The following is a 57,671-nucleotide window of genomic DNA, read 5'->3' as shown; positions in this document are numbered from 1 at the left end:
CTACACCGTCGGCCCGTACCTGTTCCCGCATTTGATTCCGCAACTGCACCGCGTCGCGCCGCAGATGCCGCTGTATATCGAAGAAAACTTCACCCACGTGCTGCGCGACAAACTGCGCAACGGCGAGCTGGACGCGATCATCATCGCCCTGCCGTTCAACGAGGCGGATGTGCTGACCCTGCCGCTCTACGATGAGCCGTTCTACGTGCTGATGCCGGCGTCCCACCCATGGACGCAGAAAGACACCATCGACGCGGGCCTGCTCAACGACAAGAGCCTGCTGTTGCTGGGCGAAGGCCATTGCTTCCGCGACCAGGTGCTGGAAGCCTGCCCGACCCTGACCAAGGGCAACGACGGCGCCAAGCACACCACCGTGGAGTCCAGCTCCCTGGAAACCATTCGCCATATGGTCGCCTCCGGCCTGGGTATCTCGATCCTGCCGCTGTCGGCGGTCGACAGCCATCACTACGCCCCCGGCGTAATCGCCGTGCGCCCACTGACGCCGCCGGTACCGTTCCGCACCGTGGCGATTGCCTGGCGTGCGAGCTTCCCGCGTCCGAAAGCGATTGAAATCCTCGCCGACTCGATCCGCCTGTGTTCGGTGGCCAAGCCGCCTGCTGCGAGCTAAGTAACGGTATGACTGAGCTGTCGCAGGTATCGGTGACGGCACTCAAGGGTGTCGGGGAGGCCATGGCCGAGAAGTTGGCCAAGGTCGGGCTGGAAAATCTCCAGGACGTGCTGTTCCACCTGCCCCTGCGTTACCAGGACCGCACCCGCGTGGTGCCCATCGGCCACTTGCGCCCTGGGCAGGACGCCGTAGTTGAAGGCACCGTCAGCGGCGCCGACGTGGTGATGGGCAAGCGCCGCAGCTTGGTGGTGCGCCTGCAAGACGGCACCGGCGGCCTGAGCCTGCGCTTCTACCACTTCAGCAACGCCCAGAAGGAAGGCCTCAAGCGTGGTACCCGCGTGCGCTGCTACGGCGAAGCCCGGCCCGGCGCTTCGGGGCTGGAAATCTATCACCCGGAATACCGCGCCATTACCGGCGACGAACCGCCGCCGGTAGACACCACCCTCACGCCAATTTACCCGCTCACCGAAGGTCTGACCCAGCAGCGCTTGCGCCAACTGTGCATGCAGACTCTGACGATGCTCGGGCCAAAAAGCCTGCCCGACTGGCTGCCCCAGGAACTGGCGCGCGACTATCAACTGGCGCCGCTGGATGATGCGATCCGCTACCTGCATCACCCACCCGCCGACGCCGACGTCGACGAGTTGGCTCTCGGTCATCACTGGGCCCAGCATCGCCTGGCGTTCGAAGAACTGCTGACCCATCAACTGTCCCAGCAGCGCCTGCGCGAGAGCATGCGTTCGCTGCGCGCGCCGGCCATGCCCAAGGCCAAGCGCCTGCCTGCGCAATACCTGGCCAACCTGGGGTTTGCACCGACGGGCGCCCAGCAACGGGTCGGCAACGAAATTGCCTACGACCTGAGCCAGAAAGAACCGATGCTGCGGCTGATCCAGGGCGACGTGGGCGCGGGTAAAACCGTGGTCGCCGCCCTCGCCGCGTTGCAGGCCCTCGAAGCCGGCTATCAGGTGGCGCTGATGGCGCCCACCGAGATTCTCGCCGAGCAGCACTTCATCACCTTCAAGCGCTGGCTCGAACCGCTGGGCCTGGAAGTCGCGTGGCTGGCCGGCAAGCTCAAGGGCAAGAACCGCGTAGCCGCCCTGGAGCAGATCGCCGCCGGCGCCCCGATGGTGGTGGGCACCCACGCGTTGTTCCAGGACGAAGTGAAGTTCAAGAATCTGGCGCTGGTGATCATCGACGAACAGCACCGCTTCGGTGTGCAGCAGCGCCTGGCCCTGCGCCAGAAAGGCGTGGGCGGCCGCATGAGCCCGCACCAGTTGATCATGACCGCCACACCGATCCCGCGCACCCTGGCCATGAGCGCCTACGCCGACCTCGACACTTCGATCCTCGACGAACTGCCGCCGGGCCGAACGCCGGTCAACACCGTGCTGGTCACCGACACCCGCCGCGTCGAAGTCATCGAACGGGTACGCGGCGCCTGCGCCGAAGGCCGTCAGGCGTATTGGGTGTGCACGCTGATCGAAGAATCCGAAGAGCTGACCTGCCAGGCCGCCGAAACCACCTATGAAGACCTCACCAGCGCCTTGGGTGAACTCAAGGTCGGGCTGATTCACGGTCGCATGAAGCCGGTGGAAAAGGCCGCGGTAATGGCCGAGTTCAAGGCCGGCAACCTGCAATTGCTGGTGGCGACCACGGTGATCGAAGTCGGCGTCGACGTCCCCAACGCCAGCCTGATGATCATCGAGAACCCCGAGCGCCTGGGCCTGGCGCAACTGCACCAATTGCGCGGCCGCGTCGGCCGGGGCAGCGCCGCCAGCCACTGTGTGCTGCTGTACCACCCGCCGCTGTCGCAGATCGGTCGCCAGCGCCTGGGGATCATGCGCGAAACCAACGACGGCTTCGTGATCGCCGAAAAAGACCTCGAACTGCGCGGCCCCGGCGAGATGCTCGGCACCCGCCAGACCGGCCTGCTGCAATTCAAGGTCGCCGACCTGATGCGCGATGCCGACTTGCTGCCCGCCGTGCGCGACGCGGCCCAGGCGTTACTGGAGCGTTGGCCGGAACACGTCAGCCCGCTGCTGGATCGCTGGCTGAGACATGGGCAGCAATACGGCCAAGTGTGACGGCTGACTCACTTAGACAACCCTCACTTGTATCAAGCTGGTTATACTCCAATGACTGTAGGAAATTGGATTCAGGCCATGTCAGAAGTTGCCCTCGCCACAGCTCCACCGACTGCACCCTCGGTGATTCGGACGCTGCTTGCAAAGCTCGCCATCAGCTACACGGAAGTTACCGAACGCCCCGGCCTGAACCCGGCGCAGAAGGTTCAAGCCGTACTGCTCGATGATGCCGTGGGTGCGCTCATGGTGCTGTTTCCACAGAACCAGTTGCTGGACCTTAATCGCCTCGCCGAGCTCACCGGTCGGCGCCTCAAGGCCGTGTCGCCGGAGCGCCTGGAGCGCATGCTCGGCAAGCACAGCCTGAGCCTGCTGCCCGGCCTGCCGCCGCTGACCAGTTCTCCCTGCCTGTACGAAGAAAGCCTGTTGCGTGAGCCGACCGTGCTGGTGCACTCGGGCGAAGCCGGGCTGCTGCTGGAGATTTCCAGCGACGCGTTCAAGAGCATGCTGACCAAGGCCAGCGCCGCGCATTTCGGCGAGCCGCTGAGCAACATCCGGCCAAACCTGGATCGCCCCAATGACGACCGCGAGGAAATCACCCAGGCGATGCAGGCGTTCACCGCCCGCCGTATCCAGCAACGCCTGGAAGCGACCATCGAAATTCCACCGCTGGCCGATACCGCGCAAAAGATCATCAAGCTGCGGGTCGACCCCAACGCCACCATCGACGACATCACCGGCGTGGTCGAAACCGACCCGGCCCTGGCCGCCCAGGTGGTGAGTTGGGCCGCGTCGCCCTACTACGCCTCGCCGGGCAAGATCCGCTCGGTGGAAGACGCCATCGTGCGCGTGCTGGGCTTTGACCTGGTGATCAACCTCGCACTCGGCCTGGCCCTGGGCAAGACCTTGAGCCTGCCCAAGGACCACCCGCAACAGGCCACGCCGTACTGGCACCAGTCGATCTACACCGCCGCCGTCATCGAAGGCCTGACGCGCGCCATGCCCCGCGCCCAGCGCCCGGAAGCCGGCCTGACGTACCTCGCCGGCCTGCTGCACAATTTCGGCTACCTGTTGCTGGCCCACGTCTTCCCGCCGCACTTCTCACTGATCTGCCGGCACCTGGAGGTCAACCCGCACCTGTGCCACAGCTACATCGAGCAGCATCTGCTGGGCATCAGCCGCGAGCAGATTGGTGCGTGGTTGATGCGCTACTGGGACATGCCGGACGAACTGTCCACCGCCCTGCGCTTCCAGCACGACCCGACCTACGACGGCCAATATGCGGAATACCCGAACCTGGTGTGCCTGGCCGTGCGCTTGCTGCGCAGCCGCGGCATCGGCTCGGGGCCGGATGAATCCATCCCGGACGAACTGCTTGAGCGCCTGGGGCTGACCAGGGACAAGGCAGAGGATGTGGTGAGCAAGGTGCTGGACGCGGAAACGTTGTTGCGCGAGTTGGCGTCGCAGTTCAGCCAGGGATAAATCGGGCGCCTGTTACACCGTATTCGCGAGCAAGCCCGCTCCCACATTCGACCGAGTTCCAACTTTGGAATGGGATTGAATGTGGGAGCGGGCTTGCTCGCGAATGCAGGCGACGCAGTATTGCTGAAGAACCCCCTAGCCTTTGGGCTTTTTCTTCGGCTTCAAATACTTGGTCAACCCCTGGAACCAGATCACCAGCGCCGGGTTGCCCTTGATCTGGATCGACTTGTCCTGAATCCCCGTCATGAACGCCAGTTGCTTGTTCTTCGCCTGCATCGTGGCGAAGCCGTAGGCGGCGTCTTTGAAGGCGATGGCAAACGCAGGCGCGGGATGAACACCCGAGCGGCTGGTAATGCGCTGGTCTTTGACGATGAAGTGACGGGCAACCTTGCCGTCGAGGGTCTGCAACTGGAACGCCAGGTCCTTGTCACCCAACTGCTGCTGGAACGCAGGGTTGGTGCGGCTGGCTTTGCCCATCAACAGGCCAAGCATCCAGAGAAGAAAACGAAATTTCATGCACACGGCCTCAGTGTAATTATTGGGTGGCCGCAGCAGTTTAACGATTTGTGCAAATAACGCTACCGATCTCCCGTTTTAGCAGGAGATCGGCTGGCGTTTAACGCTTATAGCAACAACTTTCCTCAGACGTTAGGGCAAGGAACCGGTGCCCAATCCGCCAGGTTCGGATCACGGCAAGTGCCTTCGATCTGCGCTTTACCGGCGCTGGCAACCTGCTTGCTTTCAGCTTGTTTGGTCTGGGCGGTCTGGATGGTTTTCTCGGTGGCTACGGCTTCTTTCGGCACGGTTGGCAGTACCGGCTTTTTCGCGACTTTTACCGGCTTCTTGCCTTTGGCTGGCGTCACCACCGGCGTCGTATCGGCAGTCGCAACAGTGACCACGTCGGCGCGTTGTACGCCCACTTGTTGCAGATCCTGCTCGTACGCCTGGGTGTAGTTGTTCAGGTCTTCGCTGGCCTTGCCGTTCACCGCGACGATCAGGTCGTTGGACTCTTTCAGGCCCGAGACGATTTCTGCCAGGCGCTTGCGGCCTTCAACGTCGTTGACGGTCTTGGCCTTGCGGTCGGCCACCAGCTTGGTGAACGCGCTCTGGTAGCACTGCTGGGACGCCTTGGCGTACGCGGTGCTGCGGTCGATGTCGGAGGCACGCTTGTTGACGTCGGTGGCGTAGGAGGCGATGCGCTGGTTGTCATCGGTGATCTGCTTCTGGCGCTCGGTGTAGTAACCCGCAGCACCACCGGCCAGGGCGCCGCCCGCTGCACCGATGGCAGCGTTGCGGCCGCGCTTGTCGGAGTCGCCGGTCAAGGCGCCCAGCAATGCACCACCGGCCGCACCCAGGGCGGCACCGGTGACCACCGACTTGGTCAGGTCCGAATCGGTAGCACGCAGGTGCTGCACCGGCTCGTAGCAGTTCGGGTAGTACTCGACCTTGGTGGTCGAGGCGACCTTGTTGGTCGGCGACGTTGCGCAACCGGTCAGCACCGTGCTGAAGCCTGCGGCAATCAGCAGCAGATGACGCTTGGAAACTGCCTTACGGGAAAAAATCATCGTTGTGTTCTCTTTTAAGTTTGACTTGCCCAGCACGGCCCACCGCCGCCTGAGTCCCTTCCAAGCTCGCCGTACAACCAGCGGTCAAGACCGCTGACCGCTCGCTGCGAGCAATTCCTTCAAAATCGTTGCCGGGTCGGCCCGCTGTTGCTTGCGGTAGTTGCCCACATGGCGAACGAATAACGTCGCACGCGTCACCAGGCTCTTGCCCAGTACCGGCTTGCGATCCAACTCTTCCTTGATCCGTTGAAACTGCGCCTGGATCACCGCATCGGTGTAGCGCGTGCCGGTGGCCAGGTTGTCGATGTAGATCGCCACCGCGCCGTCCAGCGCACTGCGCCCATTGGTGATCGCCGTGGCGAACAGCTGCGCGCTGGCCTCGTCCTTGGCGTCGATGGCCTGCTGGCGGCTCTTCTGCAAATTGATCAGGCGGATGTTGTAGTTGTTGATGGTCTCGGCCACCAGGGCCGCGGACTGAATCAGGTTGCCGGCCGCTTCTTCGCGCTGCTGGGCGATCAGCGAGACGTTGCGCTTGAGCTCTTCGTTGACCAGGCCGAGCTCCGCTTGCAGGCGCGGGTCGACGCTGGCGGCGATGATGCTGTCCAGGCGCTTGGTCGGGTCCTGGGCGTCGTCGATGGCATCGGTCAGCGAGGCCAGGCGACCTTCCTTCTGCCACTGGGCGAACAGTTCCTTGTAGCGCGAACGCGGTGCCGACAAGGCGCCAATCGCCACGCGAAAGCCGGTGGTCTCGTTGCTTTGTTCGGTACCGTCTGCGGCGAACAACGGGTACTCGCGGCGCATGCCGGTGAACAGCGTGCCCTCGCCTTCCAGGTAGTTGCCGCCCTTGACCACGAACCCACCATAGGTGCCCTGGCGACGCCCGGCGTGCACCAGTTGAAAGGACTCCTGGACCATTTCCGCTGCGTTGCCGATCACATCGAACATGCCGATCGGGTTGGGCAGCTTGGTGCCGATGGGCATCAGCCGTGCGGCCTGGCCGGTGCCACCCGCGACCTGATTGAACACCGCGTAATCGGCAAGGGGACCATCGCTTTCGCTGCCCTCGGTACGCCGTGGAAACAGTCGGCCTTCAAGGTCCTGACGGCTGACCGCCTGGCCACCGCGCGCGGCAAACTCCCACTCCACTTCGGTAGGCAGGCGCACAAAGCCCAGGCCGCCGTCGTCCGCCGAAGCACCGCGACCACTCACCGGCAGCAGCTCGCGGTGATATTTCATCAACCAGGCGCTGTACACCGCCGAGAAACGTTCGGCTTCAAAGCGCGACAGCTTGACCTTCGGCAAGCGCGCCGCCATCCCGGTAGGTACATCGCACGCCGGGGCGGGTTCGCCACTGGCCAGGGATTGCGCCTGGGACATGACCTGCGCATATTGCCGCGCAGTGACTTCGTACTTGCCGATGAAGTACAGCATCGGCTTGAGCGGGGTCTTGGCGTCGGTCTTCGGCATCAGCGGCGCAATGACCTTGTTCCAGTCCTTGGGCAGGTCCTTGAGGGTGAACTGGCCGTTGATGAAGTCGCGGCGATAACCGGAAATGAACGACTGCTGATAGCCCGCTTCACCTTCGCTGAACGGGTAGCCGAGGCTGATCTCGCGGTCATCCAGGGTGCCCTGGGCCAGCACGTAGGCATAGCGGAACACCATGTTGCCTTCGCAGGGCAGCGGCAGGCTGACGTCATCCGGCAACGGCTTGGGGTTGTCCAGCTTGTCGCTCGCCTCATCGGCCCAGGCCACACAGGACAGGATCAGCGCCATGGCGGCGCCCAGTAACTTATACATCTCTGATTCCTTCAGAAGCCTGGATACGCGCCACACGCCAACCGCCACACGCCGCCGCCACGGCGCTGACGCCGAGGACAGCTGCCAGGGCCAGGCCGTAGTGACGCGCCAGCAGGTGACTGGCGTATTCGCCCGGCACCTGCACGAATAATTGGTTCAGGCCGGACTCTGCCAAGCCATATAAAAGCCCACTCAATACAGCGGCAAACCCCGCGCTGTAGAGCGCCTGCAACACCACAAACAGCAACAACCCGGCGGTGGAAAACCCCAACAGCCGCAATACCGACAGGTCCCGGCGCTTGCGTGCAACCGACGCCAGCGCCGCGGCAAAGATCGCGGCAAACGCGCCCGCCAACGCCAGCCCGGCGATGATCCAGAACACGATCGACAGGTTGCGGCTCAACGACTGCACCTGGGCGATGGTCTGGGCCTGGGTCGACACCAACAGATTCTGCCCGGCGAAATACACCCGCAGCGGCTCCACATCCACCAGGCGCCGCGCATACAAGCGGAACGCCGGGTATACCCGCTGCTCGCTGACGCCCACCGCATCGCCGTCCCAGCCAAACGCCGGCACCGCGCGGCCATCGCGATAATCTTCCGCTGCTTCCAGCAAGCCCAAGGGCGCAAACAATCCATCCCGGGCGAAGGCTTCCAGCGGCGCTACCTGCAGCACTTGAACCCGCAGGCGTTGCGACTCGACGCGCCCCGCCACCTGGCGCCCAAAACTCGCCTCCAGCCAATCCCCGGCCTTTGCCCCGAGCTTTTCGGCAGCGGTGTGGCTCAGCACGATCTGATCCAGGCCCTTGGGCATCAGCAGGCCGGCCAGCAATGGGTCGTTGGCGGCGGTCGGCAGCATCTCCAACGTCACCGTCCCCAACTGCGCCGTCGCCGCAATCTGCCGGGTGCGCGGCAAAGCGAACGCCACGTCGCTGCGCTTGCGGAGCTGCTCGACAAATTCACTGCTGAATCGACCACCGCCCAACGGAATAATTTCCCGAGTGGCCGGGTCGTTCTCCAAACGTTCGGTCAAACTGCTAACCAGTCCAAATTTCAGGCCGAACAACACCAGCAACGGCGCGATCACCGCCACCAGCGCCAGCACCGAACACACCGACAGCCACGCATCGTTGCGGTAATCCTGCCAGGCCAGGGAAGCCACCAGGGCGATACGCATCAGCACGCCTCCCCGAGGGTGGCGGTGACGCCGCCGTCGGCGTCGCGACGGCAACTGATGCGCCGCACCTGCAAGCCGCTGGCCCGGGCCAGGGGTTCATCATGGGTGGCGATCACGCAGCACGCGCCGTTATGCCGGGCCTGGGCCAACAGCGCCTGCATCACCCGCTCGGCGTTCAACGGGTCGAGCGCAGCGGTGGGCTCATCCGCCAGCAACAGCTGCGGACCGTGGGCCAGGGCTCTTGCGCAACTGACCCGCTGACGCTGGCCGACGGACAACGCCGCCGGCTTCTTGTCCAACTGATCAGTGATTTCCAACTGCTCGGCCAACCGCGCCACGCTGCCGTCGTCTTTCAAACCCAGGAGTTGCCGCGACAACGCGATGTTGCCGCGCACATCGAGAAAGCCCAGCAGGCCGCCGGTTTGCAGCACGTAACCCAGGTGCCGACTGCGTAGCTCCGCCAGCGCGCTTTGCTGGTCACCACGCCAAAGCCCGGCAATGTCGACGCGGTTGAAATCGAACTGCCCCACCTGATCCGGCGCCAACACCAGCGCGAGCAAATCCAGCAAGGTGCTCTTGCCACAGCCACTCGGCCCGACCACCGCCAACTGTTCACCCGCACGCAGTTGCAAGCCCGGTATCACCAGGCTGTAGCGCTGGGCACCAACGCCCCGGCTCTTGTGCACTGCGCTCAAGTTCAGCATTACGGCAGCGTCGACAGCGGCACGCGGTACAACGCATCACCCGGCTCGGCATCGCCGAAACGGACCCAGTTGGCCACATCGTTATGGAAGGTTTCGTAGAGGCGGATCTTCGAATCCAGCTCGTCGATAAAGTCTTCCTGCTCGGCCACGCTCAACGACAGCCACAAATCCTGGGTCATGTTCAGCGACTTGCTGCGGTACGGCAGGCCTTCCAGGTATTCGCCAAGGATGCCGCCGTCCGCCAGGTTGCCGCCCTTTTTCAAGGCCTGTGGATCACGGCTCATATAGGCCGAGGCGCTGGCGATTTCCTGGAAGAAATCCTTCGGTGAGGTCTGGGTTTTGCGCGCGGCGTCGACGATCAGTTTCAAGGACTGCTGCAAATCGTTGAGCTGCAATTTGGTCAGCATCACGCACACCTGAAAGGCCGGCAGCGCGGTGTTGGTCAGGTCGCGATCGGCGGTCCAGGCACTCACCAGTTGCGGCGCCTGGCTCGCGGTTTTGCGGCCGAGGAAATCCATGTGCATCGCGTAACCGACGGCGGCGGATTTGTCCGCCAGGGTCGGCGCGGCACTGAGCAGCGGCACCGGCTGCGGCGTGTTGCTGCGCACCTGATGCACCAGGTTGGCGAACACCGTGCCGATCTCGTCGACCCGCTCGCCGAACTTGCGCACATCGCCACCGGGCACCGGCGTGTACAGGTCGCCGATCTGCGGGTTGGCGTCGGCGGTCAGGGTGCGGTACTGGGTTTCGGCGCCGCTGTGGGTTTTCTTCCCGGCGTCGGTGCGCAGGTGCAAGGCGTAGATCTTGATCTGCTTGCCCAATGCAGCCTGGCGTACTTCGGCTTCGTTCATCTGGGTGGTGGCGAACGGGTCGTTCTTGCGCAACGCACCGGCGTCGGTCACCAGCAGGATCAAGCGCCCGCCGTAGCCGGACCAGTCCATGCCTTCCACCGCCTGCATGACACCGGCGAACGCGTCTTCATTGAACGAGTGGCTGGACACCGTCGACGCTTTGACCTGCCGCGCCATGTCGAGGAAGCGCTGCGGGTCGCGCCCTTGGTCGAGGGTGATCAGGGTCTTGGCCACATACTCCAGGCCGGGGGTTTTCTTGATGCTGTTGCGAAAACCCACCAGGCCAAAGCTCACGCTGTCCAGTTCGCCACGCTCGGCGATGCGGGTTTGCAGCTCGTGGACCACGTCGCGAACCTGGTCGATGTAGGGCTGCATCGACACCGTGGTGTCGACCACCAGCACCACCGCAGTGCGGAAGGCGTCGGCGCTGGCATCGATCGCCGGCGTTCGGCCGACAGCCTTGGCGATGACATTAGGCGTGTTGCCCGGGTCGATGGAGGCGACGTTGAGCAACTGCACCGGCTGGCCGTTTTCGTCGAAGCTCTCTTTGGAGTCGAAGATCGGCAGCAGGTAAAACTGGTTCTGCGGCACAGCACTGGCGGCCGGTTCCAAGGCCAGCACTTGCTGGTTGTCCTCGCTGTTTTTCTGCACCTTGAGCAGCAGGTTTTTCGCTGCGGCAGGATCGGCCAGCAGCTTTTCCACTTCCGCAGATTGGCGCAGGAACATCACCGGCGCCCGGCCCGAACGCTCGGTGAACTTGAGCACCAGGCTCTGCTTCCAGTCGCTGGCTTGCGCCGCCGGCAGCCAGCCGTCGCTGCGCCCGTCGGTGGCGGCGCCAACCCGTAGCCAGGGGCTGCCGTCGACGTCCTTGCGTTGGTAGACATAGAGCACGGAAAACGCCGGCAAACCTTCGCCAGGCGCCCCGCCCGCTTCGTGGGAAAGCTTGGCGCCAGGCTTGCTCAGTACCCGCTGGAACAGGGTTTTCTTGCCGGCCATCAGCAACGGGCGTTGGCCGCCGTCGGCCTGCGCCGCGACCGGTTGCGCGGCAGGCGGCGCGATGGTCTTGGCCGCCTCGGCAACCGGCGACGCGGCGGCTGGCGCGTCATCTTTCAACCACCAGTAACTTGCGCCCGCAATCGCCAGCGCGACTGCCACGGCAACTGCCGCCAACGCCAGCACCGGCCCACGGTTTTGTCCGGACACGGCCGAGTGTTGCGTCGGCGTCACCACCGGTTGCCGCACGGGTTGTGGCTGCGGCTTTTCGGTCGGGATTTCGATGGAAACCGGCGTGAGTCCGGCCAGGTCATTGGAGACCGCAACCGGAATCGGCAGGGGCCGAATCAACGTCGCCTCTACCTGCTCCTCCTTCGGCAACTGATCCAGCGCCCGCAACAACGCCGCCGCATCCGGGAAGCGTTCCGCCGGGTCTTTGGCCAGCAGCTTGCGCAGCACCTCCTGATAACGCCCATGGTGCACCGGCAACTCCGGCAGCGGTTCAGTCAGGTGCGCCAGCGCAGTGGAAAGCGCATCGGTGCCGTTATAAGGCAGCTTGCCCACCAGGATTTCGTAGAGCACCACGCCCAACGCATACAGGTCGGCGCGCCCATCAATCTCCTGGCCCCGGGCCTGCTCCGGGCTCATGTAGCTCGGCGTGCCGACGGCAAATCCGGCCTGGGTGAACTGCGTGCGGTCATCCAGGGACTTGGCGATACCAAAGTCCGACAACACCGCCGTGCCATCCGCGCGGAACAGAATGTTCGCCGGCTTCACATCGCGATGCACCAGACCCTGAGCGTGGGCGTAGCCCAGCGCCGACGCGATCTGGCGGATATACGTCAGCCCCTGCTCCGGCGTCAGTCCCGCGGCGATCCGCTCCTTGAGCGTGCCATTGGGCAGGTATTCCATGGCCATGTAGTACAGCTCACCGACATTGCCGATGTCATGGATGGTCACGGTGTGCGGGTGGGACAGGCGCGCCAGGGTCTTGCCTTCGCGCAGGAAGCGCTCGCAGAAGCTCGGGTCGGCCGCCAGCGCCGCCGCCATGATCTTCAGCGCCACCTTGCGCTCCAGGGAACGCTGGGTCGCAAGGTACACGCTGGCCATGGCGCCAACGCCGATTTCGCCTTCGATGTCGTAGCCGGGAATGATGATGTTCATGTCGACACCTTCACAACGATGGCGGTGATGTTGTCCGGCGCGCCGCGATTGAGCCCCAGGTGCACCAGGCTGCGGACGATTTCGTCCGGCTCGGCATGGCTCAGTACTTCGCGGATCTCGTGGTCTTCGACGGTCTTGTTCAGGCCGTCGCTGCACAGCAGGTAACTGTCGCCGGGGGCGATCAACAGGTCGACCGACGACAACGCCAACTGTGCTTCCACGCCAATCGCGCGGGTGACGATATTCGCCCGTGGATGCACCCGCGCATCGGCTTCGCTGAGCAGGCCGCTGTCCTGCAAGTCCTGCACGTAGCTGTGGTCGCGGGAAATGCTTTCCAGCAGGCCGTCGCGCAGGCGATACAGGCGGCTGTCGCCGGCCCACAGGCACACGCCGCGCAAGCCTCGGGTGGCGAGCAACACCACGGTGCTGCCCATCATGGTCACGCCACGGTGGGCGGTTTCTTCGCGCACCGCGCCGTTGACTCGCAGCAGGTCGCTGCGCAACGCCGCCGTGTATTCCTCAAGGGAACGGCCCACGGGAATGCTGCGCAGGCTGTCGACGATCAGGCTGCTGACGTAATCCCCCGCCGCGTGCCCGCCCATGCCGTCGGCCACCACCCACAGGCCGTTTTCCGGCAGGTCGAGGCAAGCGTCTTCATTGACTTGGCGAACCATGCCGACGTGGCTTTTGCTGGCGGATTTGAACGTGGACCGCATCTACACAACACCTTCTTGGCCGAGCAAAAATTGCGCAAAATCGTCGGCAGCAGGCAAGCCCTGACACCGCATTAAACCGGGAGAAATCTGTTGCGAACCACGGCCCCACCACAGGCTCGCGCCTTCGCAGGCCTGTTCGGCAAGCGCAGTCATCCGCGCCTGCGGGTCTGTGGCGTTGACACGCTGCAAGCCCGCAAAGCGACTACCCAAGGTGCGAGGTTGGCAGGCTGGAGCGCCGAGGGATTCGATCCCGCCGCTGAAACCTTCGAAGCTGGCGCTGGCGTCCAGCGTGCTCAGCAACAACTCTTCCACCTGTTCAAACCAGGTGTCCGGGCCGCCAACGACGGAGGCCGGGTCGGTGTCGTGATCCAACAGCGCAGCCACCGTCAGCGGGAAATAGCGCCCCACCCGGTCGATGCTCGGCATCACCACGCCCACCGCCGCGTCCGGCCCGCACACACCCGGCGCCAACACGAAGCGCCACAATGGGCTGACCAGGTAAGCATTCAGCCAGTCAGCCCCGAGGCGGGTCTGGCTGGCGAGCAATCCGGACGCCAGCCAACTGTCCCAAGGGCCGATAAAACTCTGGGGCAGCGCGCGGCTGACAAAGTCGCCGCGGCACGCCAACTTGCCGTAGAAACCCAGCGTGGTCATAGCCGCTCCGGCAGGCTGAAGCCGTTAAGCACGCGGCTCTTGAACGGGTTGAAGGCACTGTTGGCCCGCAACTCGTAGGAGATGCTCGCGCCGTCGACCCGCAGACGCAGGTTGAAGCGGTCCGGCGAATTGCCGGCGGTCAGGTCCGATTGCTCCAGCAGACGAAACCAGGCCCACGGGCCGTCCAGCGTCACGCCGGAGCGCCCGCTGGCTGACGGCGGCATGATGGAAATGCGCACCACGCCAATGCTGCCGGGATTCGGCCACTGCATCGCGACCGGCCGGCTCGGGCCGTGGTCATAGCTCAGTTGCTGGCCGTCCAGGTCCAGCAGGAACTGGGTGATGGTCGCATCCATCGCCACCGGTTTGAGTTCAAAGCGCACGATCGGCTGAGTGCCACCGGCACGGAAAAACGCATCCCGAATGGTCGCCGCACGCTGGAAGGTTTGCAGCACGCCCGGCGCGATGCCGAGCTTCTGCGCCGCGCCCGGCTGCCAGCGCCAGGTTTGCGTGGAGGTGTCGACGTAAGGTTGCAGGTACTTGCGGAAGTAATTGTCCATCACCCCGCCCACCCCGAAGAACTGGCCGAAGTCATCCAGGGTCGCGTCCCGCGCACTGCCGGGCGACATCGGATAACGCCCGGCCAGGGACTGGCGATACACGTTCACCACTTCGCTGACCCACGCCGCATTCAGCTGGTTACGCACCCCGCCCATCATGCTGTTGGTGGTGGAGTTGACCACTGACTTGACCATGCCCTGCACCAGCGGCGGCTGGCGTTCGGCATTCAGGCTGACCCGCGTGGCCGCAGCCGCCGCCTGGTTTTTTGCTTCGCCGAGCAACGCATCGCCGCTGGCGCCAACCATGGCGCTGACCTGCACATACAACGCATTCATGTCCGCCAGCAGGCCATCAATGGCCGCCGGTTCACCTTCGTTCTTGCTAACGATGCTGTTGAGTTCAGCGAAGTGCGCCGTCACCGGATCTTCACTGGCCGCTGGTGCATTCGCAGTTGGCTGGTCCTGGCCAAGCAGGCTGCCGAGGCGTTCCTTGAGCTTGTCCACGCCACCTTCCACCGGCGCGCCCTTGGCGGCCAGCAAGCGTTCTTCCGCTTGCAAGTCGGTCTCTTTGGAGACCGCCACCAGCAGCTTCTTCAGCGGCGAGGTCGGCCCGGAAATCACCCGCAAGACGTCGGCCGCCTGGGCCACGCTGGTGATCGGCACAAAGTCGATATCCGCCAGCAACGCATCCCACTGGCGTTGATAGTCCTGGAAGTACAGGCGGCGCACATCGGCGGCGAGGCTGACGACGTTTTGTTGGTCGGCCTGCTCGTGGCCCAGTACCCATTGCTCTTCAGCGAGGGTGCCAGTCTGGTTCAGGCTGGCCAGCAGGAAGCCCTGGCGATAACCCTTGGCGGTGAAGAAACCGCTCAACGGTTCGCCCAACGGCTTGCCGCTTTTGCGACTGAACACCAGCGCCGCATCACGGCCCGCCGCTTCGTTGATGCGAAAGTCCGGCACGCCTTCCGGCAGTTTCTGGCGCTTGATGCGGTCGTAGACGCGCTGGGCCACCGGCAGTTGCTGCAGTTGCCGACGCAGGTCGTCGATCAAGCGCGGGTCGAGACGGGCGCTGGGCGGATGCCGCTCGAACAGGGCCTGCAAGTGCCCGATCAATGCCTGGCGTTGGTCCGCCGGCAGATCGCGCGGCAGGTTGCGGTCCCAGTCCAGGGCGATCCAGGCCTTGATGAAGTCCGGGTCGTAATGCTCGCTGTCGGCGAGCATCAGGTAGGCCTTCAAGCCTTCATAGAGGAAGTCGGAATTGCCGCCACCGTGCAGTTGCTCTTCGATGCGCGTCACCAAACGGGGCGCGAACACGGCGATCAACAGCTTGCGGTAGACGCTGGCGGATTCGGCTTCGAGCATGTCGCCCTGATACAGGCCCAAGCCTTCGGACCAGCTCGGCGAGTCGCCCGCGAGGTTCTTCACGGCGTTAAGCAGGGGCAGCACCGCGAGTACTTCGCGCTGTGCCGGGCTGAGGTTCTGCACGGTCTGGCCCAACGGCGCGACCTTCTGGTCAACCTGGGCGATGTAGGCCTGGTTGGCGCGATAACTCACCCACCACAACGTGCTGACGACCAGTACCAGCGCCACGGTTGCGGCCAGCACACCCCGGGCAATCCACTTGCGACGGCGCTCGACCTTCGGGTTGACGCCCACCAGGCCACGCTCGGCAAACGCCACGGCGGTGAACAGTTTTTCGATGAAGTAACTGCGCCCGGTGCCGGTCTGGCGCGCCAGGTGCTGGCGGTCCAGGTTCATGCTCTGGGCCATGGCGCCGATCAAGCGGTCAATCGGGCTGCCTTCCTGGGTGCCGCTGGTGAAGTACACACCGCGCAGCAAGACGCGCTCTTCAAAGGCGTTGGGTTTGAACACGCCTTCGAGGAAGCCTTGCAGGCAATCCTTCAACGCGCCGAACTGCTGCGGGAAACCGTAGATCAGGTCGCGCCGCGCCGGGTCGCGTTCCTGTTGCAGGCGCTCCACCAGGCGCTCGTTGAGGCGCTGTTCCAGGCCGGCGAACTCGCTTTGCAGATGGGCCAGCGGGCTGTCGCTGTTCTTGCCGTCGTCCAGGGCGAAGGTCATGCCCCACACTTGGGCGCGCTCTTCCTTGCTCAGGTTGTCGAAGAACTCCATGAAGCCCGGCACCAGGTCGAGCTTGGTGAGCATCAGGTAGATCGGGAAGCGCACGCCCAGTTGGGTGTACAGCTCCTGGATACGCAGGCGGATCGCGGCGGCATGGGCGGCACGCTCGGCGTCGCTGCCCAGCAGCAGGTCCGAGAGGCTGATGGCGATAAACGCACCATCAATCGGGCGCCGGGAACGCTGCTTTTTCAGCAGGTCGAGAAAGCCCAGCCAGGCGGCTTTATCCACCGTGGAGTTGCTGTCCTGGGTGGTGTAGCGGCCAGCGGTGTCGAGCAATACGGCCTGGTCGGTAAACCACCAATCGCAATTGCGCGTACCGCCCACGCCCCGTACCGCACCGGCACCCAACTGCGCCGCCAAGGGAAAGTGCAGCCCGGAATTGACCAGCGCGGTGGTCTTGCCCGAGCCCGGTGGGCCGATGATCACATACCACGGCAGCTCATACAGGTTGCGGCGCTCGTCACCGCCCAGCTTGGCCTTTTTCAACAGGGCCAGGGCTTCGTCCATGCGCTGGCGCAGGGTCGCCAGCTCTTCGGCGGTGGCGACGCTGGCGGGGTCTGGCGGGGTTTCCGCCGCGAGGCTGCGCATCACTTCGGCAGCCTGGCGCCGGGCCTGGATAATCCGGAACACGCGGTAGGCAATCCACACCGCGAACACCAGGATGATCAGCGCCCAGCGGCGCCCTTCCGGCACCAGCACATCGAGCAACGGGCCCACAAACCAGATGATCAGGCTCAAGGCGATCAGGCCCAGCAGCGGGATCACCCAGCGAATCACAAAACTGAAAAACGCCTTCACTCGACGCCCTCCGCCAATACGGTGATTTCTACCCGGCGATTGCGCGCACGGCCTTCGGCTGTGGCGTTGGTCGCCACCGGCTCGGTGTCGCTGCGGCCTTCGGCGCTGAAGCGTTCCGGCTGGCCGGTCTTGGCCGCGAGAATCTCCAGCACCGACTTGGCCCGCGCCTCGGACAGCGCCCAGTTGGACGGAAAGCGCAGGGTCGCAATCGGACGGTTATCGCTGTGGCCGGTGACCCGCACCTGGCCCTTGACCTTGCGGATGGCGTCGGCAATACGCAGCATCAGCGGCTGGAAGTCATCGACGATGCTGGAGCTGGCCGAGGCGAACAGTTCATCGCCACGGATGGTCACCACGGAGCGGTCGACGGCATCTTCCACGGCTACACGACCGGCCTTGATGTCTTCCACCAGGAAGCCCGCCAGACGCGGTCGCTCAATGATTTTCGGCTGGGCCACCGGACGGTCGATGGCCTGCACCGGGATCTCGCCCAGGGCATGAATATTCTTGAACACCGGCTCGGCATCCGACGCCAGTTTCATCCGCAACCCGAACAGCAATGCCAACAGCAGTGCCACGCCGATGGCCACCGCGATCCACGGCGGCATGAACTGCGCCAGGCGATCACGGGCCACGGTCACGCCGCGCCAATGGGGTGACAGCTCGCGCTCATGCTCGCCACGGGCACTGCGAATCGCCGCCGCGGTACGCTCGCGCAAGGCTTCCAGCTGGCTGCGGCCGTCGTTCATCACGCGGTAGCGACCTTCGAAACCCAGGCACAGGCACAGGTACAGCAGTTCCAGCAGGTACAGGCGTTCCCGCGGGCTTTGCAGGCAGTGATCCAGCAATTGGAAGACCTTTTCGCCGCCCCAGGCTTCGTTGTGCACGGTGATCAGCAGGCTCTGCTTGCCCCAGTCACTGGCACTGCCCCACGGCGTACTCAGCACGGCTTCATCGAGGGCGGTGCACAGCGCGTAACGCGCCAGCAGCACATCGTTGCGGGCCACGCCGGCCGCCTCGGCACGTTCTTCGAACTGGCGCAGGTAAGCCAGCAACTGCGCACGCAGGCTCGCTGGCGCAGGGTGCGAGATCGTGTTGCGCAGGCGCGTCAGCAGCGACAACAACGGGCCGGCAGCGCTTTCCAGCGGGTTCAGGCCCTGGGCCTTGCCGGTCAGGATCGGCGCAGCGGGCATCGACAGCGGCGCCGGCTCTGCGCGAACAGGCTCCGGCGCGCGGCCACCGGGACGCGGCATGAACTGGGTGCGGTCATCGTCATTCGGATGCATCGCGGATTACCCTCGGATGGCCCAGAAAGCCAGGTTCAACCCCGGGAACTGGCCGGCGATGTGGAACGCAAAGCCACCGGAATTACCCAGTTGCTGCCAGTGCTCGCTGCCCCGGTCCAGCTCGTAGTAGGTGGAGCCTGCGTGGTACGGAATCTGCCGTGGCGCCACCGGCAGCGGCAGCAGGCCGATGCCCGGCAGTTGCAGGTTGACCAGGTCGCGGATGTGTTCCACCGAGCCAACTTTGCTTTGCTGGCCGAAGCGCGCGCGCAGGGTTTCGCCCGGCACATCGGCGCGCACCACCAGGATGAAACTGGCGCTGTCGATCAGGGTTTTGTCGGCCAGCATCGCCACGTGCACGCCGTAGGCTTTCTCGACAATCGGGATCGGCGTGGCCTTGCTGTCGATCAGCATCGACAGCGCCTCGCGCAGGGCCTGCATCACCGGGGTGAAGCTCAGGGCCAGGTCGTCATGCTGGTACTGCGGATATTCGTGGGGGCGGCGGCCAGTGGTGGAGAAGGTCGAGAACTCGCCGGCCAGGCTCACCAGCTCACTGAAGAAACGCTCCGGGTGCAGCGGGCTCAACTGGCTCAGGTGCTGGATCAGCGGCTGGGCGCGGTTGACCAGTTGCAGCAGCATGAAGTCGGCAATCTCCGAAGCACCACCGGCGCCCGAAGCCACCACGCGCCCGGCCAACGCTTCGCCGCGCTGGTGCAGCAGGCCCAGCAGTTCGCTGCGAAACGCGGTCAGCGGTTTGCTGGCCGTCACGTCGAGGACCGGCGGGATGTAGCTCTCGTCCAGCACCAGGGCGCGATCGGCGCGTTTTTCCTTGATGCGCACCAGGCCGATGGCCGCGTAATCGCTGATGCCATCCTGGGCGGTCAACAGGCGCAAGGCGCGGGAGCCGACCGCCACCGGCGCACGGTTTTCGAAGGGCGCGTTGTCGTCGCGCACTTCACGCACCTGGCTGACATAGCGCGCGGCTTCCAGGGGCTCGCCTTCGTCGACGGTGTCGCGGGCGCCGGCACGCTTGAGGGGCAACGCCAGGTACACCAGGCCATCGCGCAAGTTGTCGTCGATATTCAGCGGGCTCGGCGCCAGGTCGTCCTGGGGGATATTGAACGGCGTGCCATCCGGTAACAGGCCACGTGCCGAGACGATCGCCAGCTTGCCCTGGGCCAGCAGGCCCTGGTCGATCAACAGTTCGGAAAAGCCCCAGGCCCCCGCCGACAACGGGCGGCTGCGCGCATCGATCAGGTTTTCCAGGTAACGGTCATGCTGCTGGAAGTGCTGCGTTCCGATGAACATGCCTTCCGACCAGACCACGCGATTGTTCCAGGACATGGGGGCTCCGATTCTTATTGGGCAGGGCTGGATGGGGGGACCACGACGTCGGCACGCACGGCATGCACATCGAGGCTGATCTGGTATTCGGTGTATTGGCGTGCCGGCACGTTGAGCACCGTGCGCCACTCGGCACGGTCCAGTTCGCGATAGCCCACCAGCAGGCCGATCTGGCGGGTGGACGGGTCGAGGTCGCGCTGGATGCTCAATTGCTGGCCGGGCAGGATCACCACTTCGTCCTGGTCGAGCAGGTCGAGGCCGAGGGTCGACTGTGCGCGATCGGCCAGGGCGAAGTAGTCGGAACGGCTGAAGGTGGCGGCGTTTTTCAGTTCGAAAATCCGCACCCGTACCGGGGCTGCCTGGCCATTGGCGCCGGGGTTGAGCCCGGCGATGGCATGGAAATGCAGCTCGACGGCGGCGGTGTCTGCCTCAGCTTCGGCGGCCTCGGGCTTGGCCGCATCCTTGGCACACGCCGTCAGCAGAAGCGCGGTGGCGACTGCGAGTAAAAACCTGGGAATCATCCTGCGTCCTCAATGACGTACTTAGCTATCCGTTGTTCCATGTACTGCGTTGTTAGTGACGCTGTCGGCTGCTGTGCGCTTCGTAGGCACGGCTGAATTCACGCCCGAACAGGTCCTGGAAATCTTCCTGGGCCTCGAGGGAAATATTGCTGTAGAGCTCGGTGAACTGCTGCCAGTACTGGGCCTGGCGCGAGCCGTTGAAAATGCTCGACAGCCCGCCGGGCTTGCCCATGCGTTCTTCGAGCTGCGCCGGTTCAAAGCGCGTCAGCAGGTGCTTGATGGCGGCTTCGACCCCGGCCATGACGGCCAGTTGGTGGGCGCGCAGATCGTCGAAACTGTCGCGCACGGCCAAGTCCGGTGCCATAAACGCCTGATTGCTGTGGCGTAGGAGCAGCAGTAGCGCTTCATCGGCATTCGGGGCGAATTTCAACGGATTGTTTTCCACCGGTTGAATCACCGTCTGCTGCATGCGGAACTCGCCCTTGAGGCTGCTGCGGGCACGCAACACGTCGATCAGGCCTTCGACCATCAGCCGGTAACTGCGGCCGATGCTTTCCATCTGGGCTTCGGCCTGGGCCTTGTCCAGGCGCAACTGATCGAGGCCCGCACCGCGCAGGAAGGCTTGCAACAGGTCGGGCTGGCTGGCATCAGCCCCCGGGAGCGGGCGCTCGACCTTGGGCGGCTCGATGACCGGCGGCTGTGGCGGTGTTGGCGGCGGCGGTGCAACAGGCCTGGGTGCCGGGGCATCGCCGAACAGATCCCAGTCTTCGGGGATTACTGAGCCCGAGACCACCGGCGCAGGCGGCTCAGCCACGGGCAGCGGTGTCGGCGGGCGGAAGTCGTGCTGCTCGGCCGGCACGTGATCGTGCACGGTGGCCGGCGGTACGCTGGTGGGCGCGAGGAAGTCGAACAGGTCCGGCAGGGTGTCCATCGACGAGGCGCCCTGGAACTGCGGCGCGATCACCGGAGGTGGCGTCGGGGCCTTCACGGCGGCGCCCATCAGGGCTTCGAAACTGTTGGACGCGTCACCGGTGAAAGACGGGGTATCTGTCACTTTCAGGTTGAAATCGATACGCGCCTGGATCTCGTAATCGCCGATGCGGATCAGTTCGCCGTCCTGCAATGGCTCGCTGCTTCCCCGCCGCAAACGAATACCGGCATGCACTAACTCAACTCCATTAGTGCTGTTATCAGTTAAGTAGTAACGACCATCTTTGTACTGAATAACGCAATGTTGCGTGGAAACAAGACGTTCTGGATCAGGCAGTACCCAGTCATTTTCGGAACCGCGGCCAATAGCCATCACTCCCTGGTCCAGGGACTTTTCAGAACACTGGCCAGGGGTAATCTTGTGATAACTAGTGATAGTCAAGCACAGCGACATCTTGCCTCCTTGCTGATACTTCGCGCGCGGCCGTTCCCTGGGAGAAACGCTCCGAGAGATCCACGACAGATCCTTTCAAAACCTTGAAAGCCTGCTTCAACCCGCGTAATTGCTGATCTTAACCGGCCTGTATGACAAAAATCCTGCCTCGGCACCTGCTTCGACTGATCAGTCGCACAAGATGTTAAGCACCGCACATCTGTCATAGAGGGCGAATAGCTTACCTTGACAAGGCCTAAGTACTACACCAAAAATGCACAACTTCTTGAACACCAATGATGGCACTTTGAAATCAGCATGATGTCAAAGCGCTAAATAAGACCAAGAAAACATGCAAAGTTCCTCGCGCAACTAATGCATGAGTTGCCCGTCATCTAACGGGCTGATAGGGAGATCGAATTTAGTGGATGTGCCTCTGCTGCTCGCCGCCGTTTCCGCGACTTCGCCCTGTGGCGAAGACTTGGAATATGACGCCGATTACTTGCATCTTGAGCGTGCCGCACAGGGTCAACCCGAGCGCAGCATGGGCGACTCGATCCTGCCTGCCGAACCTCCGGAATGGCGCAGCATCCAGCAGCAAAGTCTCGACCTCCTGCAACGCAGCAAAGACCTGCGCATCACCCATTTCCTGTTGCAAGCCGCCCTCGCCCTCCAGGGCATTGCAGGGCTTGCCGACGCACTCGCGCTGATCAACGCGCTGCTGCGCGAATACTGGGCCGACCTGCATCCGCGCCTGGATGCCGATGACGACAACGACCCCACCGTGCGCATCAACGCCCTCAGCGGCGTGGCCAGCGACGCGAACATCCGCCTGCTGCGTGAGGCCATTCTCACCCGTTCGCGCACCTTCGGGCCCGTCAGCCTGCGCGCCGCGCTGAATGCCAGCGGGCTGCAGAGTTTCCCCGGCGAAAACCTCGGTGCCGAACAGCTTAACGGCGCATTCCTCGACAGCGATGCCGAGCAATTGCAAGCCACCCGCGACGCGCTGAACGCCGCCCGCGACGCCTGTGAGGCCATCGAACAATACGTCAGCGACCAGGTAGGTTCCGCCCAGGGCGTGGACCTCGGCCCCTTGAAGCAACTGCTCAAGCAGGCCGTGCAGATACTTAACCAATACGCCCCGCACAGCGGCGCCGCCAGCGAGCCCGAGGTTGTCAGTGACGACAATGCCCCCTCGGTTGAATACGCCGCCGCGCCCGTTGCAGCACGCCCGACCGGCGACATCGCAAGCCGCGATGAAGTGCTGCGCAGCCTCGACAAGATCCTTGCGTACTACACCCGGCACGAGCCTTCGAGCCCGCTGCCGGTGCTGTTGAACCGAGCAAAGAATCTGGTGCACGCCGACTTTGCGGCCATCGTGCGCAACCTGATTCCCGACGGCATGTCCCAATTTGAAAATCTGCGCGGGCCGGACAGCGAATAAGCGTACGGATCGCGCAGTTACAACACCGTCGCTCAAGCGACCAGGAGCAGCAACGTGGCGAAGCAAAGTTCTCAGAAATTCATCGCGCGCAACCGTGCGCCTCGGGTGCAGATCGAGTACGACGTCGAGCTCTACGGCGCCGAGAAAAAGGTCCAGCTGCCCTTCGTCATGGGCGTGATGGCCGATCTCGCCGGCAAGCCCGCCGAGCCTCTGGCGCCTGTGGCCGACCGCAAGTTCCTTGAAGTGGACGTCGACAACTTCGACTCGCGCCTCAAGGCCATGCAGCCACGCGTCGCGTTCCACGTGCCCAACGAGCTGACCGGCGAAGGCAACCTGAGCCTGGACATCACCTTCGAAAGCATGGACGACTTCAGCCCCGCCGCTGTGGCGCGCAAGGTCGATTCGCTCAAGCAACTGCTCGAAGCCCGCACCCAACTGGCCAACCTGCTGACCTACATGGACGGCAAGACCGGCGCTGAAGAAATCATCATGAAGGCGATCAAGGACCCGGCACTGCTTCAGGCACTTGCCAGCGCGCCCAAGCCTGCAGGGGAGCAGTAATCATGACTGACAATACCGCCCGCGAAGGCACCCAGATCCTGGGTACCACCGAAGAAGCCAGCGAGTTCGCGAACCTGCTGCTGCAAGAATTCAAACCCAAGACCGAGCGTGCCCGCGAAGCCGTGGAAACCGCTGTGCGCACCCTGGCCGAGCAGGCTCTGGCCCAGACCGACCTGGTGTCCAACGACGCGATCAAGTCGATCGAATCGATCATCGCCGCCATCGACGCCAAGCTCACCGCCCAGGTCAACCAGATCATCCATCACCAGGATTTTCAGCAGCTGGAAAGCGCCTGGCGTGGCCTGCACTACCTGGTGAACAACACCGAGAGCGATGAGCAGCTGAAGATTCGCGTGCTCAACATCTCCAAGCCGGACCTGCACAAGACCCTGAAGAAATTCAAGGGCACCGCGTGGGATCAGAGCCCGATCTTCAAGAAGATGTACGAAGAAGAATACGGCCAGTTCGGCGGCGAACCTTACGGTTGCCTGGTGGGCGACTACTACTTCGACCAGTCGCCTCCCGACGTAGAGCTGCTGGGTGAGCTGTCGAAAGTCTGCGCCGCCATGCACGCACCGTTCATTGCCGCCGCTTCGCCAACCGTGATGGGCATGGGCTCGTGGCAGGAACTGTCGAACCCGCGCGACCTGACCAAGATCTTCACCACCCCGGAATACGCCGGCTGGCGCTCGCTGCGTGAATCGGAAGACTCGCGCTACATCGGCCTGACCATGCCGCGCTTCCTGGCGCGCCTGCCGTACGGTGCCAAGACCGATCCGGTGGAAGCCTTCGCCTTCGAAGAAAACACCGACGGTGCCGACAGCTCCAAGTACACCTGGGCCAACGCCGCTTACGCGATGGCGGTGAACATCAACCGTTCGTTCAAACACTTCGGCTGGTGCTCGCGCATCCGTGGCGTGGAGTCGGGCGGTGAAGTCGAGAACCTGCCGGCCCACACCTTCCCGACGGATGACGGTGGGGTGGACATGAAGTGCCCGACCGAAATCGCTATCAGCGACCGCCGCGAAGCGGAACTGGCGAAGAACGGTTTCATGCCGCTGCTGCACAAGAAAAACACCGACTTCGCTGCCTTCATCGGCGCCCAGTCGCTGCAGAAACCGGCCGAATACGATGACCCGGATGCCACCGCCAACGCCAACCTGGCCGCGCGCCTGCCGTACCTGTTCGCCACCTGCCGTTTCGCCCACTACTTGAAATGCATCGTGCGCGACAAGATCGGTTCCTTCAAAGAGAAGGACGAGATGCAACGCTGGTTGCAGGACTGGATCCTCAACTACGTCGACGGTGACCCGGCGCACTCCACCGAAACCACCAAGGCCCAGCATCCATTGGCTGCCGCCGAAGTGATCGTGGAAGACGTCGAAGGCAACCCGGGGTACTACAACTCCCGGTTCTACCTGCGCCCGCACTACCAGCTCGAAGGGCTGACCGTGTCGCTGCGCCTGGTATCGAAGCTGCCTTCGGCGAAAGGCGCGTAACACCGTCGCTCGTTCCCACGCTCCGCGTGGGAATGCCGCCCGGGACGCTCCGCGTCCCAGTGACGCAGAGCGTCACAAGATGCGTTACCACGCAGAGCGTGGGAACGATCAGCGTTAACAAATTCTGTGGCTGAGACCACACAGGGAGAAAACATGGCTGTTGATATTTTCATCAAGATCGGCGACATCAAGGGCGAGTCCATGGACAAGGCCCACAAGGACGAAATCGACGTGTTGAACTGGAGCTGGGGCATGGCCCAGTCCGGCAACATGCACGTGGGCGGTGGCGGCGGTGCGGGCAAGGTGAACATCCAGGACCTGTCGCTGACCAAGTACGTCGACAAGGCCTCGCCCAACCTGATGATGCACTGCGCGAGCGGCAAGCACATCGACAAGGTCACGCTGACCGTGCGCAAGGCCGGCGGTGAAAGCCAGGTCGAGTACATGATCATCAACCTGGAAGAAGTGCTGGTCACCTCCCTGAGCACCGGCGGTTCGGGCAGCGATGACCGCCTGACCGAAAACGTGACCCTGAACTTTGCCCAGGTGATGGTGGACTACCAGCCACAGAAAGCCGACGGCACCAAAGACGGCGGCGCGATCAAGTTTGGCTGGAACATTCGCTCCAACACCAAACGCTGATTGCCCCTGTAGCCGCCACCCCAAGTGGCGGCTGCAAGCCCCCTGTTCCTCTCGCAACCCGTCCGTGGAGCTGCTTTGGTGGTAACTGAAATTGCTTCCCGCGATCGCCTGCAACCGTCCCTGCTGGACCGGTTGACCGACGATGACCCGACCAATCCCAAGGAAAGCGCCGACAAACGCGTGCTGTCCCTGAGCCAATTGAAAGCCTCGGTGCTGCGTGACCTGACGTGGCTGCTCAACACCACTTCACTGCTCAACGCCGATGCCACGCTGCACACGCCTGCCGGTACGTCGGTGGTCAATTACGGGCTGCCGGCGCTGGCGGGCAACAGTGTCTCCAGTGTCGACATCAGCGCCCTGGAAGCCTTGATTAGACAAGCCATCGCCACCTTCGAGCCGCGCATCCTGCGCCACACCTTGCGGGTCAAGGCACGCGTCGGCCACGGTGAGATGAACCACAACGCCCTGAGTTTCGAGATCGAAGGCGACCTGTGGGCGCAGCCGGTGCCGTTGCGCCTGTTGCTGCAAACCGACCTGGACCTGGAGTCCGGCCATGTGCGTGTGGTCAACGCCGACCAGCGGAGACGCCCATGAACCCGCGCCTGCTGGAGCTGTACAACCAGGAACTGCACCACGTGCGCGAAAGCGCCGCCGAGTTCGCCAAGGAATACCCGAAGATCGCCAGTCGGCTGACCCTGTCCGGCATGGACTGCGCCGACCCGTACGTCGAACGCTTGCTCGAAGGCTTTGCGTATCTCACGGCCCGGGTCCAGCTCAAGCTCGACGCCGAGTACCCGACCTTCACCAACAACCTGCTGGAGATCGCCTACCCGCACTACCTGGCGCCGACCCCGTCGATGACCGTGGTGCAGTTGCAGGCCGATCCCGATGAAGGCTCCCTGGCCAGTGGTTTTCCACTGCCCCGCGACACCGTCCTGCGCGCCGCCTTGGGCCGCGAAACCCAGACCTGCTGCGAATACCGCACCGCGCACCCGGTGACGCTGTGGCCGTTGCAGGTCGCCCAGGCCGAGTACTTCGGCAACCCGTCCGCCGTGCTCGGGCGTTTGGCTGCCAGCGAACCCAAGGCCAAGGCCGGCCTGCGCCTGACCTTGCGTACCGGCGCCGAGCTGCCGTTCAACAGCCTGGCGCTGGATAATTTGCCGCTGTACCTCAGCGGTGCAGACGAACAACCGTTCCGCCTTTACGAACAACTGCTGGGCAATGCCTGCGCGGTGTTCGCGCGCAAGCCCGGCGGTGACTGGGTTGAACGCCTGCCGCCGGATGCCTTGCGCTCCCGGGGTTTCGACGACGCCGATGCGGCAATGCCGGTGGTGCCTCGGGCATTCCAGGGTTATCGCTTGCTTCAGGAATACTTCGCCCTGCCCCACCGTTTTCTGTTCGTCGAATTCGCTGAACTGAGCCGTGCAGTCAAACGCTGTGACGGCCAGGAACTGGAACTGATCGTGCTGTTCGACCGTCACGATCCAAGCCTGGAAGGCAGCGTCGGCAAGGCGCAGTTCGTGCCGTTCTGCACCCCGGCAATCAACCTGTTCCCCAAGCGCGTGGACCGGATTCACTTGTCCGAGCGGGTCAACGAACACCATGTGATCGCCGACCGCACGCGACCGATGGATTTCGAGATTCACTCCTTGAGCGGCATCACGGGCCACGGCACCGGACCGGAGCAGCCGTTCCTGCCGTTCTATGCAGTACGCGACCCATCGCGCTATGGCCGTGACCAGGCTTACTACACGGTGCGCCGCGAACCCCGCGTGTTGTCCAGCGACCAGCGCCGCAACGGGCCGCGCTCCACCTATGTGGGAAGCGAAACCTTCGTCAGCCTGGTGGACACCCAGCAAGCCCCGTACCGCCATGACCTGCGCCAACTGGGCGTGACCGCACTGTGCACTAACCGCGACTTGCCGCTGTTCATGAGCGTGGGCAACGGCAAGACCGACTTCACCCTGGCCGACAGTGCGCCGGTCTTGGCCGTGCGCTGCGTCGCCGGGCCAAGCCGCCCGCGCGCCAGCCATGCCCATGACGCCAAGGCCTGGCGCCTGATCAGCCAGTTGTCGTTGAACTACCTGTCGCTGAGCGAGCAAGGCCAGGGCGCCGCCGCGCTGCGTGAACTGCTGCGCCTGTATGGCGACAGCAACGACGCCGCCCTGCAACTGCAGATCGAAGGCCTGCGGGAAGTCAGCAGCAAGGCGGTGACCCGGCGCCTGCCGATGCCCGGCCCGATCGTGTTTGGCCGCGGCCTGGAGATCACCCTGGAATTTGATGAAAACGCGTTCCGCGGCACCGGCGTGTTCCTGCTCGGTGCGGTGTTTGAACGGTTCCTGGCACGCTATGTGTCGATCAACAGTTTTACCGAGACGGTGATCCGTACCACCGAACGCGGCGAGATCATGCGATGGAAAGCCAAGCCCGGACGCCGTCCGACCCTGTGAGTACCCTGGATGCAATGCATCAGGAGCCCTGGGAATATGACTTCTTCCAGGCGCTGCGGCGTATCGAGTGCGAATCGCCGAACTTGCCACGCCTGGGGCATTCCCTGCGCCTGGCGGATGACCCGCTGCGTCTCGGGCAGCAGGCCGATTGCACCTTTGCGCCGGCCACATTGGCCTCGGTCGAACCTGGGGCTGAAGGCCAGCCGGCACGGCTGGAGCAGTTCTTCTTCGGCCTCGGCGGCCCCAACGGCCCGCTGCCGCTGCACATCACCGAGTACGTGCGTGAGCGCCAGCGCAACAACGCCGACAGCACCAGCAAGCGCTTCCTGGATGTGTTCCACCACCGCCTGCTGACCCTGTTTTATCGCGCCTGGGCCGAGGCGCGGCCTACCGTCAGCCATGATCGCCCGGACGATGACTACTGGTCGGCGCGCCTCGCCGCATTGAGCGGTCGCGGCACCCCGAGCCTGCTCAACCAGGGCCTGATCCCCGACACGGCGAAGCTGCATTACAGCGGCCACCTGTCGGCACAAACCCGCTATCCGGACGGCCTGAAGGCGATTCTCGGCGAGTACTTCGGCCTGCCGGTGGAGATCGAAGAGTACGTCGGCCAATGGCTGGAGCTGCCCGAACGCAGCCGCGTGAGTGTCAGCGCCAACCAGCTGGGCGTGGACTTTTGCCTGGGCAGCCACGTGTGGGACCGCCAGCATAAATTCCGCATTCGCCTGGGCCCGCTGAAGCTCGATGACTACATGGGCATGCTGCCCGGCAGCCAGCCGTTCAACGAGCTGGTGGCGTGGGTCGCCGAGTACCTGGGCCACGAACTGGACTGGGACCTGAACCTGATCCTGCAACAACCGGAAGTGCCGGCCCTGCAACTCAACGGCCAGTTCCGCCTGGGCTTCAACACCTGGCTCGGCCAACCCGAGCATGACGCCAACGACCTAATCCTGGCCCGGCATTACGCCGAACACGCCAACACCTCAAGGAATCCAGAGCATGGGTGAAATCAGTCGCGCCGCACTGTTCGGCAAACTCAACAGCGTGGCCTACAAGGCCATCGAAGCCGCCACCGTGTTCTGCAAGCTGCGGGGCAACCCGTACGTGGAACTGGCCCACTGGTTTCACCAGTTGCTGCAACTGCAGGACTCTGACCTGCACCGTATCATCCGACAGTTCAACGTCGAGCCGGCGCGTCTGGCCCGCGACCTGACCGAAGCCCTGGACCGCCTGCCCCGTGGCTCGACGTCGATCACTGACTTGTCGTCCCATGTGGAAGAAGCGGTCGAGCGTGGCTGGGTCTACGGCAGCCTGATGTTTGGTGAAAGCCAGGTGCGCACCGGTTACCTGGTGCTGGGAATTCTCAAGACGCCCAGCCTGCGCCATGCGCTGTTGGGCTTGTCCGGTGAGTTCGACAAGATCAAGGCCGAAGCCCTGAGCGAACGCTTTGATGAATACGTCGGCGACTCGCCCGAAAATGCATTGAGTGCCAGCGACGGTTTCAATGCCGGTGCAGTACCGGGCGAAGCCAGCGGCGCCATGGCCCCGAGCGCGATGGGCAAGCAGGAAGCCCTCAAGCGCTTCACCGTCGACCTGACCGAACAGGCCCGCAGCGGCAAGCTCGACCCGATCGTCGGGCGTGACGAAGAGATCCGCCAACTGGTGGACATCCTCATGCGTCGCCGCCAGAACAACCCGATCCTTACCGGTGAAGCCGGCGTCGGCAAGACCGCCGTGGTCGAAGGCTTCGCCCTGCGCATCGTCGCCGGCGACGTACCACCCGCGCTGAAAGATGTGGAACTGCGCAGCCTCGATGTCGGCCTGCTGCAAGCCGGCGCCAGCATGAAAGGCGAGTTCGAACAGCGCCTGCGCCAGGTCATCGAAGACGTCCAGGCCTCGCCGAAACCAATCATCCTGTTTATCGACGAAGCCCACACCCTGGTAGGTGCCGGTGGCGCCGCCGGGACCGGTGACGCGGCCAACCTGCTTAAACCCGCCCTCGCCCGCGGCACCTTGCGTACCGTGGCCGCCACCACCTGGGCCGAGTACAAGAAGCACATCGAAAAAGACCCGGCCCTGACCCGTCGCTTCCAGGTGGTGCAAGTGGCCGAGCCGTCGGAAGACAAGGCGTTGCTGATGATGCGCGGCGTGGCCTCGACCATGGAAAAACACCATCAGGTGCAGATTCTCGATGAGGCCTTGGAAGCTTCGGTGAAGCTGTCCCACCGCTACATTCCGGCGCGCCAGTTGCCGGACAAATCCGTGAGCCTGCTGGACACCGCCTGCGCCCGCGTCGCCATCAGCCTGCACGCGGTGCCGGCAGAAGTCGACGACAGCCGCCGCCGTATCGAGGCACTGGAAACCGAGCTGCAAATCATCGCCCGCGAGCACGCGATCGGCATCGCCATCGGTGCGCGCCAGACCAACAGCGAAGCGCTGCTGAGCGCCGAACGCGAGCGCCTGGCCACCCTGGAAGCCCGTTGGGCCGAAGAGAAAACCCTGGTGGATGAGTTGCTCGCCACCCGTGCGACGTTGCGTGAAAAATCCGGTGTCGTGGACAGCGGCGATGACCAATTGCGTGCCCAATTGGTAGACCTGCAACAACGCCTCAGCACCCTGCAAGGCGAAACCCCGCTGATCCTGCCGACCGTGGACTACCAAGCGGTGGCCTCGGTGGTCGCCGACTGGACCGGCATCCCGGTGGGCCGCATGGCCCGCAACGAACTGGAGACGGTGCTCAACCTCGACCAGCACCTGAAGAAACGCATCATCGGCCAGGACCACGCCTTGCAGATGATCGCCAAGCGCATCCAGACCTCCCGCGCCGGCCTCGACAACCCGAGCAAGCCGATTGGCGTGTTCATGCTCGCCGGCACCTCCGGCGTGGGCAAGACCGAAACCGCCCTGGCCCTGGCCGAAGCCATGTACGGCGGCGAGCAGAACGTGATCACCATCAACATGAGCGAGTTCCAGGAAGCCCACACCGTGTCCACCCTCAAGGGTGCGCCACCGGGCTACATCGGCTATGGCGAAGGTGGCGTGCTGACCGAAGCCGTGCGGCGCAAACCCTACAGCGTGGTGCTGCTGGACGAGGTGGAAAAAGCCCACCCGGACGTGCATGAAATCTTCTTCCAGGTGTTCGACAAGGGCGTGATGGAAGACGGCGAAGGCCGGGTGATCGACTTCAAGAACACCTTGATCCTGCTGACCACCAACGCCGGTACCGAGCTGATTTCCCAGGTCTGCAAAGACCCGGCGAACATCCCCGAGCCCGAGGAAATCGCCAAGGCCCTGCGCCAGCCGCTGCTGGAGATTTTCCCGCCGGCGCTGCTCGGCCGCCTGGTGACCATTCCGTACTACCCGCTGAGCGACGAGATGCTGAAAGCGATCACCCGCCTGCAACTCAACCGCATCAAGAAGCGCGTGGAGAACACCCACAAAGTCGCCTTCGATTACGACGACGACGTGGTCGACCTGATCGTGTCCCGCTGCACCGAAACCGAAAGCGGCGGGCGGATGATCGACACCATCCTCACCAACAGCCTGCTGCCGGACATGAGCCGCGAATTCCTCACCCGCATGCTCGAAGGCAAGGCGCTGGCGGGGGTGCGGATCAGCACGCGGGATAACGAATTGCACTACGACTTCAACGATTGACCTGACGGAATGCGATCAAAACTGTGGGAGCGGGCGTGCTCGCGAAGGCGGTGCATCAGTTGATGCATCCAGTGGCTGATTCACCGCATTCGCGAGCACGCCCGCTCCCACAGTTGGAGCCGGTTCCTACAGTTATTACGCTATTTACGGGTTAACCGATGTTATTCAACCAAGCCTCACGCCTGGCCAAGATCACCAGCCCCCTGGGGCCGGATGTGCTGCTGCTCAATGAAATGGGTGGCGGCGAAGAGCTGGGTCGGCTGTTCAATTTCGAACTGCAGCTGACCTCGCTGGACGCCAACATCGACCTCAACCAGTTGCTGGGCAAGCCCATGAGCCTGAACCTGCAACTGGCGGACGGTGGCGAGCGACACTTCCACGGCATCGTCGCCCGCTGCAGCCAGAACATCGACCAGGGCCAGTTCGCCAGCTATCAGGTGACTTTGCGCCCGTGGTTGTGGCTGCTGAGCCGCACCTCCGACTGCCGGATTTTCCAGAACCTGAGCATCCCGCAGATCATCAAGCAGGTGTTTCGCGACCTGGGTTTTTCCGACTTCGAGGACGCCCTGAGCCGCCCGTACCGCGAGTGGGAATACTGCGTGCAGTACCGCGAGACCAGCTTCGATTTCGTCAGCCGCCTGATGGAACAGGAAGGCATCTACTACTTCTTTCGCCACGAGCAGGACCGCCACGTGCTGGTGCTGGCCGATGCCTACGGTGCCCACGCCAACGTGCCCGGCTACGCCTCGGTGCCTTACTACCCCAAGGACGAGCAGCAGCGCGAACGCGACCATATGCACAACTGGCACCTGGCACAGGAAGTACAGCCCGGCTCCCTTGAGCTCAACGACTACGACTTCCAGCGCCCCAGCGCGAGCATCGACGTGCGCTCGGCCATGCCGCGCCCGCATACCGCCGGCGACTACCCGCTGTACGACTACCCCGGCACCTACGTCAAAAGCGAAGACGGCGAACACTACGCCCGCACCCGCATCGAAGCCCTGCAAACCCTGCACGAACAAGTGGAGTTCAGCGGCAATGCGCGCGGCCTGGGTTCCGGCCACCTGTTCAGCCTCACCGGCTTCAGTCGCCGCGACCAGAACCGCGAATACCTGATCGTCGGCGCCCGCTACTACATCTCCCAGGAAAGCCTCGAAAGCGGCGGTGGCGCGCCTTCGGCCCAGTTCGAAAGCACCCTCACCTGCATCGACGCACAACAGAGTTTCCGCCCGCTGGCCAACACCTACCGGCCCATCGTCAAAGGCCCGCAGACCGCGCTGGTGGTGGGCCCCAAGGGCGAAGAAATCTGGACCGACCAATATGGCCGGGTCAAGGTGCATTTCTATTGGGACCGCCACGACCAGTCCAACGAAAACAGCTCATGCTGGATTCGCGTATCGCAGTCCTGGGCCGGAAAAAACTGGGGCTCGATGCAGATCCCACGGATCGGCCAGGAAGTGATTGTGAGCTTCCTGGAAGGCGATCCCGACCGGCCGATCATCACCGGCCGCGTGTACAACGCCGAGCAGACCGTGCCTTACGATCTGCCGGAAAACGCCACCCAAAGCGGGATGAAAAGCCGCTCCAGCAAAGGCGGCACGCCGGCCAACTTCAATGAAATCCGCATGGAGGACAAGAAGGGGTTGGAGCAGTTGTACATCCATGCCGAGCGTAATCAGGACATCGTGGTGGAGGTGGATGAAAGTCATTCGGTGGGGCATGACCGGAACAAGAGTATTGGGCATAACGAGACGGTGACGATTGGGAACAATCGAGTGCGCATCGTCAAGCATCAAGACATCCTCTCGGTGGGCCAGAGAAAGACCGACAGCATCAGCCAGAGCTACGTGATTGAAGTGGGCGAAAACCTGCGATTGGTCTGCGGTAAAAGCATCCTGGAGTTGAACGCCAGCGGGCAGATCAACCTGAGTGGCGTAAATATCAGCTTCCACGCCAGCGGCGATGCCGAATTCAATACCGGCGGCGTCCTGCACCTGAACAACGGCGGCGGCCCCGGCGCAACACCCGATGGTCAGGGCATGAAAGCCAGCATCGACGCCAATATCAAAGCCGCGTTCCCCGCGCCTAAAAGCTCCTGACGAGACCTGTTTTCCATGACGTACCGAATTAACGAATTTCAGTTCCAACTGCCGGCCGGCGAGCTGCAGGACGCTACGATCAATATCCTCAAGTTCCCCGAGCTGGGCACTTCCTTGATCATCAGCCGCAGCTTCCTCACCGATGGCGAAACCCTGCACAGCAACTTCGACGAACAGCTCAAACGCCTGGAAAAACAGGTGCAGGATTTGCGCTATCAACCGGGCGTCGGTGTCCGTCTAGGTGCAACAAAGGAAGTAGAAGGCATAGAGCTCCGCAGCCAGTTCAGCAAGGGCAGTGACAAGGTGTTCCAGTACCAACTGGCTCTGGTAATCCCGGGCACACGCAAGATGCTCGCCTTGAGTTATGTGAAGGCAGACAAGCTGGGCGATGCCGAGGCGGCGCACTGGGCGACGATCAAAAACTCATTGTCGTTCGACGCGATTTCCTGATGGGCACCATGCATGTCTGATGCTCTATGGGCCGCTCGCATGGGCGACGCGCTCTCCCACACCTCAATGATGGCCGACATCCTCGGCGGTGTGTTGGAGGTGGCGGCCAATATCGCGATCACTGCAGTAGCGACTGCTGCCGTGGTGGCTGCTACCGGTATCACCGTCGCTACCGGCGGACTCGGATGCGTCCTGCTCGGCGCAGTGGTGGGCACAGTTGTCGGCCTTCTCATGAGCAAGAGCGGGGCGGACAAAGGCCTCACCAATTTATGCGACAGCTTCAGCAACGCCCTGTTTCCGCCCACGGTACAGGCGAATATTCTCACCGGTGCCACCGATACCCTGACCAACAACCTTCCCGCCGCACGTGCCGCGGGGGCGATCAGCTCGCATGTCGCGCCAGCCGGAACCGAACTGGAAGAACCCGCACCCGAACCAGAAGCCAGTTATCTGGATATGGCCGAGAGCTTCTTCTCCCAAATGTGGCGCCCCACGGTGGCTACTCCCACACCAGGAGCCGTGCCCAAGCCTCTGGACTTGGTCACCTGCATGAAGCATCCACCGATGCCTCCGCAGTTCCTGGCCGAGGGTTCGGATAAGGTCACGATCAATGGCCAGCCTGCGGTGCGCAGTGGTGATCGTAGTACCTGCGATGCAACAGTGGTGTCGTCCGGGTTGATTTCATCGAACGTGACCATTGGCGGCGGGTCAGTGGTGGTGCGGGAAATACGCAGTGGCAAGACGCCGGGCGTGGGGTTGGCGGTCACCGCGTTACTGATGCTCAAGGGCGGCAAGGGCAAGTTCTTCAGCAAGTTGCCGTGCATGCTGATTGGCGGGGCTACTTCGATGGCCGTCAGCAGCGCGATGGACGCGATGACCAACGCTGCCATGGGCTCGTCGAATCCGGTGCATGCTGCAACGGGAGCGAAGGTGCTGGGCGGCACCGATGAACTGGATTTTGTACTGCCCGCCATCCTGCCGATTGACTGGCAACGCTTCTACAACAGCCGCGACGAACGCCCAGGCACACTGTTCGGTACAGGCTGGAGTGTGGCTTATGAAGTATGCGTCGAAATCCAACCTCATCCAGAAGGCGGTGAAGCGCTGGTCTACACCGACGAGCAGGGGCGCCCTATCGACATGGGCTCGATCCCGTTGGGGGGGGCGGTGTTCAGCCCCGGCGAAGGGCTCTCTGTGCGTCGGCACCTCAACGGGCAGTTGCTGATTGAAAGTGACGACGGCCTATATCGTTTGTTTGAGCCCACAGCCAACCCGTCGCTGCTGCGCCTGATTCAACTTGGCGACCGCAACGACAACCGCATTCATCTCGACTACGACCAGGCCGGACGCCTGGTACGCCTGCGCGATACCTTCGACTTGGTGCAGGTCGAGTTGATACGCGAACATGAGCACGTCACTCGCGTCGAACGCCTATTCCCAGATCAACGTCGCGAAGTGCTCGTCAGCTACGGCTATGACGCCAGGGCCAATCTGGCAGAGGTGCGCGATGCCTCTGGCCAGGTGCAGCGGCGCTTCACGTACGATGCCGGGCACCGAATGGTGGAGCATCAGTTACCCACCGGGTTGCGGTGCTTCTATGAATGGGCACTGATTGAAAACTCAGAGTGGCGAGTCGTCCGACACTGGACCGATGAAGGTGACTCCTACCAGTTCGACTATGACTTGAAGGCGGGCCTCACCCGTATCATCGACGGCTTACAGCGCGTCAGCACCCGACATTGGAATACTCAGCACCAGATCATTCAATACAGCGATAAGCTGGGGCAAACCTGGCTGTTCGAGTGGAATGACGAACGCCAACTTCTCAGCGCCACCGACCCGCAAGGTGGACGCTATGAATACAAGCATGATGACGCCGGCAACCTGATCGGCGAAACGGACCCGTTGGGCCGCAGCGATTCAACGTTGTGGCTTGAGCACTGGGCGTTACCCCTGGTGGAGACCGACGCCGCCGGCAACAGTTGGCAGTATCGCTATGATCCTCGCGGCAATTGCGTTGCCGAAACCGACCCGCTGGGCCACATCACCCGCTATCGCTATGACGCCCACGGCCAGGTCGTGGAAATCATCGACGCCTCCGGTAAAAGCAAAAAACTGCGTTGGAATCCGTTCGGGCAATTGGTCGAACACATTGATTGCTCGGGTTATCCCACGCGTTTCAGCTACGACGAGCGCGGCTATCTGCAGGTGATCACCGACGCGCTTGGCGAGCGCACTCAATTCAGCTACGACCTCCAGGGGCGCTTACTCAGCAACCAACTGCCGGACGGTCGCATCGAGCTGTTTCAACGCGATGTCAGCGGCCAACTCGTGGGGTATACCGACCCTGCCGGACATACCACGCTCTACCAGCACAATCGACGTGGCCAGATAAGCCTGCGCACCGACGCTCATGGCCGGCAGGTGAAGTTCGGCTATGACAGCTATGGGCGCCTGCAAGCACTGACCAACGAGAACGGCGAACGTTATCTCTTTGCCTGGGACGCCGGGGATCGGCTGACTGAGCAGCAAGACCTCGATGGCAGTGCCAAAAGCTACACCTACAATCCACTGGACCATATCACCACGGTGACCGCCACTCCGGCCCCCTACGGCAACGGGCTAGGCCTGGTTCCCGAGACGCCGCCAGCGCCCATTGTCCATCAAATGGAACGTGACGCAGTAGGTCGGCTGATCGCCAAAACCACCGACGATGGGCGCACCGACTACGCCTACGACCCGCTGGACCAGCTCACCGCCGTCACCTTCACCGACCTGCTGGGCAATACCCAAGCCCTTGGTTTCGCTTACGACGCCCTCGGCCAAATGCTTGCCGAACAGAGTTCTATGGGCACCCTGCAGCACCACTACGACGAACTCGGTAATCTTATCCAGACCCAGATACCCGACGGACGCTGGCTCAATCGCCTGTACTACGGCAGCGGTCACTTGCATCAGGTCAATCTCGACGGCCAGGTCATCAGCGACTTTGAACGCGACCGCCTGCACCGCGAAGTACTGCGCACCCAAGGCCGACTCAGCACCCGCAGTGAGTATGACCGCAGCGGCCGTCTACGCTCACGCCAACACCGCCTTACAGGCCTGCCATCGTTGATGCCAGCGACAGCGCAAAAGCAGTTCGAGTATGACCCTGCCGACAACTTGGTCGGCAAGTTCGACCAGCAATCTGCCATACAACATCGCCAACTGCTGCACTACGATGCCACTGGCCGCATCATCGCCAGCCAGGACAGCCTGCACGGCCAGCGCGAAACGTTTGCCTACGATGCCGCCGCCAACCTGCTGGATGGCCCGCAGTCAGGCGCTGGGCTGGTCGTGCATAACAAACTGCTGACCTATCAGGACAAGCGTTATCGCTATGACGCGTTCGGTCGGATGATCGAAAAACGCAGCGCAGCGCGTGGCTTGCAACGCTTCGCCTACGATGCAGAAAGCCGGCTGATTGAAGTGCGCAATGAAAACGGCAGCGTAGTCAGGATGATCTACGACCCGTTGGGCCGACGCATTGAGAAAACCGAACATGGCAACGACGGCTATCCCCTGGGGAAAACCCGGTTTACCTGGGATGGGCTGCGGTTATTGCAGGAGCATAAACACAGCCAGACCAGTCTTTACATCTATGAAGATGAAGGCAGCGAACCCTTGGCTCGCGTTGACGGCACCGGGCCGCTGCAGAAAATCCGCTACTACCACAACGACCTCAACGGACTGCCGGAGCAACTGACTGAAGCTGACGGGCATAATGTCTGGCGCGCGACATATCGTGTGTGGGGCAATACGGTTGAGGAAGTGCGCGAGCCGTACTACATCGAAGAACAGAACCTGCGCTTTCAGGGGCAGTATCTGGACCGGGAGACGGGGCTGCATTTCAATACTTTCAGGTTTTATGATCCGGACGTGGGACGGTTTACGACACCGGATCCGATTGAGTTTGACGGCGGGCTCAATTTTTATCAGTACGCCCCCAATCCAATATCCTGGATTGATCCATGGGGACTGGCCCCCGAGCTTTATTACCTGATTGCGAAAAAGGACGGCTTTTATGACGAGATGGCATGGGGCCATAAAAAGCCAATAGGCCAAGTCTATTTGAAAAAAGGTGAAGTTTGGAAAGTCGGTGAAACCGTCAATCCGAATCGGCGATATACCCAAAAGTGGCTGAAATCCAAAAATCTTGCCTACAAAAGGGTTATGGCAGCACCGACGAAGGGCAATATGCAGGTATGGGAAAGATTAAAAATCGGAAAATATTTTAAACGCCGAGGAAAACTACCCCCGGGCAACAAATGCAGGCACTGACATAAGGAATACTTTATGCGAGTCGATACGACATCGGACTCACCGAGTTGGACAAAGGTCTTTGAAATCACCGACGAGCTAAATGGCCTGAGTGAGATTCTTGAAAAAAAGTATCCCACCCTCGACTGGGAACTGGCGGTCTGCATGCGATGCCTGCCGAAGAACCTGGAACGAAAAACATTTTGCCGTTATTACGCAAAAGACAAAATGTTCGGTCTGGATATCGCCATGGACGAGGAAGATTTCGTTCCACTGAAAAAAGACATAGCTGCTCAGCGCAAATTAATAGGTGCGGCATTCATTACATTTTTTGTTGAAAGTATTAAGAAATACGAGAAAAAACTCCCCAATCTGCAACCGGTATCGGCGCAACTAATTGCGGATGTACAGCAATGGTGTATTGAGAACGAGTGGACAGCTTGAAGCTCAACGATTGAGCAAGGATTGCCCACCCACAAAAAATGGGCACCCGACCCAGTCGGCGTGCCCATTTTTCATCCCGCGCTCACACTCGCATGTGCGTAGCGCGTTCTACATGACTTACGGATTGACGCTGTCTTTAAGCGACTTGCCTGGCTTGAACGCAACGGTGTTGCTCGCCTTGATTTTCACCGGCTCGCCGGTTTGCGGGTTTTTGCCGGTGCGGGCGCCGCGGTGGCGCTGCAGGAAGGTGCCGAAGCCCACCAGGGTGACGCTGTCCTTGCGATGCAGCGCGCCGGTGATTTCTTCGAGTACGGCGTTGAGTACGCGGTTGGCCTGTTCTTTGGTCAGGTCTGCTTTTTCTGCAATAGCGGCTGCGAGTTCTGGTTTACGCATAAGTGAAGCCTCTTTGACGGTTTTTTGTTGTTATGTCCGTGCTGCTCTCTATCGGAGCAGCGCCCAAGGCGCCGCAGGCTCTACTCTGCGGCAGACGGGAGTGAGGATGGCATGCCATCGGGGCCTGCGCCAGTCTCACGGCGACCTTTCTATGGTCAAAATGATGCTTATTCCGACAGAACGACCAGCATTTACGCCAGCAGCGGCGGAAGTTCTTTGTTGAGGGCCAGTTTTTCCATCACGGCCGTGCCGGTCAGGGCGTAGCCCAGCAGTCGGCCGCTGGCGTCGCGGCACAGGGCCTTGATGTCGCCGCCCTGCCCTTCGACGCTCCACACACCTTCGCTGCCCCGTGGCGGTGGCGAGACGACCAGCGGGCAGATCGGGGTTTTTACCGTGACGGGCATCGGACCGTAGCTGACGGCCGTCGCGTTACCCGCCAGGGTCTGGGCCAGGGCGCGGGCGCAGCTCATCAGGGGCATTACGTACAGCAGGTTCAGGCCATCGACCTCGGCGCAGTCGCCCAGGGCGTAGATGTTGGCGTGGGAGGTCTTGAGGTGGCGGTCGACCATGATCCCGCGGTTGATCTGCAACCCGGCGGCGGCGGCCAGGTCGACACGCGGGCGCAGGCCGATGGCAGATACCACCAGGTCGCACTGGATCACTTCGCCATCAGACAAGTGGGCTTCCAGGCCGTCAGCGGTGCGCTGCAGGCGATTGAGCACCGGGCCCAGGTGGAAACGCGCCCCCAGGCCTTCCAGACCGGCCTGCACCGCTGCGGCGGCGGCCGGGTGCAGCAGGGTCGGCATGACTTGCTCGCACGGCGCCACCAGGTCGATCTCGTAGCCGCCGAGGATCAGGTCGTTGGCGAACTCGCAGCCGATCAGCCCGGCCCCCAGCAACAGCACCCGGCGTTTTCCGGCCGCAGCGGCACGAAAGCGTGCGTAGTCTTCGAGGTCGTTGATCGGGAAAATCAGCTCGGCGGCGTCGCCCTGTACCGGCACCCGCACGGTTTCTGCGCCCCAGGCCAGGATCAGGTCGCGGTAGATCACCGCTTCCTCACCGATCCACAGGCGCTTGTGGCCCGGGTCGATGCCGCTGATGCGGGTGTGGGTACGCACTTCGGCCTTCAATTGCTCGGCCATGGCGCCCGGTTCAGCCATGCTCAGGCCGTCGGCTTCCTTGTTCTTGCCAAAGCCGGTGGAAAGCATGGGCTTGGAGTAGGAGCGCCCGTCATCTGCGGTGATCAGCAACAGCGGGGTTTCGCTATCGAGCTTGCGAAACTCCCGAGCCAGGTTGTAACCGGCCAACCCCGTGCCGACGATCACGACAGGTGCGTTCATTCCTTTCTCCTTGTAGTACGGTTCTTGAATTGCGATTTAAATCAGCAATCAGCCGATTTCGATCATTTCGAAATCCATTTTGCCCACGCCGCAGTCCGGGCACAGCCAGTCTTCGGGGACGTCCTGCCACAGGGTGCCCGGCGCGATGCCGTCATCCGGCCATCCGTCTTTCTCGTCGTAGATCAGGCCACAGACGACACATTGCCACTTCTTCATTACTTGTTTCCTCAGGTCCAGGCGCGTTGGCCGACGGTCGATAAATGCAACCTTGCCGTGCGGCTCAGGGCGTTTTGTACTGATCAGCAGGCGCAGATGCAAGCATGATCGACGCATGGGCCTGGCGCACTCCGGCAAAAGTCCAGGGCACCATGGTAAGCTCGCCGCCTCATTAACTGCCAATAATGACCCTCCGTGCCGCATTCAAACGCCCGTCCCGATGCTTGCCGATGGCTGACCCAGAGCCTTCTGAGCCCACTGCCCACGCCGCTGACACTCAACTGGCTGTTCGATGAAGGTTCGCTGACCCGGCGCCTGACGCGCCTGTCCGACGATGGCTTCAGCGTGACGCCGTTGTTCGAAGGCTGGCAGCCACTGCGAGACGACGAATGCGCCACCCTGGACTTGCCCGCCGCCAGCATCGGCTGGGTGCGCGAGGTGTATTTGCGTGGCCATGGCCAGCCGTGGGTGTTTGCCCGCAGCGTGGCGGCCCGCAGCGCCTTGCAGGGCGACGGCTTGCACATGGATGAGTTGGGCAGCCGGTCTCTCGGGGAATTGCTGTTTTGTGACCACGCCTTCACGCGCCAGGCCATCGAGGTACGCCGCTACCCGCGGGAATGGCTGCCCCCGGCGGACCAGGCCGATCACCTGTGGGCGCGCCGCTCGCGCTTTGATCGCGGGCCGCTGAGCGTGCTGGTGGCTGAAATCTTCCTGCCGCCCCTGTGGCAAGCCGTGCACGACCATCCGGAGCGTTTCTGATGTACCAGCGCCTGCTCAAATCCCTGAATCACCTGAACCCAAGGGCCTGGGACTTCATCCAGTTGACCCGCATGGACAAGCCCATCGGCATTTACCTGCTGCTGTGGCCCACGCTGTGGGCGCTGTGGATTGCTGGCAAGGGTTCGCCATCGCTGCTCAATATCCTGATCTTCGTGCTCGGCGTGGTACTCACCCGGGCCGGCGGTTGCGTCATCAATGACTGGGCCGACCGCAAGGTCGACGGCCATGTGAAGCGCACCGAACAGCGCCCGCTGGTCAGCGGCAGGATCAGCTCGAAAGAGGCCCTGGTGTTCTTCGCGGTGCTGATGGTCATCAGTTTCCTGCTGGTGCTGCTGACCAACTCCATGACGATCTGGCTGTCTCTGGGCGGCCTCGCGCTGGCGGCCAGCTACCCGTTCATGAAGCGCTACACCTATTACCCGCAGGTGGTATTGGGCGCGGCGTTCTCGTGGGGCATGCCGATGGCGTTCACCGCCGAGACGGGCAGCCTGCCCGCCGCTGCCTGGCTGCTGTACATCGCCAACCTGTTGTGGACGGTGGGTTACGACACGTACTACGCCATGACCGACCGCGACGATGACCTGAAAATCGGGGTCAAATCCACCGCGATTCTGTTCGGCGATGCCGACCGGGTGATCATCCTGACCCTGCAGGGCCTGGCACTGGTGTGCCTGTGGCTGGCGGGGATGCGTTTTGAGCTGGGCGGCTGGTTCCACCTGGGCTTGCTGGCGGCGGCCGGGTGTTTTGCCTGGGAGTTCTGGTACACCCGGGACAAGGACCGGCTCAAATGCTTCAAGGCGTTTTTGCACAACCACTGGGCCGGATTGGCGATTTTTGTCGGGATTGTCGCGGACTACGGGTTTCGGTGAGAGGCCAGGCCCCTCACCCTTATCCGGCTCACATCAAGGCTTGGCGACCTTCCACGCCCCGTCCATTTTGCCTTCGCCGGTCATGTCACCGGCCTTCTTGTCCATGATGAAGGTGTAGAGCGGCTTGCCGCTGTAGGCCCACTGGCTTTTCTGGTCGTCACGGGTGATCACGGTCCACTTGCCCATGGGCTTGTCGGTGGATTCGGCCATCAACGGCGGCCAGTTGGTGGCGCACTTGTCGTTGCACATGGATTTGCCATCAGCGTCCTTGGCAAAGGTGTAGAGGGTCATGCCGTTGTGGTCCACCAGCATCCCGTCCTTGGTCATCGCCGGGTCTGCCGCAAACGCCAGTGTCGGCAGCGTTAACGCGGCCGTTACCAGCAGGGCATTCCAGGAAAAAGTACTGTGAGTCATGGGAACCTTCCTTTTGTGGTTGTCAGGATTCGGACCCAAAGCGTAGTCCAGAGAGGCAAGGATTGCCCAGGCGACTAAATTACTGTCACACGACTGCAATAATTCCGTTATCTAATGCGGCGCAAGACAGTTAAATGACAAGAGGATTTAGCATGGTTGGCAGGAGCATTCTGATCGTTGACGACGAAGCGCCCATTCGCGAGATGATCGCCGTTGCGTTGGAAATGGCCGGCTATGACTGCCTGGAGGCGGAGAACTCCCAGCAGGCCCATGCCATTATCGTCGACCGCAAGCCGGACCTGATCCTGCTGGACTGGATGCTGCCCGGCACCTCCGGCATCGAACTGGCCCGCCGCCTCAAGCGTGACGAGCTGACCGGGGATATCCCGATCATCATGCTCACCGCCAAGGGCGAAGAGGACAACAAGATCCAGGGCCTGGAAGTCGGCGCCGATGACTACATCACCAAGCCCTTTTCCCCACGGGAACTGGTCGCCCGTCTGAAAGCCGTTCTGCGCCGTGCCGGCCCCACCGATGGTGAAGCGCCGATCGAAGTCGACGGCCTGATCCTTGACCCGATCAGCCACCGCGTAACCATCGACGGCAAACCCGCCGAGATGGGCCCCACCGAATACCGCCTGCTGCAATTCTTCATGACCCACCAGGAGCGCGCCTACACCCGCGGCCAACTGCTGGACCAGGTCTGGGGCGGCAACGTGTATGTGGAGGAGCGCACCGTCGACGTGCATATCCGCCGCCTGCGCAAAGCCTTGGGCGACGCTTACGAGAATCTGGTACAAACCGTGCGCGGCACCGGCTACCGGTTTTCCACCAAAGGCTGAGCCAGCCCGAACTGCCCAGACAGCTGAAAGGACGCGTGTTTAAGTGAACCAAAACTGGCATGGCACCCTGATCCGCCACATGCTCCTGTTGATCACCGGCTGCCTGCTGGTGGGCCTGGTCAGCGGCTATTACGGCTGGAGCCTGGCCGTCGGCCTGGGCCTTTACCTGGGCTGGACCCTCAAGCAACTGCTGCGCCTGCACGAATGGCTGCGCCAGCACAAACCCGACGAAGCACCACCCGACGGCTACGGCCTGTGGGGCGAGGTATTCGACAGCATCTACCACTTGCAACGCCGCGACCAGCGTGTACGCGGGCGCCTGCAAGCGGTGATCGACCGGGTGCAGGAGTCCACCGCCGCACTGAAAGACGCGGTGATCATGCTCGACAGCGACGGCAACCTGGAATGGTGGAACCGCGCCGCAGAGACCTTGCTGGGTCTCAAGACGCCCCAGGACAGCGGCCAGCCGGTGACCAACCTGGTGCGCCACCCGCGTTTCAAGGAGTATTTCGAGCAGGACAACTACGAAGAAGCCCTGGAAATCCCGTCACCGACCAACGACCGCGTGCGTATCCAGCTGTACCTGACGCGCTACGGCAATAACGAACATTTGATGCTGGTGCGCGATGTCACACGCATCCATCAGCTGGAACAGATGCGCAAGGACTTCGTCGCCAACGTCTCCCACGAACTGCGCACACCGCTGACAGTGATCTGCGGTTATCTGGAGACGCTGCTCGATAACGTCGAAGACGTGAACCCGCGCTGGACCCGTGCCCTGCAACAGATGCAGCAGCAAGGCTCGCGCATGCAAACCCTGCTCAACGACCTGCTGTTGCTGGCCAAGCTCGAAGCCACCGATTACCCCTCGGACAACCATCCGGTGCCGGTGCAAAGCCTGTTGCAGACGATCAAGAGCGACGCCCAGGCATTGTCCGGGCAGCGTGAACAGCAGATCACCCTTGAAGCCGACCCATCGATCCTGCTCAAGGGCAGCGAGGGCGAGCTGCGCAGCGCGTTTTCCAACCTGGTGTTCAACGCCGTCAAATACACCCAGGACAAAGGCAACATCCGTATCCGCTGGTGGGCCGACGACCAGGGCGCACACCTCAGCGTGCAGGACTCCGGGATGGGCATCGACGCCAAGCATTTGCCGCGCCTCACCGAGCGTTTCTACCGCGTCGACTCCAGCCGCAACTCCAACACCGGCGGCACCGGGCTCGGCCTGGCCATCGTCAAACATGTGCTGCTGCGCCATCGCGCGCGGCTGGAAATCAGTAGCGTGCTCGGCCACGGCAGTACCTTTACCTGCCATTTCCCGCCGGCCCAGGTGACACGTTCCCGGGCCCTTCATCAGGACGAGTGACCCTCCGCCCGGCAGCCGCCACTAGGCAAGCGCCCCGTCAGCCGCTACATTGGCGGACTTGCGCCTGCCTTTCAGGCCCACCTGCTCACCCTTTTCGATTAGACGGAACCCGCAAAACCCCATCATGGACCCTTCCCCTGGCATCACCCTCGCGACACTCTTCGCCGACTTCGGCATGATTCTTTTTGCACTGATCCTGGTACTGCTCAACGGCTTTTTCGTTGCGGCGGAATTTGCCATGGTCAAACTGCGCTCGACCCGGGTCGAGGCCATCGCCCACAAGAACGGCTGGCGCGGGCAGATCCTGCGCACCGTACACAGCCAGCTCGACGCCTATCTGTCGGCCTGCCAGTTGGGTATCACTCTCGCCTCCCTGGGCCTGGGCTGGGTCGGTGAGCCGGCCTTCGCGCACATCCTCGAGCCGTTGCTGGGGGCGATCGGTGTGCAGTCGCCGGAAGTGATCAAGGGCGTGTCGTTCTTTGCCGCCTTCTTCGTGATCTCGTACCTGCACATCGTGGTTGGTGAACTGGCGCCCAAGTCCTGGGCCATTCGCAAGCCCGAGTTGCTGTCGCTGTGGACCGCCGTGCCGCTGTACCTGTTCTACTGGGCCATGTACCCGGCGATCTACCTGCTCAACGCCAGTGCCAACGCCATCCTGCGCATCGCCGGCCAAGGCGAGCCTGGCCCGCACCACGAGCACCATTACAGCCGTGAAGAACTGAAACTGATCCTGCACTCCAGCCGTGGCCAGGACCCGAGCGACCAAGGCATGCGCGTGTTGGCCTCCGCCGTGGAAATGGGCGAGCTGGAAGTGGTGGACTGGGCCAACTCTCGGGAAGACCTGGTGACCCTGGACTTCAACGCACCGCTCAAGGAAATCCTGGCGCTGTTCCGTCGCCACAAGTTCAGCCGCTACCCGGTGTACGACGCCGTGCGCAACGAGTTCGTCGGCCTGCTGCACATCAAGGACCTGCTGCTGGAACTGGCGGCCCTGGACCACATTCCCGAGTCGTTCAACCTGGCCGAGCTGACCCGCCCGCTGGAACGCGTATCGCGCCATATGCCGCTGTCGCAACTGCTCGAGCAGTTCCGTAAAGGCGGCGCGCACTTCGCCCTGGTGGAAGAGGCCGACGGCAAGGTCATCGGCTACCTGACCATGGAAGACGTACTGGAAGTACTGGTAGGCGACATCCAGGACGAACACCGCAAGGCCGAGCGCGGCATCCTCGCTTACCAGCCGGGCAAATTGCTGGTGCGTGGCGACACGCCGCTGTTCAAGGTGGAGCGCCTGCTGGGCGTCGACCTGGACCACATCGAAGCCGAAACCCTGGCCGGGCTGATCTACGACACCCTGAAGCGGGTGCCGGAAGAGGAAGAAGTGCTGGAAGTCGAAGGCCTGCGCATCATCATCAAGAAGATGAAAGGGCCGAAGATCGTGTTGGCCAAGGTGCTATTGCTCGACTAGGGCACACCCCCTGTAGGAGCGAGCTTGCTCGCGAAGGACGTTAACAATAACGCTGGGACCCTGACACCCGGCAGCGCCCTCAGGTTTTTCGCGAGCAAGCTCGCTCCTACAAAAGCCTTACCGCGTGCCCAGCGCAAAGTTGGGCAACGCCTGCACCGGTTGGTTGAATTCATAGGGAATCGACACCAGCCCCGACGCCGTCGTGCGCTGCACCACAAAATGCAGATGCGGCCCGCTGCTGTTGCCGGTATTGCCCGACAGCGCCAGCGGGCTGCCCACCGCCACGCGCTGCCCTTCCCTGACGCTGACCGACCCTTGCTTGAGGTGCAGGTACACGCCTTGCGTGCCGTCATCGTGCTGCACCCGCACGAAATTGCCCGATGGATCGCTGCCGCGCCCGCTCTGCTCGTTCTCGGTTTTCAGTACGACACCGCCACGTGCCGCGATGATTGGCGTGCCTTCAGGCATGGCAATGTCCATCGCATAACGGCTTTTGAGCTCGGAGTGGCTGAAGGTACCGTTGGGGCCTTGGGTGAGACGGAACGGACCGCCACGCCAGGGCAAGGGATAACGATAGGAAGCGGGTTGCGACGGATATACAGGCCTGGGAATCACCCGCTCCTGATACACAAACGCCTGCGCCCCGGGCGTGTACCGGTCGCTGAAGACCACAGCGCCGTCGGCGTCGATGGATTTGTAGAGGGTCATGGACATCGCCGGCATGACAACGGCGAACAGTCCACACAGCAGCAGTGAGCGCACGAGCATCGGGTTGGCCTGCCAGGGACGACTGAATGGCAGGCTAACAAGGGATCATGACAGTGCTATGTGAACCAAACACTAACCCTGTGGCGAGGGGGCTTGTCCCCCGTTGGGCTGCGCAGCGGCCCCAGTAGAGTTATCGCGCAGGGTCAGGCAGAACTCAATTACAGGGTTTGGGGCCGCTACGCAGCCCAACGGGGGACAAGCCCCCTCGCCACAGGTTTTTTGGAGACCCCATCAAGTCACGCACCCGGCACAAAATGCTTCTGTGCAGTCCCGCGGGCGATCAGCCGCGAGATGTAGTCGAGCTTCTGCGCATCCTGGTCGATAAACCGGAAGGTCAGTTGCAGCCAGTCACTGTCGGGCTTGGGCTCGTAGGCCACCACGGCATGCAGGTAGCCATTCAGACGCGCCACTTCAGCGTTCTCACCCTGCTCCAGGTCGAGCACGGCGCTTTCCAGTACCTGAGGCAGGATTTCACCACGACGCACCACCAGCAGCGCCTCCTTGATGCTCAGGGCCTTGATCACACACTGCTGGGTGCCACTGGACAAGCGCAACTGGCCCTGGCCACGACCGCTGGCAGGCGACGCTGCCGCAGCCACCTGCACCGGCGGGCTGTTGAGCAGGCCTTTGCTGGGCGCCGCCACCGGGGCCGGCTTGACTGCGTCAGGCTTGCCACCAGTGAGGGCGCTGAGGGAATCGTTACCGAACGCCGAGTTCATCTTGGTCGGTGCGCTGGCGATCAGCGCGTCGAGGCGGCCAATCTTGTTCAGTGCCTGCTTGACCTTGTTCAGCAACTGCTCGTTGGTGAATGGCTTGCTGACGTAGCCGGAAACCCCGGCCTGGATCGCCTGCACCACGTTTTCCTTGTCGCCACGGCTGGTCACCATGACGAAAGGCATGGCTTTGAGATGAGGCTGTTCACGGCACCAGGTCAACAGTTCCAGGCCGGACATTTCCGGCATTTCCCAGTCGCACAGCACCATGTCGAAGGTTTCGCGCATCAGGATGGCCTGGGCCTTTTTGCCGTTCACCGCATCTTCGATCTTGATCCCCGGGAAGTAGTTACGCAGGCACTTCTTCACCAGGTCGCGAATAAACGAGGCGTCATCCACCACCAATACACTGACTTTGCTCATCGACCCTTCATCCTATAAAAACCCCGGCAAGCATAACGCTTCGCTGATGGCGTTTTGCCAAAAATTCCAACACCACAAACGAAAACGCCCGACCAAAGGCCGGGCGTTTATTTCTCGGGCAATCTTACTTATCGTCAGGAACGCCCGGAACATTAGGGATTTGATCGGTCGTACCTTCAACTTCTGCTTTCATCCGCTTGAGGCCCATGTGCCGCACGTCGGTACCCCGCACCAGGTAAATCACCAGTTCCGAGATGTTGCGTGCGTGGTCGCCGATGCGTTCCAGCGAACGCAGTACCCAGATGATGCTCAGTACCCGCGAGATAGAGCGCGGGTCTTCCATCATGTAGGTTGCCAGTTCGCGCAGCGCCGTCTTGTATTCGCGGTCGATGGTCTTGTCGTATTGGGCCACCGACAACGCCAGCTCGGCGTCGAAACGGGCAAACGCGTCGAGGGCGTCGCGAACCATGTTGCGCACCTGGTCACCGATGTGGCGCACTTCGACATAACCACGCGGCGCTTCGCCTTCCTCACACAACTGGATGGCGCGGCGGGCGATCTTGGTGGCTTCGTCACCGATGCGCTCCAGGTCGATCACCGACTTGGAGATGCTGATGATCAAACGCAGGTCGGACGCCGCCGGCTGACGACGGGCCAGGATGCGCAGGCATTCTTCGTCGATGTTGCGTTCCATCTGGTTGATCTGGTCATCGATCTCGCGCACTTGCTGGGCCAGGCCCGAGTCGGCCTCGATCAGCGCGGTGACGGCGTCGTTGACTTGCTTCTCCACCAGCCCGCCCATGGCCAGGAGGTGGCTGCGCACCTCCTCAAGCTCGGCGTTGAACTGCGCGGAGATGTGATGGGTAAGGCCTTCTTTGCTAATCATGTTGGCGTCCTTGGAACGTCCAGTAAGGTGCGGTCGACCGCAGCATCAGTTCAGTGAGCAACCAGCCACCTGCTAGCCGTAGCGACCGGTGATGTAGTCTTCGGTCTGCTTCTTCGCCGGGTTGGTGAACAGGGTATCGGTGTCGCCAAATTCCACCAGCTTGCCCATGTACATGAACGCGGTGTAGTCGGAAACCCGCGCCGCCTGTTGCATGTTGTGGGTCACGATGACGATGGTGAACTTGGATTTGAGTTCGTAGATCAGCTCTTCGACTTTCAACGTGGAGATGGGGTCGAGTGCCGAGCACGGTTCATCGAGCAGCAGCACTTCCGGCTCCACGGCGATGGTGCGGGCGATCACCAGACGTTGCTGCTGGCCGCCGGACAAACCGAGGGCCGACTCGTGCAGGCGATCCTTGACCTCGTCCCACAGCGCCGCGCCTTTCAGTGCCCACTCAACGGCTTCGTCGAGGACGCGCTTTTTGTTGATGCCCTGGATGCGCAGGCCGTAGACCACGTTTTCGTAGATGGTCTTGGGAAACGGGTTGGGCTTCTGGAACACCATGCCCACCCGGCGCCGCAGCTCGGCCACGTCTTCGCCCTTGCGGTAGATGTTGGTGCCGTACAGGTTGATCGCGCCCTCGACGCGGCAGCCGTCCACCAGATCGTTCATCCGGTTGAAGGTGCGCAGCAGGGTCGACTTGCCGCAACCGGACGGGCCGATGAAGGCGGTCACGCGCTGCTTCGGAATGTTCATGCTGACGTCGTACAGCGCCTGCTTGTCGCCGTAGTACAGGCTCAGGCCCGGGACTTCGATGGCCACGGTTTCCTGGGCCAGGCTCAGGCTCTGCTTGTCGCGACCCAGGGCTGACATGTTGATGCCGTGGGAATGGGTTTCATGTTGCATGGGATGCTCCCTGTGCTACCAATTCGTTTTGTGGGAGCGGGCTTGCTCGCGAAGGCGTCAGGTCAGTTGACCCATGTATGACTGATACACCGCATTCGCGAGCAAGCCCGCTCCCACATTTAGTCCGCGTTCACTTCAATTAACTGTCCAGCGCTTTGTATTTTTCGCGCAGGTGGTTACGAATCCACACCGCCGACAAGTTGAGCGTGGCGATCACCAGCACCAGCAGCAAGGCGGTGGCGTACACCAGCGGCCGCGCGGCTTCGACGTTGGGGCTCTGGAAGCCGACGTCATAGATATGGAAGCCCAGGTGCATGATCTTCTGGTCCAGGTGCAGGTACGGGTAGTTGCCGTCCACCGGCAGCGACGGCGCCAGTTTCACCACACCCACCAGCATCAGCGGCGCCACTTCACCCGCGGCGCGGGCCACGGCGAGGATCATGCCGGTCATCATCGCCGGGCTGGCCATCGGCAGCACGATCTTCCACAGCGTTTCCGCCTTGGTCGCGCCCAGTGCCAGAGAACCTTCACGTACGGTGCGAGGGATACGCGCCAGGCCTTCTTCGGTGGCCACGATCACCACGGGTACCGCCAGCAGCGCCAGGGTCAGGGACGCCCAGAGCAGGCCAGGCGTACCGAAAGTCGGTGCCGGCAAGGCTTCGGCGAAGAACAGCCGGTCAACCGAGCCGCCCAGTACGTACACAAAGAAGCCAAGGCCGAACACGCCGTAAACGATGGCGGGTACACCGGCCAGGTTGTTCACCGCGATGCGGATGATCCGCGTCAGGGTGTTCTGCTTGGCGTATTCACGCAGGTACACCGCCGCCAGCACGCCGAACGGGGTCACGATCATCGCCATGATCAGGGTCATCATCACGGTGCCGAAGATCGCCGGGAAAATCCCGCCTTCGGTGTTGGCTTCCCGTGGATCGTCGCTGAGGAATTCCCAGACCTTGCTGAAGTAGAAACCAACCTTGGTCATGTAGCCCATGGCGTTCGGCTGGTAAGCGTGCACCACCTTGCCAATGCCGATTTCGATTTCTTTGCCGTTGGCATCGCGGGCGGTCAGGCTGTCGCGGTTGAACTGGGTGTGCAGGTCGGCCAGGCGGGCTTCGATGTCCTTGTAGCGGTTGTTCAGTTCGGCGCGGCCGCTGTCCATGTCGGCCTGGGCGGTGGCGTCCAGCTTGCCTTCCAGCTCCAGCTTGCGACCGTGCAGGCGGATTCGTTCGAGGCCGGCGTTGATGGCGCCGATGTCGGACTTCTCGAGGGTCTTGAGCTGGGCCGCGAGCTTGTTGACGCGGTCCACGCGGGCTTGCAGTTCCGGCCAGGCCGCCTCGCCTTCGGCGATCACCTTGCCGTCCTGCTTGACGTTGACCAGGGTGCCGTAGAAGTTGCCCCACTCACGACGCTCGATGGCCATCAACTCGACCGGCTTGGTCTGGTTGGTCAGCCACTCGCCGACGATCCAGGTGAAGTCATTGCCGTTCAAGTCACGGTTGCCGACCTTGATCAGCTCGCGGGTCATGAACTCCGGGCCTTGGTCCGGCACCGGCAAGCCAGCGCTTTTCAGGCGCTCGCGGGGCACTTCTTCTTTCTGCACCACTTCGCCGACGACGATGTGATTTTCCTGGCCCGGCACGTTGTAGTTGGCCTGGATCAGGTCGGCCGGCCAGAAGTGGCCCAGGCCACGCACGGCAATCACGGCCAGCAAACCAATGGTCATGATGACCGCGATGGACACCGCGCCACCGCTGATCCAGACGCCCGGGGCGCCGCTCTTGAACCATCCATTCAGGGAGTTCTGTTTCACAGACTTCTACCTTTCTTAAAGCGACGAGTATTTCTTGCGCAGACGCTGACGAATCAGCTCGGCGAGGGTGTTCATGATGAAGGTGAACAGCAGCAGCACCAGCGCCGAGAGGAACAGCACGCGGTAGTGGCTGCCGCCGACTTCCGATTCGGGCATTTCCACCGCGACGTTGGCTGCCAGGGTGCGCAGGCCTTCAAACAGGTTCATCTCCATCACCGGCGTGTTGCCGGTGGCCATCAGCACGATCATGGTTTCACCGACCGCGCGGCCCATGCCGATCATCAGCGCCGAGAAGATGCCTGGGCTGGCGGTCAGGATCACGACGCGGGTCATGGTCTGCCATGGCGTGGCGCCCAGGGCCAGGGAGCCCAGGGTCAGGCCGCGCGGCACGCTGAACACGGCGTCTTCGGCGATGGAGTAGATGTTCGGGATCACCGCGAAACCCATGGCCAGGCCGACTACCAGGGCGTTGCGCTGGTCGTAGGTGATGCCCAGGTCGTGGGAGATCCACATGCGCATGTCGCCGCCGAAGAACCAGGTTTCCAGGTACGGGCTCATGTACAACGAGAGCCAGCCCACAAACAGGATGACCGGGATCAGGATCGCGCTTTCCCAGCCATCCGGGACCCGCAGGCGGATCGACTCAGGCAGGCGGCTGAAGACGAAGCCGGCCACCAGGATGCCGATCGGCAGCAGCATCAGCAGGCTGAAAATCCCCGGCAAATGCCCTTCGACATACGGCGCCAGGAACAGGCCGGCGAAGAAGCCGAGGATCACCGTCGGCATCGCTTCCATCAATTCGATCACCGGCTTGACCTTGCGGCGCAGGCTCGGGGCCATGAAGTAAGCGGTGTAGATCGCAGCGGCAACGGCCAGTGGTGCGGCCAGCAGCATGGCGTAGAACGCGGCCTTCAGGGTACCGAAGGTCAGGGGCGCCAGGCTCATCTTGGGTTCGAAATCGGTGTTGGCGGCGGTCGATTGCCAGACGTATTTAGGTTCGTCGTAGTTTTCGTACCAGACCTTGCTCCACAGCGCGCTCCAGGAAACTTCCGGGTGCGGGTTGTCCAGCAGCAGCGGTTGAAGCTTGCCGCCGGCCTCGACGATCACCCGGTTGGCCCGTGGCGACATGCCGAAGATACCGTTGCCGTCGACCACCTGGTCCACCAGCAACGTACGGTGGGCAGTGCTGTGGAACACGCCGAACTTGCCGGAAGCGTCGAGGGCGGTGAAGCCTTTGCGACGTTCTTCAGCAGTGATTTCAACGATAGGCGCGGTGCCCATCTGGAAGGTACGGATCTGCTTCAGGCGTTGTTCGCCGTCCGGGTCGCGGGCCATGAACCACTGCGCCAGGCCACCGCTGGAGTTACCGATGATCAGCGAGATGCCGCCCACCAGCTGGGTGCTGGCCGTGACTTGCGCCACGCCGTCTTCCAATAATTTGTAGCGACCGTTGAGGCTCTTGTCCCGCAGGCTGAAAACGTCGGCCTGGGCGCGACCGTTGATCACGTACAGCCACTGCTGGCGCGGATCAACGAAGATGGCTTTGACCGGCTCGGTCATTTGCGGCAGCTCGATGCGTTTCTGCTCGGTGGTGACTTCCTCGGTCATCATGTTTTCTTCACGGCTGATGGACAGCACGTTCAGATGGGCACCACTGGAACCAGCCACCACCAGCGTCGAGTCGGTCGCATTCAAGGCGACATGCTCAAGGGAGCGGCCCTGTTCGTCGAGGACGATCGGTGTTTCGCCGTAAGGGTATTCGACGGCGGGCGAGATGGTCTTCTTGCCGTCCGGGTACGACACTTTATAGGTGTGGCGGAACACCAGGGACTGGCCGTTGGACAGGCCGAGGATCACCAGCGGGCTGCCGGGCTGGTCTTCACCAATGGAGGCGACTGTCACGCCCGCCGGCAACGGCAGGTCAACGCGCTTGAGTTCGGCACCCGTGTCAACGTTGAAGAACAGCGCCTGGCCCTTGTCGGAAACCCGCATGGCGACCTGGTTCTGTTCTTCCATGGAGATCATCAGCGGCTTGCCGGCGTCCTGCAGCCAGGCAGGCGCGAGGGCCTCTTCCTTGGTCAGGTTGGCGCCGTGGAACAGCGGCGCGACCACGTAGGCGAGGAAGAAGAAGATCAAGGTGATCGCGCCCAGGACGGCGAGGCCGCCAATCAGCACGTACCAGCGGGTCAGGCGATCCTTGAGCGCGCGAATGCGGCGCTTGCGTTGCAGCTCAGGCGTATTGAAATCAATGCGCTTGGGGGGAGAAGTCGTCGTCATGGTGGAATTGGCCAGATCATTCATGCGCACACCCTAGCGATCCTGTATGACAGAAAGATGACAATGCAGTGACGCAAGAAATCCGCCGCGTAGCAGGGCTGGCAGCGGATTAAAAAATGGGAGGCGAGGTCCAGGTCTTACAGACCCCGCCCGGGCCTTGAACCGTGGGTAAACCGCGGTTCAAGGCAGGTTTACCGGCGGCTTATTTGCCACCTTCTTTCAGGCCCAGGTCAGCCAGTGCCTTGGCGGCAACTTTGGCTGGCAGCGGGATGTAGCCGTCTTTCACTACCACTTCCTGGCCCTGTTTGGACAGAACCAGCTTCACGAACTCGGCTTCCAGCGGGGCCAGAGGCTTGTTCGGGGCTTTGTTGACGTAGACGTAGAGGAAGCGCGACAGCGGGTATTTGCCGTTCAGGGCGTTTTCTTCGCTGTCTTCGATGAAGTCAGTGCTGCCTTTCTTGGCCAGGGCCACGGTTTTCACGCTGGCGGTTTTGTAACCGATGCCCGAGTAACCGATGCCGTTCAGCGAGGAGCTGATGGACTGCACAACCGACGCCGAACCAGGTTGTTCGTTCACGTTAGGCTTGTAGTCGCCTTTGCACAGGGCTTCTTCCTTGAAGTAGCCGTAGGTGCCGGATACCGAGTTGCGACCGAACAGTTGCACTGGCTTGTTGGCCAGGTCGCCGGTCACGCCCAGGTCGCCCCAGGTCTTGACGTCAGCCTTGGCGCCGCACAGACGAGTCGAGGAGAAGATCGCGTCGACTTGTTCCATGGTCAGGTGCTGGATCGGGTTGTCCTTGTGCACGAACACGGCCAGGGCATCCACGGCAACCGGGATCGCGGTTGGCTTGTAGCCGTACTTCTGCTCGAAGGCAGCCAGCTCGGTGTCCTTCATCTTGCGGCTCATCGGGCCCAGGTTGGAGGTGCCTTCAGTCAGTGCAGGAGGTGCAGTGGCGGAGCCGGCGGCCTGAATCTGGATGTTGACGTTCGGGTATTCCTTTTTGTAACCCTCAGCCCACAGGGTCATCAGGTTTGCCAGGGTATCGGAACCAACGCTGGACAGGTTGCCCGACACACCAGTGGTCTTCACGTAAGCCGGAATCGCCGGGTCAACACCAGCGGCTACCGCGTTAGCGGTCGCAACGCCAGCAGCGACAAAAGTCATTGCCGCCATCAAACGTTTCAGTTTCATGCCTTGCTCCTAGCAGATAGGGATAGTTGGATCGGGGCCAAGTATCGGTAGGCCGTGTGAACACTCTATGTCTGGAATATGACAATTAGATGAAAGGCCAGCATTTATGAAAAAGCTGACAGGAAGGAGAAACGCCAATAAATCCGGGGCTTGCGAGGAGGTTGGAGCGATTTCGTGGAAACAATCTGTAATCGTTGTAAGGCAAAATCTGTGGCGAGGGAGCTTGCTCCCGTTGGGTCGCGTAGCGGTCCCCAGAATGGAACCGCTGCGCAGTTCAACGGGAGCAAGCTCCCTCGCCACAAGGTTGTCCGGCAGTTTTCAAAAACGTGTCAGCGCCCGCGCTTCCACAGGTACCCACCCACCGCCATCCCCATCACGCACAGGGCCGCCACGTAGTAAGCAGGGCCCATCGGGCTTTCCTTCATCAGCAGCGACACCGCTAACGGCGTCAGGCCACCGAATACGGCGTAGGCGACGTTGTAGGAGAACGACAAACCGCTGAAACGCACCACCGGCGGGAACGCTTTCACCATGACATAGGGCACCACGCCAATGGTGCCTACAAACAGGCCGGTCAAGGCGTACAGCGGGAACAGCCAGTCCGGGTGAGCCATCAGGCTGTGATAGAGCGTCCAGGACGTTGCCAGCAACAAGGCACAACCGATGATCAGCACGCGCCCGGCACCAAAACGGTCGGCCAGGGCGCCGGAAGCGATACACCCCAGGCTCAGGGTGACGATGGCCAGGCTATTGGCCTGCAGCGCCACCGTTGGGCTGAAGTGGTAGATCGTTTGCAGCACGGTCGGCGTCATCAGGATAACCACGACCACACCGGCCGACAGCAGCCAGGTCAACAGCATCGACAGTACGATGGCGCCACGATGGTCACGCAACACCGCGCGCAACGGCAGCTCGGCCGCCAGGGTCTTGCGCTGCTGCATCTCGGCGAAGATCGGGGTTTCGTGCAGCCAGCGACGCAGGTACACCGACAACAGGCCGAACACACCCCCCAGCAGGAACGGAATGCGCCAGGCGTAATCCGACACCTGTTCCGGGCTGTAGAGCGTGTTGATGGCGGTGGCCACCAGCGAACCCAACAGGATGCCGGCCGTCAGGCCGCTGGTCAGGGTGCCGCAGGCATAACCGATGTGACGGGGCGGCACGTGCTCGGACACGAACACCCACGCGCCCGGCACTTCACCGCCAATCGCCGCGCCCTGGATCACGCGCATCAGCAGCAACAGGATCGGCGCCCACAGGCCGATCTGCGCGTAAGTCGGCAGCAGGCCCATGATCAGGGTCGGCACGGCCATCATGAAGATGCTCAGGGTGAACATCTTCTTGCGCCCCAGCAGGTCGCCGAAGTGCGCCATGATGATCCCGCCCAGCGGCCGCGCCAGGTAGCCGGCGGCGAAGATGCCGAAGGTCTGCATCATGCGCAGCCATTCGGGCATGTCCGCCGGGAAGAACAGCTTCCCGACTACCGTCGCAAAAAATACGAAGATGATGAAGTCGTAGAACTCCAGCGCCCCGCCCAAGGCAGACAGCGACAGGGTTTTGTAGTCGTTGCGGGTCAGCGGGCGCGACGGTTGCGCACTGCTTGCGGGCACGGAGGACATGGCAAGGCTTCTCTTATAGTAGTCAGG

Annotated in this window: 45 protein-coding genes (1 of these 45 only partly in view); 20 read left to right on the top strand and 25 right to left on the bottom strand. The window is 62.4% G+C overall.

Annotated features, from left to right (window positions below):
* The 3 genes from HX805_RS02615 to HX805_RS02605 all read left to right on the top strand — a co-directional run.
* A protein-coding gene (locus HX805_RS02615) for a hydrogen peroxide-inducible genes activator (RefSeq protein ID WP_003213305.1) crosses the window boundary here: on the top strand, nt 1–628 show its 3' portion. Its footprint begins 293 nt before the window's first position; the window shows 628 of its 921 coding nt (coding positions 294–921); its start codon lies beyond the left edge, outside the window; the stop codon is at nt 626–628.
* Between the two features lie 8 nt (nt 629–636).
* Nucleotides 637–2,712 carry an ATP-dependent DNA helicase RecG gene (gene recG / locus HX805_RS02610; protein ID WP_003213306.1) on the top strand — a complete coding sequence of 692 codons (2,076 nt, stop codon included), beginning with the start codon at nt 637–639 and terminating at the stop codon, nt 2,710–2,712.
* Nucleotides 2,713–2,790: 78 nt separating this feature from the next.
* A complete protein-coding gene (locus HX805_RS02605) occupies nt 2,791–4,191 on the top strand; it encodes an aminoacyl-tRNA deacylase and HDOD domain-containing protein (protein WP_003213308.1) in 1,401 nt (466 codons plus the stop codon).
* A 135-nt stretch (nt 4,192–4,326) separates the two neighbouring features.
* Here HX805_RS02605 and HX805_RS02600 read toward each other — a convergent pair whose 3' ends face one another.
* From HX805_RS02600 to tagH, 13 genes are all read right to left on the bottom strand, one after another.
* Nucleotides 4,327–4,707, bottom strand: a complete 381-nt coding sequence (locus HX805_RS02600; protein WP_008439448.1) for a hypothetical protein — start codon at nt 4,705–4,707, stop codon at nt 4,327–4,329.
* Nucleotides 4,708–4,832: 125 nt separating this feature from the next.
* Nucleotides 4,833–5,756 carry a type VI secretion system-associated lipoprotein TagQ gene (gene tagQ, locus HX805_RS02595; RefSeq protein WP_003213311.1) on the bottom strand — a complete coding sequence of 308 codons (924 nt, stop codon included), beginning with the start codon at nt 5,754–5,756 and terminating at the stop codon, nt 4,833–4,835.
* 84 nt (nt 5,757–5,840) lie between these two features.
* Nucleotides 5,841–7,553, bottom strand: a complete 1,713-nt coding sequence (locus HX805_RS02590; protein ID WP_177116583.1) for an SUMF1/EgtB/PvdO family nonheme iron enzyme — start codon at nt 7,551–7,553, stop codon at nt 5,841–5,843.
* Complete coding sequence (locus tag HX805_RS02585; RefSeq protein ID WP_177116582.1) at nt 7,546–8,730, bottom strand: ABC transporter permease; 1,185 nt, start codon at nt 8,728–8,730, stop codon at nt 7,546–7,548. The genes HX805_RS02590 and HX805_RS02585 overlap by 8 nt, the downstream gene beginning before the upstream one ends.
* Entirely contained in the window at nt 8,730–9,434 is a 705-nt protein-coding gene (locus HX805_RS02580) for an ABC transporter ATP-binding protein (protein WP_008439454.1), read from the bottom strand. The genes HX805_RS02585 and HX805_RS02580 overlap by 1 nt, the downstream gene beginning before the upstream one ends.
* Nucleotides 9,434–12,442 (bottom strand): serine/threonine-protein kinase, encoded by a 3,009-nt coding sequence (locus HX805_RS02575; protein WP_177116581.1) that lies wholly within the window; start codon nt 12,440–12,442, stop codon nt 9,434–9,436. The genes HX805_RS02580 and HX805_RS02575 overlap by 1 nt, the downstream gene beginning before the upstream one ends.
* Complete coding sequence (locus HX805_RS02570; RefSeq protein WP_003213320.1) at nt 12,439–13,158, bottom strand: PP2C family serine/threonine-protein phosphatase; 720 nt, start codon at nt 13,156–13,158, stop codon at nt 12,439–12,441. The genes HX805_RS02575 and HX805_RS02570 overlap by 4 nt, the downstream gene beginning before the upstream one ends.
* Nucleotides 13,159–13,812 carry a type VI secretion system-associated protein TagF gene (tagF, locus tag HX805_RS02565; RefSeq protein ID WP_177022389.1) on the bottom strand — a complete coding sequence of 218 codons (654 nt, stop codon included), beginning with the start codon at nt 13,810–13,812 and terminating at the stop codon, nt 13,159–13,161.
* The gene (gene tssM, locus HX805_RS02560) at nt 13,809–17,309 is read right to left on the bottom strand and encodes a type VI secretion system membrane subunit TssM (RefSeq protein WP_087693719.1); all 3,501 of its coding nucleotides are present in this window, start codon (nt 17,307–17,309) and stop codon (nt 13,809–13,811) included. The genes tagF and tssM overlap by 4 nt, the downstream gene beginning before the upstream one ends.
* Complete coding sequence (locus HX805_RS02555) at nt 17,306–18,595, bottom strand: DotU family type VI secretion system protein (protein WP_177041039.1); 1,290 nt, start codon at nt 18,593–18,595, stop codon at nt 17,306–17,308. The genes tssM and HX805_RS02555 overlap by 4 nt, the downstream gene beginning before the upstream one ends.
* A gap of 6 nt (nt 18,596–18,601) precedes the next feature.
* On the bottom strand, nt 18,602–19,936 hold the full coding sequence (gene tssK, locus HX805_RS02550; protein WP_177116580.1) for a type VI secretion system baseplate subunit TssK: 1,335 nt from the start codon (nt 19,934–19,936) through the stop codon (nt 18,602–18,604).
* A gap of 14 nt (nt 19,937–19,950) precedes the next feature.
* Complete coding sequence (gene tssJ, locus HX805_RS02545) at nt 19,951–20,457, bottom strand: type VI secretion system lipoprotein TssJ (protein ID WP_003213332.1); 507 nt, start codon at nt 20,455–20,457, stop codon at nt 19,951–19,953.
* A gap of 52 nt (nt 20,458–20,509) precedes the next feature.
* On the bottom strand, nt 20,510–21,841 hold the full coding sequence (gene tagH / locus HX805_RS02540) for a type VI secretion system-associated FHA domain protein TagH (RefSeq protein ID WP_177116579.1): 1,332 nt from the start codon (nt 21,839–21,841) through the stop codon (nt 20,510–20,512).
* 403 nt (nt 21,842–22,244) lie between these two features.
* Between tagH and tssA the strand changes: the two genes are divergently transcribed.
* The 12 genes from tssA (at nt 22,245) to HX805_RS02480 (ending at nt 39,365) form a co-directional block, all read left to right on the top strand.
* Nucleotides 22,245–23,264: a type VI secretion system protein TssA gene (gene tssA, locus HX805_RS02535; protein WP_087693721.1), complete on the top strand. Its 1,020-nt coding sequence runs from the start codon at nt 22,245–22,247 to the stop codon at nt 23,262–23,264.
* A 54-nt stretch (nt 23,265–23,318) separates the two neighbouring features.
* The gene (gene tssB, locus HX805_RS02530; RefSeq protein WP_003213340.1) at nt 23,319–23,825 is read left to right on the top strand and encodes a type VI secretion system contractile sheath small subunit; all 507 of its coding nucleotides are present in this window, start codon (nt 23,319–23,321) and stop codon (nt 23,823–23,825) included.
* Nucleotides 23,826–23,827: 2 nt separating this feature from the next.
* Nucleotides 23,828–25,324, top strand: a complete 1,497-nt coding sequence (gene tssC, locus HX805_RS02525; RefSeq protein WP_003213343.1) for a type VI secretion system contractile sheath large subunit — start codon at nt 23,828–23,830, stop codon at nt 25,322–25,324.
* Nucleotides 25,325–25,477: 153 nt separating this feature from the next.
* A complete protein-coding gene (locus tag HX805_RS02520) occupies nt 25,478–25,966 on the top strand; it encodes a type VI secretion system tube protein Hcp (RefSeq protein WP_003213345.1) in 489 nt (162 codons plus the stop codon).
* Nucleotides 25,967–26,044: 78 nt separating this feature from the next.
* Entirely contained in the window at nt 26,045–26,560 is a 516-nt protein-coding gene (gene tssE / locus HX805_RS02515; RefSeq protein WP_003213348.1) for a type VI secretion system baseplate subunit TssE, read from the top strand.
* Nucleotides 26,557–28,416, top strand: a complete 1,860-nt coding sequence (gene tssF / locus HX805_RS02510) for a type VI secretion system baseplate subunit TssF (protein WP_063033828.1) — start codon at nt 26,557–26,559, stop codon at nt 28,414–28,416. Before tssE ends, tssF begins: the two co-directional genes overlap by 4 nt.
* Nucleotides 28,380–29,423, top strand: coding sequence for a type VI secretion system baseplate subunit TssG (gene tssG / locus HX805_RS02505; RefSeq protein WP_177116578.1), 1,044 nt, complete (start codon nt 28,380–28,382; stop codon nt 29,421–29,423). The genes tssF and tssG overlap by 37 nt, the downstream gene beginning before the upstream one ends.
* Nucleotides 29,416–32,073, top strand: coding sequence for a type VI secretion system ATPase TssH (gene tssH, locus HX805_RS02500; RefSeq protein ID WP_177116577.1), 2,658 nt, complete (start codon nt 29,416–29,418; stop codon nt 32,071–32,073). The genes tssG and tssH overlap by 8 nt, the downstream gene beginning before the upstream one ends.
* Before the next feature lie 158 nt (nt 32,074–32,231).
* Nucleotides 32,232–34,172, top strand: coding sequence for a type VI secretion system Vgr family protein (locus HX805_RS02495; RefSeq protein WP_003213354.1), 1,941 nt, complete (start codon nt 32,232–32,234; stop codon nt 34,170–34,172).
* 15 nt (nt 34,173–34,187) lie between these two features.
* Nucleotides 34,188–34,622, top strand: coding sequence for a DcrB-related protein (locus HX805_RS02490; protein ID WP_003213356.1), 435 nt, complete (start codon nt 34,188–34,190; stop codon nt 34,620–34,622).
* 12 nt (nt 34,623–34,634) lie between these two features.
* Complete coding sequence (locus HX805_RS02485) at nt 34,635–38,942, top strand: RHS repeat-associated core domain-containing protein (protein WP_102370175.1); 4,308 nt, start codon at nt 34,635–34,637, stop codon at nt 38,940–38,942.
* A 15-nt stretch (nt 38,943–38,957) separates the two neighbouring features.
* A complete protein-coding gene (locus HX805_RS02480; protein ID WP_003213360.1) occupies nt 38,958–39,365 on the top strand; it encodes a hypothetical protein in 408 nt (135 codons plus the stop codon).
* Between the two features lie 117 nt (nt 39,366–39,482).
* Here HX805_RS02480 and HX805_RS02475 read toward each other — a convergent pair whose 3' ends face one another.
* The 3 genes from HX805_RS02475 to HX805_RS02465 all read right to left on the bottom strand — a co-directional run bounded on the left by HX805_RS02475 (nt 39,483) and on the right by HX805_RS02465 (nt 41,314).
* Nucleotides 39,483–39,758 (bottom strand): HU family DNA-binding protein, encoded by a 276-nt coding sequence (locus HX805_RS02475; protein WP_003213368.1) that lies wholly within the window; start codon nt 39,756–39,758, stop codon nt 39,483–39,485.
* A gap of 191 nt (nt 39,759–39,949) precedes the next feature.
* Nucleotides 39,950–41,098, bottom strand: coding sequence for an NAD(P)/FAD-dependent oxidoreductase (locus HX805_RS02470; protein WP_177116576.1), 1,149 nt, complete (start codon nt 41,096–41,098; stop codon nt 39,950–39,952).
* 48 nt (nt 41,099–41,146) lie between these two features.
* Nucleotides 41,147–41,314, bottom strand: coding sequence for a rubredoxin (locus HX805_RS02465; protein WP_003213373.1), 168 nt, complete (start codon nt 41,312–41,314; stop codon nt 41,147–41,149).
* 195 nt (nt 41,315–41,509) lie between these two features.
* On the opposite strand from HX805_RS02465, the gene HX805_RS02460 reads away from it, so the two are divergent.
* Nucleotides 41,510–42,073 carry a chorismate lyase gene (locus HX805_RS02460; protein ID WP_177116575.1) on the top strand — a complete coding sequence of 188 codons (564 nt, stop codon included), beginning with the start codon at nt 41,510–41,512 and terminating at the stop codon, nt 42,071–42,073.
* Nucleotides 42,073–42,963, top strand: coding sequence for a 4-hydroxybenzoate octaprenyltransferase (gene ubiA / locus HX805_RS02455; RefSeq protein ID WP_003213378.1), 891 nt, complete (start codon nt 42,073–42,075; stop codon nt 42,961–42,963). The genes HX805_RS02460 and ubiA overlap by 1 nt, the downstream gene beginning before the upstream one ends.
* 33 nt (nt 42,964–42,996) lie before the next feature.
* Here the strand turns inward: ubiA and HX805_RS02450 are convergent, their stop codons facing one another.
* Nucleotides 42,997–43,377: a hypothetical protein gene (locus HX805_RS02450; protein WP_177116574.1), complete on the bottom strand. Its 381-nt coding sequence runs from the start codon at nt 43,375–43,377 to the stop codon at nt 42,997–42,999.
* A gap of 152 nt (nt 43,378–43,529) precedes the next feature.
* Here HX805_RS02450 and phoB point away from each other — a divergent pair, with 152 nt between their 5' ends.
* From phoB to HX805_RS02435, 3 genes are all read left to right on the top strand, one after another.
* Nucleotides 43,530–44,219 (top strand): phosphate regulon transcriptional regulator PhoB, encoded by a 690-nt coding sequence (gene phoB, locus HX805_RS02445; protein WP_003195617.1) that lies wholly within the window; start codon nt 43,530–43,532, stop codon nt 44,217–44,219.
* Nucleotides 44,220–44,262: 43 nt separating this feature from the next.
* Nucleotides 44,263–45,585 carry a phosphate regulon sensor histidine kinase PhoR gene (phoR, locus tag HX805_RS02440; protein WP_177116573.1) on the top strand — a complete coding sequence of 441 codons (1,323 nt, stop codon included), beginning with the start codon at nt 44,263–44,265 and terminating at the stop codon, nt 45,583–45,585.
* 124 nt (nt 45,586–45,709) lie between these two features.
* The gene (locus HX805_RS02435; protein ID WP_003213385.1) at nt 45,710–47,050 is read left to right on the top strand and encodes a hemolysin family protein; all 1,341 of its coding nucleotides are present in this window, start codon (nt 45,710–45,712) and stop codon (nt 47,048–47,050) included.
* A 117-nt stretch (nt 47,051–47,167) separates the two neighbouring features.
* On the opposite strand, the gene HX805_RS02430 is transcribed toward HX805_RS02435, so the two are convergent.
* The 8 genes from HX805_RS02430 to HX805_RS02395 form a co-directional block, all read right to left on the bottom strand.
* The gene (locus tag HX805_RS02430) at nt 47,168–47,818 is read right to left on the bottom strand and encodes a M23 family metallopeptidase (protein ID WP_134327543.1); all 651 of its coding nucleotides are present in this window, start codon (nt 47,816–47,818) and stop codon (nt 47,168–47,170) included.
* A 236-nt stretch (nt 47,819–48,054) separates the two neighbouring features.
* A complete protein-coding gene (locus HX805_RS02425; RefSeq protein WP_003213389.1) occupies nt 48,055–48,954 on the bottom strand; it encodes a response regulator in 900 nt (299 codons plus the stop codon).
* 124 nt (nt 48,955–49,078) lie between these two features.
* Nucleotides 49,079–49,840, bottom strand: coding sequence for a phosphate signaling complex protein PhoU (phoU, locus tag HX805_RS02420; protein ID WP_003213392.1), 762 nt, complete (start codon nt 49,838–49,840; stop codon nt 49,079–49,081).
* 72 nt (nt 49,841–49,912) lie between these two features.
* The gene (pstB, locus tag HX805_RS02415; RefSeq protein ID WP_003213395.1) at nt 49,913–50,746 is read right to left on the bottom strand and encodes a phosphate ABC transporter ATP-binding protein PstB; all 834 of its coding nucleotides are present in this window, start codon (nt 50,744–50,746) and stop codon (nt 49,913–49,915) included.
* Nucleotides 50,747–50,885: 139 nt separating this feature from the next.
* Entirely contained in the window at nt 50,886–52,556 is a 1,671-nt protein-coding gene (gene pstA, locus HX805_RS02410; protein WP_008439475.1) for a phosphate ABC transporter permease PstA, read from the bottom strand.
* A 15-nt stretch (nt 52,557–52,571) separates the two neighbouring features.
* Nucleotides 52,572–54,605: an ABC transporter permease subunit gene (locus tag HX805_RS02405; RefSeq protein WP_173406109.1), complete on the bottom strand. Its 2,034-nt coding sequence runs from the start codon at nt 54,603–54,605 to the stop codon at nt 52,572–52,574.
* Nucleotides 54,606–55,035: 430 nt separating this feature from the next.
* Nucleotides 55,036–56,025 carry a phosphate ABC transporter substrate-binding protein PstS gene (locus HX805_RS02400; RefSeq protein ID WP_003213401.1) on the bottom strand — a complete coding sequence of 330 codons (990 nt, stop codon included), beginning with the start codon at nt 56,023–56,025 and terminating at the stop codon, nt 55,036–55,038.
* A 329-nt stretch (nt 56,026–56,354) separates the two neighbouring features.
* The gene (locus tag HX805_RS02395; protein WP_003213403.1) at nt 56,355–57,644 is read right to left on the bottom strand and encodes an MFS transporter; all 1,290 of its coding nucleotides are present in this window, start codon (nt 57,642–57,644) and stop codon (nt 56,355–56,357) included.
* Nucleotides 57,645–57,671 lie beyond the last annotated feature (27 nt).

It is taken from the genome of Pseudomonas sp. G5001, from assembly GCF_013385475.1.
Classification (GTDB): Bacteria; Pseudomonadota; Gammaproteobacteria; order Pseudomonadales; family Pseudomonadaceae; genus Aquipseudomonas.
This window is presented reverse-complemented; position numbering and strand designations above follow the sequence as displayed.

Excerpts from the sequence above, each read along its gene's own strand:
- HX805_RS02520 (WP_003213345.1), top strand. The coding sequence starts at position 25,478 with ATGGCTGTTGATATTTTCATCAAGATCGGCGACATCAAGGGCGAGTCC.
- tagH (WP_177116579.1), bottom strand. The coding sequence starts at position 21,841 with ATGTCGCTGTGCTTGACTATCACTAGTTATCACAAGATTACCCCTGGC.
- ubiA (WP_003213378.1), top strand. The coding sequence starts at position 42,073 with ATGTACCAGCGCCTGCTCAAATCCCTGAATCACCTGAACCCAAGGGCC.
- HX805_RS02480 (WP_003213360.1), top strand. The coding sequence starts at position 38,958 with ATGCGAGTCGATACGACATCGGACTCACCGAGTTGGACAAAGGTCTTT.
- HX805_RS02580 (WP_008439454.1), bottom strand. The coding sequence starts at position 9,434 with ATGCTGAACTTGAGCGCAGTGCACAAGAGCCGGGGCGTTGGTGCCCAG.
- HX805_RS02590 (WP_177116583.1), bottom strand. The coding sequence starts at position 7,553 with ATGTATAAGTTACTGGGCGCCGCCATGGCGCTGATCCTGTCCTGTGTG.
- HX805_RS02485 (WP_102370175.1), top strand. The coding sequence starts at position 34,635 with ATGTCTGATGCTCTATGGGCCGCTCGCATGGGCGACGCGCTCTCCCAC.
- HX805_RS02435 (WP_003213385.1), top strand. The coding sequence starts at position 45,710 with ATGGACCCTTCCCCTGGCATCACCCTCGCGACACTCTTCGCCGACTTC.
- HX805_RS02490 (WP_003213356.1), top strand. The coding sequence starts at position 34,188 with ATGACGTACCGAATTAACGAATTTCAGTTCCAACTGCCGGCCGGCGAG.
- tssJ (WP_003213332.1), bottom strand. The coding sequence starts at position 20,457 with ATGATTCCCAGGTTTTTACTCGCAGTCGCCACCGCGCTTCTGCTGACG.
- phoU (WP_003213392.1), bottom strand. The coding sequence starts at position 49,840 with ATGATTAGCAAAGAAGGCCTTACCCATCACATCTCCGCGCAGTTCAAC.
- HX805_RS02555 (WP_177041039.1), bottom strand. The coding sequence starts at position 18,595 with ATGCATCCGAATGACGATGACCGCACCCAGTTCATGCCGCGTCCCGGT.
- HX805_RS02395 (WP_003213403.1), bottom strand. The coding sequence starts at position 57,644 with ATGTCCTCCGTGCCCGCAAGCAGTGCGCAACCGTCGCGCCCGCTGACC.
- HX805_RS02495 (WP_003213354.1), top strand. The coding sequence starts at position 32,232 with ATGTTATTCAACCAAGCCTCACGCCTGGCCAAGATCACCAGCCCCCTG.
- tssC (WP_003213343.1), top strand. The coding sequence starts at position 23,828 with ATGACTGACAATACCGCCCGCGAAGGCACCCAGATCCTGGGTACCACC.
- HX805_RS02585 (WP_177116582.1), bottom strand. The coding sequence starts at position 8,730 with ATGCGTATCGCCCTGGTGGCTTCCCTGGCCTGGCAGGATTACCGCAAC.
- tssG (WP_177116578.1), top strand. The coding sequence starts at position 28,380 with ATGGAAAGCCAAGCCCGGACGCCGTCCGACCCTGTGAGTACCCTGGAT.
- tagQ (WP_003213311.1), bottom strand. The coding sequence starts at position 5,756 with ATGATTTTTTCCCGTAAGGCAGTTTCCAAGCGTCATCTGCTGCTGATT.
- pstB (WP_003213395.1), bottom strand. The coding sequence starts at position 50,746 with ATGCAACATGAAACCCATTCCCACGGCATCAACATGTCAGCCCTGGGT.
- HX805_RS02570 (WP_003213320.1), bottom strand. The coding sequence starts at position 13,158 with ATGCGGTCCACGTTCAAATCCGCCAGCAAAAGCCACGTCGGCATGGTT.
- HX805_RS02600 (WP_008439448.1), bottom strand. The coding sequence starts at position 4,707 with ATGAAATTTCGTTTTCTTCTCTGGATGCTTGGCCTGTTGATGGGCAAA.
- tssF (WP_063033828.1), top strand. The coding sequence starts at position 26,557 with ATGAACCCGCGCCTGCTGGAGCTGTACAACCAGGAACTGCACCACGTG.
- HX805_RS02450 (WP_177116574.1), bottom strand. The coding sequence starts at position 43,377 with ATGACTCACAGTACTTTTTCCTGGAATGCCCTGCTGGTAACGGCCGCG.
- HX805_RS02470 (WP_177116576.1), bottom strand. The coding sequence starts at position 41,098 with ATGAACGCACCTGTCGTGATCGTCGGCACGGGGTTGGCCGGTTACAAC.
- recG (WP_003213306.1), top strand. The coding sequence starts at position 637 with ATGACTGAGCTGTCGCAGGTATCGGTGACGGCACTCAAGGGTGTCGGG.
- HX805_RS02605 (WP_003213308.1), top strand. The coding sequence starts at position 2,791 with ATGTCAGAAGTTGCCCTCGCCACAGCTCCACCGACTGCACCCTCGGTG.
- tssH (WP_177116577.1), top strand. The coding sequence starts at position 29,416 with ATGGGTGAAATCAGTCGCGCCGCACTGTTCGGCAAACTCAACAGCGTG.
- HX805_RS02430 (WP_134327543.1), bottom strand. The coding sequence starts at position 47,818 with ATGCTCGTGCGCTCACTGCTGCTGTGTGGACTGTTCGCCGTTGTCATG.
- HX805_RS02475 (WP_003213368.1), bottom strand. The coding sequence starts at position 39,758 with ATGCGTAAACCAGAACTCGCAGCCGCTATTGCAGAAAAAGCAGACCTG.
- HX805_RS02465 (WP_003213373.1), bottom strand. The coding sequence starts at position 41,314 with ATGAAGAAGTGGCAATGTGTCGTCTGTGGCCTGATCTACGACGAGAAA.
- HX805_RS02575 (WP_177116581.1), bottom strand. The coding sequence starts at position 12,442 with ATGAACATCATCATTCCCGGCTACGACATCGAAGGCGAAATCGGCGTT.
- tagF (WP_177022389.1), bottom strand. The coding sequence starts at position 13,812 with ATGACCACGCTGGGTTTCTACGGCAAGTTGGCGTGCCGCGGCGACTTT.
- tssK (WP_177116580.1), bottom strand. The coding sequence starts at position 19,936 with ATGTCCTGGAACAATCGCGTGGTCTGGTCGGAAGGCATGTTCATCGGA.
- HX805_RS02400 (WP_003213401.1), bottom strand. The coding sequence starts at position 56,025 with ATGAAACTGAAACGTTTGATGGCGGCAATGACTTTTGTCGCTGCTGGC.
- HX805_RS02425 (WP_003213389.1), bottom strand. The coding sequence starts at position 48,954 with ATGAGCAAAGTCAGTGTATTGGTGGTGGATGACGCCTCGTTTATTCGC.
- phoB (WP_003195617.1), top strand. The coding sequence starts at position 43,530 with ATGGTTGGCAGGAGCATTCTGATCGTTGACGACGAAGCGCCCATTCGC.